The following is a 57,671-nucleotide window of genomic DNA, read 5'->3' as shown; positions in this document are numbered from 1 at the left end:
CGTCGCCGGTCGTGACGACCCGCCGGCCGCCTTCGCCGAAGAGGCCAGGCAGCGGGGACTGGCATCCACCCGCATGGCCAGTTTCGGCACCGTGCTGTTCCAGGGCGATGCCAGCCAGATGGCCAGCATCAAGGCGGTACAGGCCGGCTATCCGCTGCGGGGGACGCTGCGGGTACGCAGCACGCCCGGTGGTGCGCTGATCGACGATGCCGGCATGCCGCCGCAGGGCCAGGCCTATGCCGATCCCCGCCTGCTGCAGGCGCTGGGGTTGAAGGCCGGCGATGACCTCGAGTTCGGCGCTGGTACGCTGCGCATCGCCGGCATCATCGAGGCCGAACCGGATGCCGGCGGCGACCTCCTCACGCTGTCGCCGACGTTGCTGGTCAATCGCGCTGATGTCGACGGCACCGGCCTGCTCGGTCCCGGCAGCCGCATCAGCTACCGGCTGATGTTCGCCGGGCCGGCCGACCGGATCGCGGCGTTCCGGCAATGGCTGCAGCCACAGGTGAAGGGCATGCGCCTGCTCAGCGTGGATGACACCCAGCGCGGCGTGCGCCAGGCCTTCGATCTGGCCGGGCGCTTCCTCGGCCTGAGCGCGCTGCTGGCGGTGCTGCTGGCCGGCGTTGCCACCGCGCTGGCCGCCAACCGCTTCGCCCTGCGCCGCATCGACCAGGTGGCGATCCTGCGTTGCCTGGGAGCACGCCAGCGCGACATCCTGCTGGGCCTGGCACTGCAGCTGCTGATGCTGGCCGTTCCGGCCTGCCTGCTCGGCATCGGCTTGGGCATGGCCGCGCAGGAAAGCCTGGTACAGGTGCTGGGCAGCCTGATACCGCAGCGCCTGCCGCTGCCCCAGGCAACACCGGCGCTGACCGGTGCAGGCATCGGCCTGTTGCTGCTGTTCGGCTTCGGCCTGCCGCCGCTGCTGCGCCTGCGCGGCGTGCCGCCGATGCGCGTGCTCAACCGCTCCTTCGCTGCTCTGCCGCCCGCCTCGCTGCTGGCCTACGTCGCCGCCCTGCTGGCCAGCCTGGTGCTGGCCGTGCAGGTGACCGGCGACCTGAAACTGGCCCTGTGGGTGCTGGGTGGCCTGGCCGCTCTCGCCGCAGCGGCGGGCCTGGGCGGCTTCGTGCTGCTGCAGGTGCTGCGCAGCCTGCAGCACCGCCTGCACGGCAACTGGCGGCTGGGATTGGCCGCCCTGACCCGCCGCCGGATGCTGGCGGTGATGCAACTGGTGGGCCTGTCGCTGTCGCTGTGCGCGCTGCTGCTGCTGGCCGTGACCGGGCCGGGGCTGCTGCAGCAGTGGCGCGAGCGCCTGCCGGAGAACACGCCGAACTACTTCCTGATCAACATCCAGCCCGAACAACGCGACGGCGTGCTGGCAGCATTGCGCGCGCTGGGTGCGGCCGATGCCAGCATCGAACCGATGGCCACCGGCCGCCTGATCGCGATCAACGGCAAGCCGCCGGTGCGCGTGGACCAGGCGCAGGACGGCCAGGGGCGGGAAAACGGCCCGCGCGAGGACGACGACGAGAACCGGCCACTGAACTTCAGCTGGCGCAGCACTTTCCCGCCGGCCAATACGCTGCTTGAGGGCCACTTCTGGAAGGCGGACAGCACTGCGCCCGAAGCCTCGGTGGAAACCGGCTGGGCCAAACGCTACGGCGTCTCGACCGGCGACCGTATCGGCATTTCCGTGGGCGAGCAGCAGCGCGAGTTCACCGTGACCAGCGTGCGCAAGGCGGACTGGAACACGTTCCGGCCGAACTTCTTCGTGCTGTTGAATCCGAACGCCGTGGGCGACACCCCGCACAACCTGCTCTCGGCATTCCACCTGCCGGCCGGCCAGGCAGCCGGGCTGGGCGAACTGGTGCGTGCACAGCCGAACCTGTCGCTGCTGGACGTGGATGCGGTGATCTCGCAGGTGCGCGACGTGATGGAACGGGTGGCGCAGGCGGTGCAGCTGGTGATGGTGTTCAGCCTGCTGGCCGGCGTGCTGGTCCTGCTGGCTGCCCTGCAGGCCACGGCCGGCGAGCGCCGCTACGACAGCGCGGTACTGCGCACGCTGGGCGCGACCCGGCGCCAGCTGCGCGGTGCGGTACTGGTCGAGTTCGGGGCACTGGGCACGCTCGCCGCGCTGCTGGCGGTGGGCGCCACGGCCGTGATCGGGCTGGTGGTGTCGCAGAAGGTGTTCGAACTGCCGCTGCTGCCGCCGTGGCCGGGCCTGCTGCTGGGCGGCGTGGTCGGCATCGGGCTGAGCCTGCTGGCGGGCTGGTGGGGCACCCGGCGCATCCTGCATACCCCGCCCGCCCTGGCCCTGCGCGAAGCCTGACGCAGGCGCGCCCCGGAAGGCGTGCCGGGCAAGCCCGGCACCCTTCCTTGCGGTAGATCCACGCCATGCGTGGATCCGGCTGTGGCCTCGAGCATGGCTCGACCCTACTGGGCCTTTTCCACGTACCTGGCGAACACTTCGTCGATCTGCGCGTCCTTCACCTGCTTGCCGTCCTGCAGGTCCTGCGCCTGGGTGAACAGCGGAATGATCATCGCCATCCCATCCAGCTTGGTCTTCAGGTGCACGCCCGGAGCGCGGGTCAGGAAACCGTCCCAGCGCTGGCGGACCTTGGCCCAGTAGCCGGCGGTGGCCTTCCAGTAGTCGCGCGCCGGGGTGAAGTCGATCTCGGTGGTCTTCACGTAGTCGTTGAAGCCGAACTCACGCGCGATCTCCACCTGGCTGCCGTCGGTGTTGCGCTGCACCTTGGTGTTGAACTGCTCGTGGGTCCAGCCGTTCGGGGTCAGGGTGTGGCGGTTGACCACCGCCAGCGCGTTGTAGTCGCTGCGCTTGGTGTACTCACGGCGCGGCAGCGGGCGCCAGCTCAGGTCGCTGGTCCAGCTCGGCACGTTGTTGGTGTAGGTCCATTTGCCGGTGCCGCAGTAGCGCGGTGCATCGCTTACTTCATACACGCACTGGGTCCAGGCGCCCTGGTTCACCGCCGCCGGGATGCTGCGTACCCGCCAGGTCTGGTCGGCACTGAACTCGAAGCGGTTCGGGGCCTCGTAGACCCAGTCCTGGCGCCAGTGCTTGGTGATGTGGCCGCTCTTCTCGTCCAGCAGCAGGTGTTGCAGCACGATGCGCTTCGGGCTGTCCTCGACCACGATGACCATTTCATTGCCGCCGCTGCGCATCGCCGGCGCGCGCTCGTAGCCCGGCTTCAGCAGCACGGTTTCGTCGAAGGCGAAATCCACGGTGTACTCACCCTGCATGGCCAGGATGCTGTCGTGGTCGCGGGCGATGTCGGAGGGCTGCGCGCTGGCCACGCCGCTGCCGGCGAGCAACAGCAGGACGCTGGCTGTCTGGAATTTCATCGGGATCTTCCTTCGGGGTTGCAGGTTCGTTGAGAGGCCATCCGTGGCCGTCGAGCGTTCCATCAGGAACAGATCAGAGGCGGATCAGCGGCAGGTCGCCGGGAATCCGTGGTGCCGGCCGGCGCGCGGCGTCGGCACAGCAGCAGTCGTCGATGGCCAGCTCGCCCTCGGCGCCTTCCAGGCGCGCGATGCGGCGTGCGGTGGCCGCGCCCAGCGCCGACAGCGTCGACAGGCTGGCCGCCAGGGTGCGGCCATCATCGGCGGCATGCAGGCGCAGCGCACACAGGCGCCAACGCTGGCCGCCGAGATGACCGGCCAGGCGCCGCCACAGGCGTTCACCGACACTGCCGTCGCTGTCGTGCTGTGGGCCCGGCGGCAGTGCGGCCACCAACCGGTCCCAGGCCAGGAAGTCGCTGTCCGGCAGCAGGTACAGGCGCCACACGCAGCGGCCACGGCCGTCAAGGAAGCACAGGCTTTCGCGCAGGCCCTCGCTGTCCACGCCCTGGCAGGCATGCACGCGCACCGCCTGGCGCCAGCCGCCAAGCTCGTTGCCGTCGGCGTGGTAGAGACACAACACGGTGCCAAGCGTGGCCAGCTGTGCCGGGGTCGGCCATGCCGCGCGGTGTGGCGCGGCGATGGAGTCATTCCTGCGTGCGGACAATGCTCGGCTCATGAGGTCACCAGGAAACGGCAAGGCTGGCGGAGAAGGTACGACCGGGGCTGGTGTAGCGATCCAGCACGCGGCTGGTCGGCGACAGCGTCGAACCCACGTTGGACCAATCGATGTAGCGTTTGTCGCCCAGGTTGAACACGCCTACGTTGAAGGTCGCACCGGGGGCGAAATTCCAATGTGCCATCAGGTCGGCCACGCCATAGCCGGCCGGGCGGTACACCGTGGCCGAGGCGACGCGGTCCTTGCGCTTGACGAAGGTGCCGGCCAGTTCGACACCCCAGGCATCGGTGTCGTACATCAGGCCGACGGTGCCGCGCAGCGGGTCGACCGAATCCAGCGGGGTGTCCTCGGTCTTGTTGTCGCCGCGCGACCAGGCCACGGAACTGCGCAGTGCCCAGCCCTGCAGGGTCGGGCTGATCTGGCCGAAGTCGACGCCGGCCTTCAGTTCAGCGCCGTAGATGCGGGCGTCGGCGATGTTGCGCGACTGGAACACCATCAGGCCCTGCGCATTGGTGCCGACCAGCGACTGCGACTCGATGAAGTCCTTGTACTCGTTGTAGTAGCCGCTGACGCTGACGTAGGCAGCCGGCGACAGGAAGCGCAGGCCCAGTTCCATGCCATCACTGGTTTCCGGCTTCAGGTCCGGATTGGGAATGGCCGTGTAGCCGAAGGCGAAGTTGGTGAAGCCGAGATTGACGTCGTTGTACGGCGGCGAGCGGAAGCCGTGCGAGTAACCGGCAAACAGCGACCATTCGTCGGTGAAGCGATAGACCATGCCAAGCTTGGGCGAGACGCTGGTCTTGGTCAGCTTCGCCACCGCCACGCCGGGATTGTCCTCGGCGAAGATGTTGTCCACTTCCGGCTTCAGCTCGTAGCGGTCCACGCGCACGCCCGGCACCAGCGACAGCCTGCCGCCAGCCATGCGCATTTCATCCTGCGCATACAGGCCCAGCTCGGTGGTCTTGCTGATCGGGAAATCGCGTACCGGGAACGCATCGGGCAGGATGGTGGTGCTGGTCTGGCCGTTGGCCAGCACCTGGAAACCATCGCGCTTCTGGCGGATCTCGGTGCGTGCACCCTCGAAGCCATAGGTCAGCGCGTGCTCGACGCTGCCGGTGCTGAAGGCCTTGTTGAACTGAGCCTGCAGGCCGTACACACGCTGGTCGAAGTTGAACTCGCGGTGGCGACGGCTGCGGTTGGCACGGTCCTCATCGGTGATCTGGGTGGTTTCGCTGTGCTGGGTATACAGCTGCCAGTGCAGGCTGTCGGCGAAGCCTTTGTCCAGCGCATCCATTTCATGCGCGAACGACACGCGGGTGCGGTTCTGCTTGTCGCGCGCCTTCATGCCGGTGGTGGTGGTACGGTCGATCGAAGACAGCACGTTGGTCTCGGTCTTGTCTTCGTTGCCTTCCACGGTCAGGCGGAAGCGCTGGTCCTCGCTCGGTGCATAGACCAGCTTGGCCAGGCCGCTGCGACCGTCGCGGTCCTGCGGGTTGGGGGCGGTGCGGGTGTTGTCGTTGCTGCGCACGTCACCCTTGTTGTCGGTTTCCTGGCCCTGGCGATGGTTGATGTTGACCATGCCGCTCCAGTGTTCGCCGCCGAACGCCGTGGTGACACCGCCGAGCAGGCCCTTCCATTCACCGTCGTAGCCGAACTTCAGGCCGACGTAGCTGTCCTTGCCATCCTTCAGGTAATCGGCCGGATCCTTGGTGACGAAGGCGACCACGCCACCCAGCGCATCGGAACCGTACAGCGAGCTGGCCGGGCCGCGCACGATCTCCACGCGCTTGAGCGTGTCCAGATCGGTGAAGTTGCGGTTGGCGTTGGAGAACGAACCAATGTTGAAGCTGGTCGGCATCGCGATGCCATCGGTCTGCACCCGCACACGGTTGCCGTCCAGGCCACGGATACGGATGCTGCCCAGGCCGAAGCGCGCGGCGCTGCGGCTGACCGACAGGCCCGGCTCGTAGCGCAGCAGATCCTTGATGTCCTGGACCAGGTGCCGGTCCATCTGCTCACGGTCGATCACGTCCACCGTCGCGGCGACGTCACTCACTGCGCGCTCGGTGCGCGTGGCGGTGACCTGCACGCGATCGAATTCGCGCGCATCGGGCGCGGCGCTGGCGGCGGTGGCAGCGTGGGCGGACAGCGGGAGCGCCATCCAGACAGCAAGGCAAAGGGCGGTATGGCGGGTCATCGGGTTCGTTCGGTCAGGCAGGGGAACCCCCGGCCACCGGCACGCCGGAGCGCACGCGGTAGACCGAGGGGGAGAGAGCGGGAACGGTCGGGTCGCCCACCCTGCGGGCGGCGCCCGGCAGGAGGGAGGGAGGCGGGCGACCAGGCCGCATTACTTGGTCAGGATCAGCTTGTCGTTGCTGGTGTGCCGCAGGCGATAGAAGCGATCGCCGTGCTGGATCAGGATTTCACGACGGCCCTTGAGCAGGGCTTCGCTGTCGATGACCTCTTCCGGCGGAACGACGCGGACCGGACGATCGCGGAGGGTCAGTGTTTCAGGGCGCAGCAGTACAGGTTGAGCGTTCATGAGCATCTGGACTCGTGCGAGGGACGAGTTAAATGATAATGATTCTCAGTTGACAATCAACAACCATTCTCAATTTGATTGATGAGATTAATGATCGAAATCCGAAATTCGATAGATTTTGTGAATCAAATGGCGTGCAGCGGTGACCCTGGGGTCGAGCACGGCTCGACTCCCGGCGGGAAAATGCTGCAGGTCAGACGAAGGCGGCTTCGATCCGGGCCCAGCCGGCGGCGTCGATCTGCTCCAGCACTTCCAGGGCCTGCAGGTTCTGCAGCAGCTGCTCGACCCGGCTGGCGCCCAGGATCACGCTGGACACCTGTGGATTGCGCAGGCACCAGGCGATGGCCACGCTGGCCGGGGCGTGGCCAAGCTCGCGTGCCACCGCGCTGAAATGACGGACCTGGGCCAGGCGTGCCTGTGCATCGGCGCCCAGAACCAGATCCTGCAGCCACTCCATGCCCTCGCGGCCCAGCCGGGCGTCGGCCGGAATGCCACGGTCGTACTTGCCACTGAGCAGGCCGGACGCCAACGGCGAGAAGATGGTGGTGCCCAGGCCGGCCCCCGCGTACAGCGGGGCGTACTCGGTTTCCACCCGCTCGCGGTGCAGCAGGTTGTACTGCGGCTGCTCCATCGATGGCCCCTGCAGGTTGTGTCGCGCGGCGATGTCCAGCGCCTGCTGGATCTGTGCCGCCGACCACTCGGACGTGCCCCAGTAGAGCACCTTGCCCTGCCGTATCAGGGTATCCATCGCGTGCACGGTCTCGGCGATCGGCGCGTCGGGATCCGGGCGGTGGCAGTAATAAAGGTCCAGATAGTCCACCCGCAGGCGCTTGAGTGCGGCATGGCAGGCATCGGTGACGTGCTTGCGCGACAGGCCGCGCTGGGTCGGTCGCGGATCCTTGGCACTGCCGAAGAACACCTTGCTGGACACGCAGAACCCATCGCGCGGCAGGCGCAGGTCGGCGATCACATCGCCCATCACCTGCTCGGCGCGGCCATTGGCATACCCCTCGGCATTGTCGAAGAAGTTGATGCCATGGTCCCAGGCCGCAGCAACCAGGTTGCGGGCCTCGTCGCGCGGAATCTGGTCACCGAAGGTCACCCAGGCGCCGAAGGACAGGGCGGATATCGGCAGGCCGGTGGAGCCCAGGCGGCGGTAGTGCATGCGAATCTCCTGCTGCGGGCCCGCATCCGGGCCGGAATCGAGCCCCATTCTACCCGTCGTGCCGACCGCAACCCCTTGCCGTTGCTGGCCCGATCGGTGCCGATGGCCGCGCGCACGCTGCTTTTCCTTGCCCCGGCCCCTGCCCTGCACTAGGCTTCCCGTTTTTCGCGACGCCCCAGGGGAGTCACTCACATGGTCGAAGGTTTGGGCAGGATCGGCTTCGGCCTGTTCGGGTTGGCGGTGCTGATCGGCATCACCTGGTTGTTTTCCAACAACAAGCGCGCGGTGGACTGGAAGCTCGTCGCCACCGGCATCACCCTGCAGATCGCCTTTGCGGCGCTGGTGATCCTGGTCCCCGGCGGCCGCGACGTGTTCGATGCGCTCGGCCACGGCTTCGTGAAGGTCCTGAGCTTCGTCAACGAGGGCTCGAAGTTCATCTTCGGCTCGCTGATGGACGTCCAGAACTACGGCTTCATCTTCGCCTTCCAGGTGCTGCCGACCATCATCTTCTTCTCCGCGCTGATGGGCGTGATGTACCACCTGAACGTCATGCAGGCGATCGTCCGGGTGATGGCGTGGGCGATCACCAAGGTGATGCGCGTGTCCGGTGCCGAAACCACCAGCGTCTGCGCCAGCGTCTTCATTGGCCAGACCGAGGCGCCGCTGACCGTGCGCCCGTACATCGCCAAGATGACCCAGTCCGAGCTGCTGACCATGATGATCGGTGGCATGGCCCACATCGCTGGCGGCGTGCTGGCGGCCTACGTGGGCATGCTCGGCGGGGGCGACCCGACCCAGCAGGCGTTCTACGCCAAGCATCTGCTGGCGGCCAGCATCATGGCCGCACCGGCCACGCTGGTGGTGGCCAAGCTGCTGATCCCGGAAACCGGCACCCCGCTGACCCGCGGCACGGTGAAGATGGAAGTGGAGAAGACCTCCAGCAACATCATCGACGCGGCGGCGGCCGGCGCCGGCGACGGCCTGAAGCTGGCGCTGAACATCGGCGCGATGCTGCTGGCCTTCATCGCCCTGATCGCCCTGCTGAACGCCCCGCTGACCTGGCTCGGCGAAGTGACCGGCCTGGCCGCACAGATCGGCAAGCCGACCAACCTGTCGACCATCTTCGGCTACCTGCTGGCACCGATCGCCTGGGTGATCGGCACCCCGTGGGCCGACGCCACCACCGTGGGGTCGCTGATCGGACAGAAGGTCGTGATCAACGAATTCGTCGCCTATACCGAGCTGTCGCAGATCGTGAACGGCCAGGTCGCCGGCGTGACCCTGTCCAATGAAGGTCGCCTGATCGCCACCTATGCGCTGTGCGGCTTCGCCAACTTCAGCTCGATCGCGATCCAGATCGGCGGCATCGGTGGCCTGGCCCCGGAACGTCGCCACGACCTGGCCAAGTTCGGCCTGCGCGCGGTACTGGGCGGTACCATCGCCACCTTCATGACGGCGACCATCGCCGGCGTGCTGACGCATTTCAGTTGAACCCTAGTTCGAGAAAAGATTCCCTATGAGCAGCAGTGTCGTTGTCGTCGGTTCCTTCAATGTCGATCACGTGTGGCGGTGCGAGTCGCTGCCGGCACCGGGCGCGACCATTGCCGGCCGCTACAGCACCGGCCCCGGTGGCAAGGGCTTCAACCAGGCCGTGGCCGCATGCCGCGCGGGCGCCGATACCCACTTCGTGTGCGCCCTGGGTGATGACGCCGGCGGTGCCACCGCCCGCGACCTCGCCGGCCAGGACGGTTTCGCGCTGATCGCCGAAGCCAGCAGCGAACCGACCGGCACCGCCGGCATCTATGTCGATGCACGGGGTCGTAACACCATCGTGATCGGCCCGGGCGCCAATGCCGCCCTGAGCACCGATTTCCTGCAGCAGCAACAGGCGCTGCTGACCGGTGCCCGGGTGGTGCTGGTGCAGCTGGAGTCGCCGGTGCAGACCATCGAGGCGGCACTGGCTGCCGCCCGCGAGGCCGGTGTCACCACCGTGCTCAACACCGCACCGGCCGACGCCCCCTCGACCATCGGCCTGCTCAAGCTGGCCGATGTGATCACCCCGAACGAGACCGAGTTCGCCGCCCTTCTGGGCCGCCATGTCGGCGAGCGCGTGGATGCCAACGACGTGGCCGCGCTGGATGGTGCCAGCCTGCATGCGCTGTGCCGCAAGCTGGTCGGCAACGGTACCGTGGTGGTCACCCTGGGCTCGGTGGGCGTGTTCGTTTCGCATGCCGATGAGAACCTGCGCGGCGACACCCAGCCGTACTACCGCGTGGGTGCCGAGCAGGTGCAGGCGATCGATACCACCGGTGCCGGCGACGCCTTCAACGGCGCGCTGGCCGCCTCCCTTGCCCAGCTGCCGGAGGCGCCGTTCGCACGCCATGTGCGCTTCGCCAACCAGTTCGCGGGCCGCTCGACCGAGAAGGAAGGCGCCGCAGCGGCGATGCCACGGCTGACCCCGGCCGACGTGGAAATCCGGTAGGTCCACGCCGCAGCTGCATGAACCGGCCCGGGCGCGCAGGTGCCCGGGCCTTTTTCTGCCTGCGCCCATGCAGGGCACGCAGCCCTGCCCCAGCCGCCCACCATGACCCGCCACTGGGGGCGGCGGAAGCAACCGTCAAGCATCTGCTGATGCCCGTACGGCATGAGGTCGGTCCGGATCGGCCTGAACCGGCGCCTCGCCGACCCGGCCATGTGACCGCCTGCGGCCTACAATGGGCGTATGCAGATCGGCCCCTACACCATTGCTCCCAACGTCGTGCTGGCGCCCATGGCCGGCGTCACCGACAAGCCGTTCCGCCTGCTGTGCAAACGGCTGGGCGCGGGCCTGGCCGCCTCCGAGATGACCATCAGCGACCCGCGCTTCTGGAACACGCGCAAGTCGATCCACCGCATGGACCATGAGGGTGAACCGGCACCGATCAGCGTGCAGATCGCCGGCACCGAGCCGCAGCAGCTGGCCGAGGCGGCGCGTTACAACGTCGACCATGGTGCGCAGATCATCGACATCAACATGGGCTGCCCGGCCAAGAAGGTCTGCAATGCCTGGGCCGGTTCGGCGCTGATGCGTGACGAATCGCTGGTGGCGCGCATCCTTGCTGCCGTGGTCAACGCGGTCGATGTGCCGGTCACGCTGAAGATCCGCACCGGCTGGGACTGCGACCACCGCAATGGGCCGCTGATCGCGCGCATCGCCGAGGACAGCGGCATCGCCGCCCTGGCTGTGCACGGCCGCACCCGCGACCAGCACTACACCGGCCAGGCCGAGTACGCCACGATCGGCGAGATCAAGGCCGCGCTGCGCATTCCGGTGATCGCCAATGGAGACATCGATTCGCCGCGCAAGGCCGCCTTCGTCCTGCAGCAGACCGGCGTGGACGCAGTGATGATCGGTCGCGCGGCGCAGGGCCGGCCGTGGATCTTCCGCGAGGTGGCGCACTACCTGGCCACCGGCGAGGAACTGACCCCGCCGTCACTGGCCGAAGTGCGCGATATTCTGCTTGGCCACCTGCACGCCCTGCATGCCTTCTACGGCGAGCCGCAGGGCGTGCGCATCGCGCGCAAGCACCTGGGCTGGTACGCCAAGGACCGGCCCGAGAATGCGGCGTTCCGCGCCGTGGTCAACCGCGCCGAAGATCCGCAGAGCCAGATCACGCTGACCACCGAGTACTTCGACCGACTGATCGCCGGGCAACCGGCGCTGCCGTCGGCTGCCTGACCCCGCACGCCCCGCAGTCGACCCTGCACGACGCACCACGAGCCCGCGACCATGACACCGCCGATTTCCTCCCCCACCTACCTGCACGGGTTCTCCGGCACCGAACAGCAGCGCCTGATGACCCAGGCCCGCCTGCTGGAATCGAGCATCTTCGGCCAGATCGACTACGGCAGCGCACGACGCCTGCTGGAAGTCGGCAGCGGCGTCGGCGCGCAGACCGAGATCCTGCTGCGCCGCTTCCCGGACCTGCACGTGACCGGCGTGGACCTGAGCGAAACGCAGCTGGCGACCGCCCGCGAGAACCTCGCGCGCACGCCGTGGTGCAGCGATCGCTACACCCTGCAGCAGGCCGATGCAGGCGAGCTGCCGTTCGAGGCACGCAGCTTCGATTCGGCATTCCTGTGCTGGGTGCTGGAGCATGTACCTTCGCCGGCCCGCGTGCTCAGCGAAGTGCGCCGTGTACTCGCACCGGGATCGCCGGTCTACATCACCGAAGTGATGAACGCATCGTTCCTGCTCGATCCGTATTCGCCGCACATCTGGCGTTACTGGATGGCATTCAATGATTTCCAGTACGACCACGGCGGCGATCCCTTCGTCGGCGCCAAGCTCGGCAACCTGCTGCTGGCCGGTGGTTTCCGCGATGTGCATACCGAGATCAAGACGATCCACCTGGACAACCGCGAGCCGGCGCGGCGCAAGACGATGATCGCGTTCTGGGAGCAGCTGCTGCTGTCGGCCGCCGAGCAGCTGCTGCAGGCCGGCACCGTGGACGAGGATACGGTGGAGGGCATGCGTCGCGAGTTCCGGTTGGTGCAGAACGATCCCAATGCCGTGTTCTTCTTCTCGTTCGTGCAGGGCCGCGCGACGGTGTATTGACCGGCGCCTGCACCGCTGCGCTGCGGCAGTGCCACGCGCCGCATGGCTGGCAACCCGCTAGAATCGTCGCGGGCTGGCGTCGAGGACGGGCGCGCGCTGGACCCGGCCCCTTCCGCATGCGCGGCAACGGGACCACCGAGCTCCGCGCCTGAAGGGATTCCTGATGACAGCACGCGCAACGACTCCGGGTAGCACGCTGCCCCTCGCCGCCCGGGAAGGCGGCCTGCTGGATGGCCTCGACTCCCGCCAGGCCCGTCTATGCCTGGGCATCGTGGCGGTGCTGTGCCTGCTGTATGTCGCATTTGCACTGACGCCCTCGTCCTATGCGATGGCCAGCCAGTACCTGGGGCTGGCGCCGATCGAGCCCCTGCTCGGCAAGGCGCGGGGCATCCGCATGGACGAGTGGATGGTCTACACCCCTTACGTGCAGATCGCGGTGGCCAACGACTTCGGCGCGACCAACGCGTTTTCGCCATACCACGAGACGCTGCGCTCGTTCCAGGCGCTTCCGCTGCTGGACTGGGGCCTGCTGTTCAAGCCGTACCACTGGGCCTTCTTCATCCTGCCACCGGCCAACGCCTACTCGTTCTTCTTCATGTTCATGGCGATGGCGTTCCTTTGCGGCTGGGCACTGTTCCTGCGCCAGCTGCGGGTTCCGCCGCTGGCGGCCGTGCTGGTCGCGCTGACCCTGTACTTCTCGCCCTACGTGCAGGTGTGGTGGACGACCAACTGGGGCGCGTTCGCGCTGGCACCGTGGGTAGCCGTGGCCTGGCTGCGGATCGACAACCGCTGGCTGCGCATCCTCGCCAGCGCCTACGCACTGGTGGTCTGGCTGCTGGCCGTGGCCTATCCGCCCTTCATCATTTCAGCGCTGCTGGCCATGGGCGTGCTGGTGCTGGCCTTCCGCCGCGATGCGTTGACAGTGGCACGCCTGCTCGATGCGGCGGTCGCCGGCGGCCTGGCGCTGCTGGCGTTCCTGGGCTATTTCCACGAAGCGATCGAGATCGTCCGCAACACCGTCTATCCCGGCCAGCGCGAGAGCGCAGGCGGCGGGGTCAGCCCGGTCGCGCTGCTCACCCACGGGTTCCCCAACCTGATGACGCGCGGATTCTATCCGCTGCCTGCGTTCGAGCCGTCCAACGCCTGCGAGATCGCAGTGTTCAGCAGCCTGCTGCCGCTGTTCACCGCCGTCCTCGCCGACTGGACGCAGGTGCTGCGCTGGGCGCGCGGCCACCGGCTGTCGCTGGGGGTGCTGGCCGCCGGCATCGCGCTGGTCGCCTGCTGGATCTTCCTGCCGGTGCCGCTGCGGATCGGCCAGCTGACCGGACTGTCGATGGTGCCGCCCACCCGTGCGTTGCTGGCATTGGGCCTGCTGCTGAACATCGGCTGCGCGATCGTGCTGGTGCGCGGCGGGGTGCGCCTGGGACGCGGCCGCCTGCTGCTGCTCGCGGCCCTGCTGCTGGCGGGATGCCTGCTCAAGTTCGCCTTCGGCCAGGGCAGTTTCAGCCGGCTGCATGCCACGGCCGATGCATGGCCACTGCTGTGCGTGGGCGTGCTGGCCTTCGCCGCGCGCCGCCCGCGGTTCGCCGCGCATCCGGTGGCGCTGGTGCTGGCGGTGGCCGCGCTCGGCAACGTGCTGACCAACGGGCTGTTCAATCCGGTGCAGTCGGCCCGGCCGATCTTCGACATGGACCGCAGCGCCGTGCTGGCGTCGATGCAGGCGCGCGGTGCACGGCAGGCTGCGGACGGAGCGCTGGTGGTGGAAGGGCGCTACGGTGCGCTGCTGTCCGGCGTCGGTATCCCGGCAGTCAACCACACGCTGTATTTCCCGCAGCTGGCGTACTTCCGCGCGCGCTTCCCGGACATGCCCGAAGACCGCTTCAACACCACGTTCAACCGCTATCACCATGTGATGGTCAGCGACGTCGCCGAACCCCGTTCGATGTACGCCGACCTGGTGGAAGTGCCCGCAGCCGCGATGCTGGCCGCGCCCGCGCAGCCGCCGGCACCGCCGCAGCCCTGAGGACGATGCAGATGAACGCCTACGCGCGCCCGGCCACGCCACCGAAGATCGCCGTCATCATTCCCTGCTACCGGGTGACCCGCCACGTGCTCGGCGTGCTCGCAGCGATCGACGATGCGGTCACCGCGATCTACTGCGTTGATGATGCCTGCCCGGATGGCAGCGGCCGGATGGTCCAGGACAGCACGCGCGATCCCCGGGTCAGGGTGCTGTTCCATGCGCAGAACCGCGGCGTCGGTGGTGCGATCAAGACCGGCTACCGCGCGGCCATCGCCGAGGGCATGGACATCCTGGTGAAGGTCGATGGCGACGGCCAGATGGATCCCACACTGCTGATGGACTTCGTCGCTCCCATCGCCGAGGGCAACGCCGACTACACCAAGGGCAACCGCTTCTGGAACCTCAGCCACATCCGTCGCATGCCGCTGCTGCGGCGGATCGGCAACCTCGCGCTGTCGTTCATGAGCAAGGCGTCTTCCGGCTACTGGCAGGTGTTCGACCCGACCAACGGCTACACCGCCATCCACGCCCGCGTTGCCAGCCACCTGCCCCTGGATGCGATCAGCGACCGCTACTTCTTCGAGACCGACATGCTGTTCCGCCTCAACACGGTGCGTGCCGTGGTGCAGGACGTGGCGATGGACGCGCGCTATGCCGACGAGACCAGCAACCTGCGCATCAGCCGGGTACTGGGCGAGTTCGCCTTCAAGCACGTGCGCAACACGCTCAAGCGTGTCGGCTACAACTATTTCCTGCGCGACCTGACCATCGCCTCGCTGGAGCTGATCGCCGGGCTGGGACTGCTTGCCTTCGGTGGCGTGTTCGGCGCGTACCACTGGATCGCATCGGCATCGGCGGAGGTTGCGACGCCGGTCGGTACGCTCATGATCGTCATGGTTTCGCTGATTTCAGGTCTGCAGTTCCTGCTGGCATTCGTCGGCTTCGACATCGCCAATGCGCCGCGCCAGGTCCTGCATCGCTCGATCCAGCTCAACCGCACAGCACCGCCGGCCTGACGCCGGCACAGCATCCCCGCCTGCCGATCAATCGCCCGCGTGCACCGGGGCACTCCCGCCGGTGGCGCCCGTCGCTGCCGGCGCATGCCAGATCCGCTGCCACATCGCGGCCAGCCTGACGCCGACATCGGCGCGCGCCGCTGGGCTGCTGTAATCCGTGCGCCGCTGCTCGGGCACGATCGCCTGCCAGCGCCCATCGACCTGCCGTGCCACCGCGAAGTTGAAGGTGTAATCCGGCTCCAGGCCCATGCGCAGATCACTCAGCACCAGCATTCCGTCCACTATCTGCGCACGCATGAAGCCACGGTTGAACCACTGCAGGCGTTGAACCGCCGGAATCGACTGCGCTTCACGCAGGGCCTGCACATTGGACGGGTGGCCTTCGAACTGCATCGGGCCGCGGTCGGCCACCAGCGAGCGATCGCCGACCACGTAACCGTTCGGGGTCATCGCCACCACCCGCCACAGCAGGGTGTTGAACGGCATCGGTACCGAGAATCGTGGCGCATCGCCCAGCCCCATGGCCGCAAGGCTCTGCTGGGCGGCACGGTCGACCTGAGCCTTGGCCAGCAGGCCCCATCCCAGGTAGCCGGTACTGAGCACCAGGGCAACCCCGAGTACCTTGCCGGCCCATGGCCGCGCGCGCACGAACCACGCCACCACGCAGCCCAGCAGCAGCCACACCGTGTACGCCGGATCGATGATGAAAACACTCGAGCCCATGGTCGGGTGTGGCCGCAGTGGCCACCACAGCTGGGTGCCGTAGACAGTGAGCGCATCCAGCAGCGGATGGGTGACCAGCGCCAGCTGGATGGCCCAGAACCAGCGCAGCGGCGACTGCGCCACCCGCCCCCCGCCGTAGCGCTTGAACAGCCACCAGATCAGCGCCGCCACCCAGGGCAGCACCAGCAGCGAATGGCTGAAGCTGCGGTGGTCGACCATCACCGCTACGGGATCCTCGGCAGTGAAGCCCAGCCACAAGGCATCCAGATCCGGCAGGGTGCCGAGTGCGGCACCGGCCAGCAGGGCCGCGCGGCGATGTCCGGGCGGGGCGATGGCAGCGGCTACGGCGCCGCCGAGAACGATCTGGGTCAAGGAATCCATGGCCCGATGCTAACGGCTTTGCCGGGCGACAGCAGAGCCCGGACGGTGGCCGGTGCCGCTGGGGTCAGGCAGCCGCCGCGCGCCGGGCTGCGCCGGGCAGCTCCACCAGCGTCCGCCCATGGTGATCGAGCAGGCGCAGCGCGCCGTCATGATCTTCGGCCAGCGCGGTCAGGCTCTCCACCCAGTCGCCGTCGTTGGCATAGACCAGGCCGTCGCGCTCGACCAGCGCCGCACGGTGGATGTGCCCGCAGATGATGCCGTCCAGGCCGCGCCGGCGCACGTCGTCCAGCCCGGCCTGCACGAAGCGCTCGATGTAGCGCTCGGCCGCACCACTGCGCTTCTTGAGGAATTCCGACAGCGACCAGTAGCGCATGCCCAGCCGGCGGCGTACCGCGTTGAGCGCCTGGTTGCCGGTCAGGATGCGGTAGTACAGCCAGTCGCCGAACTTTTCCTGCAGGCCGCCGAAATGGGTGACACCGTCGTAGTCGTCGCCATGGGCGACCAGCAACCGTCGCCCATCGGCGGTCACGTGGATCGCACGACGACGCACCTGCATCGCCGGCAGCATCAACCCGCAGACATGGCGCAGCGAGGCATCGTGATTGCCGGGGATGTAGATGATCTCGGTACCGTTGCGACGCAGTCCATGCAGCGCCTGGATGACGTCGCTGTGCGACTGCCGCCAGTTGGCGCGATGATGCGCCATCCACCATAGGTCGATGATGTCACCGACCAGGTACAACCGTTCACAGCGCAGCTGGGTGAGAAACACGGCCAGTTCGGCCGCATGGCAATGGCGCGACCCCAGATGCACGTCGGAGACGAACACGGCGCGACGGTGTGGCGACAACGTCGCCAGCGCGCTCATGCCTGCGCTCCGGCATCGCGCAGGTAGCGCTTGCGCTTGTGCGGTCGGATCGCGCACAGGTCCACCTCGATCAGACCGTCGATCGAGTCGCTGAACGCCGGGTCGACGCCGAACGCAAGGAAGCGCGCGCCACCGGGCTCGCACAGGTCGGTGTACTGGCGGTACAGGGTCGGCACGCCGGTCCCGAGTGCGGCCAGGTTGGCCTTCAGGACATCGAAGGCTGCGCCCGCATCCAGTTCGCCGAAACTGGGCGGTGCCGCGAAGTACTGGAAGGGCCGGTTCGACTCGGCCAGGCCGGCGATGCCGCCGTAGTAGCGCTGGTAGTAGGCCACCAGTTGCTCGCGCGCATCGCGCGGCAGCGCCGCACTGATCGATACCGCACCGAACAGGTAGCGGATGCCGGGCCGGCACTGCAGGTAGGCGCCGATTCCCTGCCACAGGTAGTCCAGGCTGCGGCTGCCCCAGTAATCGGGCACTACGAAGCTGCGGCCCAGCTCCAGCCCCTCGGCGATATGGGTGATGGCATCGTCGGAATAGCGGAACAGCGACGCGCTGTAGAGCCCTGCCAGTCCGCGCCGGGCCAGGGCGTGCGCGCCCCGCATGATGCGGTACGCGCCCGCGATGCGCTGCGCGGCAGCGTCCCAGATCACGATGTGCTCGTACTGCGGATCGAAGGCGTCCAGGTCGCGGCTGTGGCCGGTACCCTCGCCCACCTGGCGGAACGTCAGCTCGCGCAGGCGTCCCAGTTCCAGCAGCAGCGGCGAGTCGGCGCTGCAGCTGGCCAGCAGGATCTGCTTGCCGTCGGCGGTCTGTCCGAGCCGGACAGCGCCAGCGATGGCGGCCGCCACCTGCGACGGCGGCACCGGTGCGGCCAGTGGTTCGGGGCCGGCACCGGCAGTCTCGCCGGGGCGCAGGTCGCGGCCCAGCGCATACACCGCGCGCCGTACCGCCAGCAGCTGCTCGCCCGGGTCGCCCTGTCCCAGCTGCATCGGTTCACCGACGCGCAACCGCAGCGGCCGACCACGCCGCGCGAACATCTCGCGCGCCAGCAGCGCGGTGCCGGCTGGCTTGAACAGGGTCGAGGCGCCGTAGAACAGGGCCGAATTGCGTGCCTCCACCCGCACCGGCAACACCGGGGCGCCGGCGGCCCGGGCGAACCTGACGAACCCGCGCTGCCAGCGACCATCACGGATGCCGCGCAACGACAGCCGGGATACCTCGCCGGCCGGAAACACGATCACGCACTGCTCGGCGGCCAGCGCCTGCTCCACCGCCTGCAGGCTGCCGCGCTGGACCTTGCCGCCGAGGATGCGGACCGGCAGCAGCAGGTCCTGCAGGGGGCCGATGGCGCCCAGCAGATCGTTGGCCACGATCCGCACATCGCGGCGGATGCGGCCGACCGCGTCCAGCAGCGCCAGCGCGTCGAGTGCACCGGACGGATGATTGGCCACGATCAGCAGACGGCCCGTGGCCGGAATGCGAGCCAGGGCTGCCGGATCCACCTGGTACTGGCCGTCCAGGAACTCCAGTCCGGCGGCCACGAAGCCGAATCCGCGCACGTCCGCGTTGCGCCGCAGGAAGTCCTCCACCCGGTCCAGCCGCGACCAGCGACCCACACTGCGCAGCAGTGGCCGCGCGAGCTGGCCGCGGCGGCCGTGGAACCACTCCGGAAAGCGTTGCTGCAGACGCTGTTCGAGTTCCTGCATGGCGTGCTCACTGATACCCGGCGGCCGGATTGGCCGACAGCCTGCGCCTGGCACGCGGCAGGCAGATGGCGGTTTCGGGGCAGAACGATGACGGCCGGTCCCGCTCCGGCAACGCCGGAACCGCCCCTTCCCCCCCGCAACACGGCCTTGCGGCAATGGTCACGCCAGTGGAACACTGCCTGCGCACCGTGTCCTGCAGACGCCCGCCAGGCCTTGTGCCAGAGGGCACGTCACCTTAACCACCGGCAACCCGTACGGGTTCACAATGCACAGGCGGCGCACCCCGTGTATGATGCGCGCCCATCTTTCCATCCGAATCAAGGGATATTAAGCCTGATGTCCAGCTACCTGTTCACCTCCGAATCGGTCTCCGAAGGCCATCCGGACAAGATTGCCGACCAGATCTCCGACGCGGTGCTGGACGCGATCCTGACCCAGGACCAGCGCGCCCGCGTGGCCTGCGAGACCATGGTCAAGACCGGTGTGGCCATTGTTGCCGGTGAGATCACCACCAGCGCCTGGATCGACCTCGAAGCGCTGACCCGCAAGGTCATCCTGGACATCGGCTATGACAGCTCCGACGTCGGCTTCGACGGCGCCACCTGCGGCGTGCTGAACCTGATCGGCAAGCAGTCGCCGCACATCGCCCAGGGCGTGGACCGCAAGAAGCCGGAAGAAATGGGCGCGGGCGACCAGGGCCTGATGTTCGGCTACGCCACCAACGAGACCGACAGCTACATGCCGGCCGCGATCCACCTGTCGCACCGCTTGGTCGAGCAGCAGGCCAAGATCCGCAAGAAGAAGAACTCGCCGCTGTCGTGGCTGCGCCCGGACGCCAAGAGCCAGGTCACCCTGCGCTACGAGAACGGCGAAGTGGCCGCCATCGACGCGGTGGTGCTGTCCACCCAGCACGCCCCGGGCATCAAGCAGAAGGACCTGATCGAAGCCGTCCGCGAAGAGATCATCAAGCCGGTGCTGCCGGCCAAGTGGCTGCACAAGGGCACCAAGTTCCACATCAACCCGACCGGCAAGTTCGAGATCGGCGGCCCGGTGGGCGACTGCGGCCTGACCGGCCGCAAGATCATCGTCGACACCTACGGCGGCTGGGCCCGTCACGGTGGCGGCGCGTTCTCCGGCAAGGATCCGTCCAAGGTTGACCGCTCGGCCGCCTACGCTGCCCGCTACGTCGCCAAGAACGTGGTCGCCGCCGGCCTGGCCGACCGCTGCGAAGTGCAGGTCTCCTACGCCATCGGCGTGGCCGAGCCGACCTCGATCTCGGTCACCACCTTCGGCACGGGCAAAATCAGCGACGACAAGATCGAGAAGCTGATCCGCAAGCACTTCGACCTGCGCCCGTACGGCATCATCAAGATGCTGGACCTGATCCACCCGATGTACCAGCAGACTGCGGCCTACGGCCACTTCGGCCGCAAGCCGAAGGAGTTCAGCTACCTCAACGGTGCCGGCGAGACGGTCAACGCCACGGCCTTCTCCTGGGAGAAGACCGATCGTGCCGCCGCTCTGCGCGCCGATGCGAAGCTGAAGTAAGACAGACGAAGGGCCGCGCAAGCGGCCCTTCTGCTTTCTGTAGAGCCGAGCCCATGCTCGGCTTTCTTTTGCCTGCGCCGAGAGCAGCCGAGCACGGGCTCGGCTCTACACGAGCTGCGCCACGCCGATACAATCGGTGCATGTCGACCGAACTCAAAACCCACCAGCTGTCCATGACCGTGCTGATGTCGCCGGAGATGGCCAACTTCTCCGGCAAGGTCCACGGCGGCGCCATCCTGCGCCTGCTCGACCAGGTTGCCTACGCCTGCGCCAGCCGCTACGCCGGCAGCTACGTGGTCACCCTGTCGGTGGACCAGGTGATGTTCCGCCAGCCGATCGCGGTGGGCGAACTGGTGACGTTCCTGGCCTCGGTGAACTACACCGGCACCTCGTCGATGGAGATCGGCATCAAGGTGGTGGCCGAGGACATCCTCAAGCGCAGCGTGCGCCACGCCAACAGCTGTTTCTTCACCATGGTGGCGGTGGACGAAGAGGGGCGGCCAACGCCTGTCCCCCCGCTGCAGCCCGCCAGTTCGGACGAAAAGCGCCGGCAGGCCGCCGCGCTGATCCGGCGCCAGCTGCGGCAGGAAATGGAGCAACGGCACCTGGAACTGCTGGCGTCCAATCCGCCTTCACCTGAAGAGTGAGAGCGTGCGGGGCAAGCCCCGCACCCACCGAGGCGGGTAGCGCCGGGCCATGCCCGGCGGATGCGGATCACCCGGTGTTCTGCACGCCCTGCGAAACACCATTCACGCAGGCCACCAGCGCGCGCAGCAGTTCTTCGTCCTCCCGCCCGCTTTCGCGCCAGCGCTGCAGCAGGTCCACCTGCAGCACGCTGATCGGATCGACGTAGGGATTGCGCAGGCGGATCGACAGCGCCAGCCGCGCATCGTGCTCCAGCAAGGTCTGCTGGTCCATCAGTGCCAGCAGCCAGCGGCGGGTCAGCGCCAGTTCGTGCTGGATCTGCGGGAAAAAGCGCCCGTGCAGGTCACCGGAGAGACGCGAGAACTGTTCGGCGATGGTGATATCGCCCTTGGACAGCACCATTGCGATGTCGTCCAGGAAGGTGCGGAAGAACGGCCAGTCGCGCGCCATGTCGCGCAGGACAGGTTCATGGCCGGCATCCACCGCCGCCTGCAGGCCGCTGCCCACGCCATACCAGCCGGGAATCACCGCGCGGGCCTGGCTCCAGGCGAATACCCACGGGATCGCACGCAGATTGCCCAGTGCCGCATCCTGGCCGAGACGACGCGACGGCCGTGAACCCAGCGTCATCCGCTCGATCACATCGATCGGCGTCGCCGTACGGAAGTAATCCATGAAACCGGTCTGGCCGACGAAGACGCGATAGACCTCGCTGCTGGCGGCGGCGACCACGTCCATCACCGGTCGCCAGCCCTCCTCGCGAGGTTCCGCGGCACGCGGACGCAGACTGGCCCGCAGCACCGCACCGGTGGCCTGCTCCAGCGATCGCAGCGCCAGCGCGCGGATGCCGTACTTGCGGTGGATCACCTCGCCCTGCTCGGTCACGCGCAGGCGACCATCGATGCTGCCACGTGGCGACGCGTCCACCGCGTGCGTGGTCTTGCCACCGCCCCGGCTGATCGAACCACCACGGCCGTGGAAGAAGGTCAGGCGGATGCCGGCCTCGGCCGCCACGTCCAGCAGTTCCACCTGCGCACGCTGCAGGCCCCAGCGCGAAGCGGCGATGCCGCCGTCCTTGCTGCTGTCGGAATAACCCAGCATCACCATCTGCACATCACCGCGTGCCCGCAGATGAGCGCGATAGACCGGATCGGCCAGCAGGTCACGCAGCGTCGCAGTACCACGCTTGAGATCGTCCACCGTCTCGAACAGCGGTGCGATGTCCAGCGGCACCGCGCCGTCCTCGTCAGCCAATCCGCCACGGCGCGCCAGCGCCAGCACGGCCAGCACATCGCTGCGATCATGTGCCATCGAGATGATGTAGCTGCCCAGCGCCTCGCTGCCATGCCGCGCGCGCGCGTCGGCCAGCGCCGCGAACACCGCATCCAGTCGCTGGTTGCCCTCGTCGTCACCCACCGGCAGCGGCTGCTCGCCGCTGGCGTGTGGGCCGAGCAGGCCTGCGCGGGCCAATGGATCCAATCCTTCCCAGGCCGCTTCGCCGCCCAGCACCGCCGCCAGCGCGCGCGCATGCACGCTCGATTCCTGCCGCACGTCCAGCCGCGCCAGATGGAAGCCGAACGTCTTCACCCGCCACAACAGTCGCTGCACGGCGAATCCGCCGGCATGCTCGCCACGGTTGGCACGCAGGCTGTCGAGGATCAGCTGCAGATCGTCGATCAGCTCGTCCGGGCCTGCATAGGCTCCCTCTGCATCGTCCAGGGTGGCCTGCAGGCGCGCACGCATGCGGTCGTTGAGCAGCCGGTACGGCATGTCGGCGTGCCGCGGGCGCGACTGCACCTTCGGCAACAGCTGCTGGTAGTGCGACACGCGCGCCTGCAGCGCATCGCTCACGCCCACCCGCTCGGTGGACTGGCTGAGCAGGCTGGCCAGCTGCAGCAGTTCCTTCTGGTAGCGCCCCAGCACTGCCTGTCGCTGGGCATCGAGCGTGCTGCGGATGGTGCGGGCGTCCACGTTCGGGTTGCCGTCCATGTCGCCGCCCACCCATGTGCCGAAACGCAGCAGGCGCGGCAGCGCCAGTTCTTCGCCATAGGTATCACGCAGCGCCTGCTGCAGGGATTCGTACAGCACGGGTATCACCCGGTACAGCACCTGCACCAGATAGAAGCCGACGTGCTCGCGCTCGTCATCGACCGTCGGCCGCACCGGCGAGGAGTCGGTGGTCTGCCAGGAAGCGGTCAGCGCCATGCGGAAGCGTGCAGCATCCGCTGCCGCCTCGCCCGGCGTGCGCTGGCCGTCGAGGTTGTCGACCAGACTGGCCACCATCAGCTGCTCTTTCTCCAGCAGTGCGCGGCGCACGGCTTCGGTCGGATGCGCAGTGAACACCGGTTCGATATCGATGCGCGGCAGCCACTGCGCCAACTCATCCAGCGTCACGCCCTGCGCCTTCAGGTGCTGCAGCGCATCCTGCAGGCCATCCGGCTGCGGCGCGGCAGTACCGGCGCGCTGGTAGTCGCGGCGGCGGCGGATGCGGTGCACGCGCTCGGCGATGTTGACCACTTGGAAGTAGGTGCTGAACGCCCGCACCATCGTCTCGGCCTGCTGCGGCGTACGACCGGCCAGGCCATCGGCCAGCTCCGACAGCGGCGCCTGGTTTTCGCGGCGGGCGATGGCCCGCGTGCGAACATCCTCGACATCGTCGAGGAAGGTTGCCGAAACCTGCTCGACCAGCAGGTCGCCGACCAGCGCGCCGAGCCGGCGCACGTCATCGCGGAGCGGAAGATCGGGAGAAGCAAACTCGATGCTGCTGCGGTACTCGTTCATCGGCGACGCACGGGCCTCGGTCAACGGATCCTGGATCCAAGCCTATCCCAGATCGGGGGCTGTGCTGCGATGCAGAAATGGTTTCATCTGCATGCAACGCCAGCGCTGCCGATGTGGAATGCAACCGCGTCGGGGCGGCCCCCTCGCAGGGGCCGCCGGCATGCACGTGTCAGCGCTTCTTCTTCGCCTTGCCCGAGGCTGCCGGGCCGATGGTCTGCTCCAGCCAGCGCTCGCTCTCGGCCAGCATGGTCATGATCGATTCGCGTGCACGATAGGCGTGCGATTCGTTCGGCAGCATCACCAGGCGCGCCGTCCCTCCGAGTCCCTTCACCGCAGCGAACATGCGCTCGCTCTGCATCGGGAAGGTGCCGGAATTGTTGTCATCCACGCCGTGAATGAACAGGATCGGATCCTTGATCCGGTCCGCATAGTTGAACGGCGCCATCTTCTGATACACGTCCTGCGCCTGCCAGTAGTTGCGCTCTTCGGCCTGGAAGCCGAACGGCGTCAGCGTACGGTTGTAGGCTCCACTGCGGGCGATGCCGGCCTTGAACAGGCGCGTATGCGCAAGCAGGTTCGCGGTCATGAACGCACCGTAGGAATGGCCGCCGATGGCGATATGGTCGCGGTCGGTCACGCCACGGCGCACCACTTCGTCCACCGCAGCCTGGGCATTGGCCACCAGCTGTTCGATATAGGTGTCGTTGGGTTCCTTGTCGCCCTCGCCGATGATCGGCATCGAAGGACTTGCCAGCACCACATAGCCCTTGGCCAGGAAGGCCTGCGGCCCCCAGTAGCTGATCGCGTTGAAACGGTACGGCGAATCGGTGACCTGGCTGGCGGCCGCGGCGCTCTTGAACTCGCCCGGGTAGGCCCACATCAGCAGCGGGCGCGGGCCGTCGCGGGTGGGATCGTAGCCCGGCGGCAGCAGCAGCGTGGCCGTGAGGTCCACGCCGTCGGCACGCTTGTAGCGGATCTGCTCCTTCTGCACGCCCTTGAGCTGCGGCAGCGGATGCGGGAAGTGGGTCAGCGCGCGCGGTGCCGCGCTGGCATCGGTGAGCGACTGCACATGGAAGTTGGTCGGCTCGTCCGGGCTTTCACGGCTCAGCAGCAGCGAGCTGCCCTGATTGTCCAGCAATGCCACCGGCACCGAATAGTTCGGCGCCTGCGAGTGGAACAGGCGGGAGGCCTTTCCGCTGGCGATGTCGAAGCGGTCCACGAACGGACGGTCACCTTCCGGCGAAGCACCGGCACCAACCAGATACAGGCTGCCACCATCGGGGCTGGTCTGCAGCAGCGAGCGGCCGCGATCGTCGCTGGACAGCTGGGGCCGGCCCGGATCGGAATAGCGGTCCTGCGCATCACGATCCCACAGCAGGCGCGGCTCGGTACCGGCGTTGTCCGGGGCAATCAACCAGGTCTTGGTCCTGCGGGTCTTCCACCACGACTCGGTGAGCAGGGCCAGGTCGCCACGGCCCCAGCTGATGCCGGCCAGACGGCTGCCGAGCTGGGCCAGCGTCACCGGCGGCCTGTCGAACGGGGCGGCCTGCATCAGCACGGCGTCGCGCACCTTGGCGTCGCGGTTCGGATCACCACCGTCCTGGGCTTCGGCCCAGACCAGTGTGGCATCGGCATCGCCGCGCCAGCTGATGTCGCGCACGCCGGTCACTTCGGCGTCGTTGCCGGTCGGCAGGCCTTCCACCAGCGGGCGCACGGCCACGGTGTGCACCAGTTGGCCGCTGGCACGGTCGATCACTTCAATGCGGCGCGGGAAGCTGCTGACCGGCACCACATAGGAGTACGGCCGCTGCACCGGCTGGCGCAGCACGAAGCGGCCATCCGGCGACACCGAGAAGCCCATGAAGATGCCCGCCGCGCCGATCGCGCGGGTGCGGCCATCCAGGCTGACTTCCATCGGCTGGGTGGTGGCGTAGTAGTCGAACTGGCGCGCGTCGGCCTCGTTCTTCAGCAGGTCCTGATAGGTACGGATCGACACCACGCCGCCGCCCTGGCTGGTCTGCTGCACGGCGGGGCCGGTGGGAATGCCGTCGGCGGCCGGGGCGGCGCCGAGGTTGGCCGGGCGGGTGAACACCACCAGACCACGGCTGTCCGGCAGCCACTGGTAGCCGCTGCCGATCACCGTGTTCAGGCCGGCGACCAGGCGACGGGCGCTGCCGGCGGCCACATCCACCAGCCACAGTTCATTGGCGCCACTGGCGGCGTCGACCTGATTGAAGGCCAGCCACTTCTGGTCCGGCGACCATGCCAGGCTGGCAATCGACAGCGTGCCCGGCAGGCCGCTGATCTGCCGCTCCCTGCCGTCGGCCACGCTCATCAGCCACAGCTTCTCGCCGAAGCTGAAACGGCTGTCGGAGAACGTGCGCGGGTTGATGCGCAGGCCTGCCAGCTTCAGTTCCGGCTGGGCCACCACCTGGATCGACGGCAGCGACGGCATCTGCATCAGCGCGGCCACATCGCGGCGCGGCGACAGGTACAGCGAGGGCGCACGCGGGGCGTCGACCACCGCCTGCAGCGCGGCCGAGGGCAGCTCGTAGCCGTTTGCGCCCTGGGCCTGGGCCGCCGCGGGCTGCGGCGCCGCCGCCCAGGCCAGCGGGGCCACCGCCAACAGGGCCATGGACAGGACCAGGCCGGTCAAGCGCCGGTTGCGGCGTACATGCGTGCTCATCGTTCCACCTGAGGGTGCGTTAAAACCCGACCTTAACAGTCCGTGCACAGGCGCCCATCTGCCGATGGTTGGGTCACGCCGATGAAACACCGGGCGCGCGATATAATGGCCGCTCTCCCCTCCCGAGGGGCGCTGCGACCGGACCCCCATGAGGCCGGCCAGGCTCGGTGAGGTGGCTCTGTAACAACGGCGCCCGGCTAGATGCGAGCACCCGCTCGCCCACAACCGGAGCTACTGCATGAACGCTGTTGCCAAGACCTTCTCCACCGAAGGCGATTACAAGATCCGCGACATCACCCTGGCCGACTGGGGCCGCAAGGAACTGGACATCGCCGAGCATGAAATGCCGGGCCTGATGTCGATCCGCCGCAAGTACCAGGCCGAGCTGCCGCTGAAGGGCGTGCGTGTGACCGGCTCGCTGCACATGACCATCCAGACCGCGGTGCTGATCGAAACGCTGAAGGACATCGGCGCGGACGTGCGCTGGGCCTCGTGCAACATCTTCTCGACCCAGGACCATGCGGCTGCGGCCATCGCCGCCACCGGCACCCCGGTGTTCGCCTGGAAGGGCGAGACCCTGGAAGAGTACTGGGACTGCACCCTGGACGCGCTCACCTTCACCCTGGCCGACGGCACCCTGACCGGTCCGGAGCTGGTGGTCGATGACGGTGGCGACGTCACCCTGCTGATCCACAAGGGCTACGAGCTGGAAAACGGCAGTGACTGGGTCAACACCGCCTCCTCCTCGCACGAGGAACAGGTCATCAAGAACCTGCTCAAGCGTGTGGCCAAGGAGCGCCCGGGTTACTGGGGCCGCGTGGTCAAGGACTGGAAGGGCGTCTCCGAAGAGACCACCACCGGCGTGCACCGCCTGTACCAGCTGGCCCAGGCCGGCACCCTGCTGATTCCGGCGATCAACGTCAACGATTCGGTCACCAAGAGCAAGTTCGACAACCTGTACGGCTGCCGCGAGTCGCTGGCCGATGGCCTGAAGCGTGCCATGGACGTGATGCTGGCCGGCAAGCTGGCCGTGGTCTGCGGTTACGGTGACGTCGGCAAGGGCTGCGCCGCCTCGCTGCGTGCCTACGGCGCACGCGTGGTCGTGACCGAAATCGATCCGATCTGCGCCCTGCAGGCAGCGATGGAAGGCTATGAAGTCAACACCATCGAATCGACCCTGGGCCGCGCCGACCTGTACGTCACCACCACCGGCAACAAGGACATCATCCGCATCGAGCACCTGAGCGCGATGAAGGACCAGGCCATCGTCTGCAACATCGGCCACTTCGACAACGAGATCCAGGTCGATGCGCTGGTGTCCTACCCGGGCATCAAGCACGTCAACATCAAGCCGCAGGTCGACAAGTACGTCTTCCCGAACGGCAATGCGATCTTCCTGCTGGCCGAGGGCCGCCTGGTGAACCTGGGCTGTGCCACCGGCCACCCGAGCTTCGTGATGTCCAACAGCTTCGCCAACCAGACCCTGGCACAGATCGACCTGTGGGCGAACAAGGACAACTACGAGAAGAAGGTCTACCTGCTGCCGAAGAAGCTGGACGAGGAAGTGGCACGCCTGCACCTGGAGAAGATCGGTGTGAAGCTGACCACCCTGACCCAGGAACAGGCCGACTACATCGGCGTGCCGGTGGAAGGCCCGTTCAAGCCGGACCACTACCGCTACTGATGCCGCGCCCGGGGTCGGTTCCCTTTCCGCAGGAAAGGGCCCCGGCCCCAGCAGCGGAAGCAGAAAGAACGGGCGCCTTCGGGCGCCCGTTCTGCGTCAGGCACGCCGCTAGCGCCAGCCCACGAGCATCCCGGTAGCGCCGGGCCATGCCCGGCGGGTACAAGGCGCCTGCTCATCGACACGCAGGCAATACGATCTCCACGCCACCGGGCATGGTCCGGCGCTACCAGATCATGGCAACAGCCTCGGTCAAGGCAGCCGCGTCGCCCCACGCTACGATGCGCCCATGACTCCGGCCATCACCCTGCTCAAGCGCGAGAAGATCGCCCACACCGTGCGCAGCTATGTGCACGATGCCCACGCCGAATCGTATGGTGGCGAAGCCGTCGACAAGCTGGGCCTCAACCCGGCACAGGTATTCAAGACCCTGCTGGCCAGCACCGAAACCCACGAGCTGCTGGTGGCGATCGTGCCGGTGGCCGGCCAGTTGGACCTGAAGGCGTTGGCGGAAGCAGCCGGCTGCCGGAAGTGTGAGATGGCCGCTGCCGACGCCGCCCAGCGCGCCACCGGCTACGTGGTCGGTGGCATCAGCCCGCTCGGGCAGAAGAAGCGCCTGCGCACGTTCCTGGATGCCAGTGCGCAGGTATTGCCCAGCCTGCATGTCAGCGCCGGGCGTCGTGGACTGGAAGTGGAACTGGCGCCGGCCGACCTGCTGCGCCTTACTGCCGGCCATTACGCCGCCATCGGCAAGGCCCGCTGATGCGCTGGCCGTGGTCCGCAGCGCCGATACCCCGGCTCGACGATGCACAGGCCGACGTGCTGCTGCAGGATCTGCTGTCGCGCGACGCCAGCCGCATCACCGACGCCGCGCGCACGGTTGCGCGGTTGTTCACCCCCTCCTCGCTGGAGGCCCTGGCATCGCACGCCGACCTGATCGAGCGACGCTGCCAGCCCGTCGAACTCGGCGGCATGCTGGTCAGCAACCAGGCGCACCTGAAGGCGGCGCTGCGACGATTGCGCCACTGGCAGGCGCGCGAGGGTTGCCTGTGCGCGCTCAACCCCACCTACCCGTTCTTCGATCCCCGGCGCCTGCTCGAACAGGGCCACATGCAGCTGCTCTCGTTGCAGGAGGCCGAGGATGGTTGGGGCGATTGCCACACGGTCGCCTGTGCACACTGCGGCCAGCACTGGCAGGCAATCGACCGCGAATACCATTACCCGTGGTGGGAATGGCTTTCCGGCTGAGCGCGGCCGGACGCACGTGACCGGGCCTACGGCCGCCAGTTGGCGTTGTTCTCCCAGAACGCCACCGAACGCTGGTAGGCCTCACGGTCCAGCGGCACGCCGGAACCCCCCTCCTCCACACCGAGCGCATTGCGCATCATCGTGATCGGCGCCATCGGCACTTCTTCCGGTTCGGCAGTGTAGATGCAGCCGACGATGCCCCAGTCCGCATCGATCGGTGAGCCCTCTTTGGCCAGCTGCTCGGCGCTGTACAGGATCACCACCAGGTAGTTCGCACGCGGCGATTCGACGCCTTCGAACCAACGCACCAGCACCGGCAGCTCATCGCGGTTGCGCGCTTCGTAGCCGCTGCGCAGCAGGTGGCGGTTGGCATCGGTGACCGGCACGGTCAGGCAGCGCGTGCTGGTCCAGTTCTCGTAGACGAACAGCTTGCAGAACGGCGCGTAGCCGTCGAGCACCTTCAGCGGTGCGTGTGCGTTGAGATACGCCTCGAACTGCTCGGCAGTGCAGTCCTGGATGGTGTTGCCGCGCGGCACGCGCGGGAACAGGCGGGGACGGGCGAAATCGGTAAGGACGATGGACATGGTGTGCGGCGTGATCAGGAATTCAGTGGCACAGGGTACCCGCCCTTCCCCCTTCGCGGCAGGCGCTTCACACATTCATTGCACATCCATCTTGATGAAGCGATATACTGGTTCGCACCCGCCGCCATCGCCCGTGCCATGACCGCCATCAGCTTCGAGTTCTATCCGCCCAAGACCGACGAACAGCGCAGCCAGCTCGACCGTGCCGCGGCGAAGCTGAAGGACTACGCGCCCGAGTACGTGTCCTGTACGTTCGGCGCCGGTGGCTCGACCCTGAGCTACACCTCCGAGACCGTGCGCCATCTCAACCAGCACCACGGCTTCGAGGCGGCGCCTCATCTCTCCTGTGTCGGCGGCACCCGCCAGGAAATCCGCGAGCTGCTCAAGCTGTACCGCGCCATCGGCTGCCGCCGGCTGGTCGCACTGCGGGGTGACCTGCCCTCGGGCATGGGCTTTCCTGGCGACCTGCGCTACGCCGCCGAACTGATCGCCTTCATCCGTGCCGAACATGGCAATGCCTTCCGCATCGAGGTCGGTGCCTACCCCGAAACACATCCGCAGGCCTCCGATGCCCTGGCCGACCTGAAGCACTTCAAGGCCAAGATCGATGCCGGCGCCGACGCGGCGATCACCCAGTACTTCTTCAACCCCGACGCCTACTTCCACTTCGTGGATGAAGTGCGCCGGCTTGGCGTGGACGTGCCGATCACGCCCGGCATCATGCCGATCGCCAACTTCAGCCAGCTGCGCCGCTTCTCCGAGCAATGCGGTGCCGAGATCCCGCGCTGGATCGGCCGCAAGATGCAGGCCTACGGCGATGACGCGGCATCGGTGCGTGCATTCGGCGCCGAAGTGGTGGCCAAGCTGTGCCAGCGCCTGATCGAAGGCGGCGCGCCGGGCCTGCACTTCTACACACTGAACCTGGCCAAGCCGACAACGGCCGTGTTGAAACTGCTGCAGGGCTGAAAGCACGCTGCACGCGTGCATTCGGCGCTACCCTGCGTCGATGAGATCCATTTCACTCCTGCTGCTGCCGCTGCTGCTGTCCGCTGCGCCCGGCGTTGCCCACGGCCAGGCCTCGCGCCTGAACCGCTGCACCGATGCACAAGGCCAGAGCGTCTACACCGACCGGCCCTGCGACAGCATCGGCGCGCGATCACGGCTGCCACCTCCCGCTCCTGCCGGCAACCACCTGCCGCGGGACTCGCTGGGGGCGCGCTGCCCGCGCCGCCTGAGCGAGCTGGTACAGGCCCTGCGCACCGGCATTACCGGCAACGACGTGAACCGCTTGTCCTCACTCTATCTCTGGGGGGCGGTGTCCGACGCGGGCGCGCAGCGCATCCTCGGCCAGCTGGAGTCGCTGGCGCGGCGGCCACTGGTGGACGTCGTGCCGGTCTATCCGCAGCAGGCACAGGCCCTTCTCCAGGACGAGGATCCTGCACTGGCCGGATCCGCGACCGAGCCCTCCACGTCGCGCCATCCCGTAGGCCTGCGGCTTGAGCAGACGCTGCCTGGCAGCGCCACCCGCGCCGCGACGGTGCTGGGACTGCGACGTCAGTACGGCTGTTTCTGGATCACCTTGTGACCGGTGGGGTCCGATCCCGGCAATGGGGTCAGAGCCCGGCTGCGCGGGGATCTGACCCCGCGAGCGTGCTCTACTCCGGCCACAGGCTGCGGATGGCGGCGATGCCCTGCCCACCATGGCGGCGCGCCTCAGCGACCTGGCCGCGTGCCATCCCACCCAGTGCGTAGATGGGCAGCGATACCTGTGCACGCAGGGCGGCAAACGCATCCCAGCCCAGCGGCGTTGCCTCGGGATGGCTGGCGGTCGCCTGCACCGGCCCAAGCACGGCGAAGTCGCATCCCAGCCGTTGTGCGGCCTGCAGCTGCTCAAGATCGTGGCAGGAGGCTCCCACCAGCTGCCCATCCGGCAACGGTCGCGCCTGCAGGGACAACAGCTGTTCGCTGCCCAGATGCACGCCGACACCCAGCGAGCGCGCCAGTTCGATATCGCGGTTCAGCAGCCACTGCACCCCGCGCCGGTGCGCGCGCAGCGCCTGCTCGATCAGGGCCTGACGGCGAGGATGCTGCAGCGGCAGGCGCAGCTGGATGCGCTGCTGGCCGCCACTGACCGCGCGCTGCAGCCGTTCCTGCCACTGCCGTTGACCGGCCTCGTCCTCACCCGGTGCAGGGGTGACCAGATAGCAGTCGGGCTCGCGCAGTGCCGCCACCACCGGCAGGTCGGCCGGCGGCATCGAGTAGCGTCCGAGCTTGTCCTGCGCGACCCAGGTGATGGCCTGGCCTTCGCGACCGCGCGGCGTGCCCTTCCAACTGCGGACGTGCCGCACTTCCAGCGTCAGGTGCTTGTCCGGGTACCGCTGCGGCACGTCCATGATCCAGTCGCCGACCTCGGCTTCGATGCCCAGTTCCTCGCGCAGTTCACGCACCAGGGCCTGCGCGGAGGTTTCGCCCGCTTCGCGCTTGCCGCCGGGGAACTCCCACAGGCCGGCCATGTCACGGTTCTCGGTACGACGGTTGAGCAGCACGCGGCCACGGGCGTCGGTGATGACGGCCGCCACGACATGGATCGATCGGGTGGGGGAAGGCATGCAGGGAGCATGCCTACAACAGGGGGACCGGCGCAATCGCGGATCGCGTACTTTCCTGCCCCAGAACGGGAGAGCCCCGCTTTCGCGGGGCTCTCTGGCCGGTCAGCTCAGCTGGCCGTGGCAGTGCTTGTACTTCTTGCCACTGCCGCACGGGCACGGATCGTTGCGGCCGATCTTGGCTTCTTCGCGCTGCACCTGGGCCACGCCCTGCTGCGCGGCCTGCACCTGCGCCGCTTCCTCGTCGGCGCTGTAGCCGCCGGCGTCCTGGTGCTGGAACTGCGACTGGCGCAGGCGTGCCTCGACCTGCTGGCGCTCGGCCGCTTCCAGTGCCTGCACTTCCTCGTCGCTGCGGATGCGCACGCGGGCGAGCAGGGTCACCACTTCGCGCTTGACGTTCTCCAGCATGTCCGAGAACAGCTCGAAGGCTTCCTTCTTGTACTCCTGCTTCGGCTGCTTCTGCGCGTAACCCCGCAGGTAGATGCCCTGGCGCAGGTAGTCCATGCGTGCCAGGTGCTCCTTCCAGCTCTGGTCCAGCACGGTCAGCATCACATGCTTTTCCAGCGCGCGCATGGTCTCGTCGCCGACGCTGGCTTCCTTCTCGGCGAAGTGCTGGTTGACGCGCTCCTGCACCTTGGCGGCGATGGTTTCGGCGTCCAGTTCCTCGTGCGACTTGACCAGGTCGGTCAGCGACATCTGCAGGCCGAACTCCGACTCCAGGGTCGCTTCCAGGCCACGCAGGTCCCACTGCTCGTCTACCGAGTTCGGCGGCACGAAGCGCGCAACGATGTCGAAGACGACGTCGTCGCGGATGCCATCGACGTTCTCCTTCACCGATTCGGCGTCCAGCAGTTCATCGCGCTGGGCGTAGATGACCTTGCGCTGGTCGTTGTTGACGTCGTCGAAGTCCAGCAGGTTCTTGCGGATGTCGAAGTTGTGGGCCTCGACCTTGCGCTGCGCCTTCTCGATCTGGCGGCTGACCAGGCGGTCTTCGATGACGTCGTCTTCCTTCATGCCCATCATGCGCATGGCCTTCTGCACCCAGTCGGAGGCGAAGATGCGCATCAGGTTGTCTTCCAGCGACAGGTAGAAGCGGGACGAACCCGGGTCGCCCTGGCGGCCCGAACGGCCACGCAGCTGGTTGTCGATACGACGCGATTCATGGCGCTCGGTGCCGACGATGTGCAGGCCGCCTGCCGCCTTCACTGCTTCGTGGCGCTGCTGCCAGTCGGCCTTGATCGCCGCCTTCTGTTCATCGGTGGCATCTTCGCCCAGCGCATGCAGCTCTGCTTCCAGCGAACCACCGAGCACGATGTCGGTACCACGACCGGCCATGTTGGTGGCGATGGTCACCGCGCCGGGACGACCGGCATTGGCGACGATGGTCGCTTCGCGGTCATGCTGCTTGGCGTTGAGCACTTCGTGCTTCACGCCCGCCTTGCGCAGGTGCTCGGACAGCATTTCCGAGGTTTCGATCGAGGTGGTACCGACCAGCACCGGCTGGCCGCGCTTGGCGCATTCCTCGATGTCGGCCAGCACCGCGTTGAACTTGCCCTTGCGGTTGAGGAACACCTGGTCCGGGCTGTCCTTGCGGATGGTCGGGCGGTTGGTCGGGATCACCACCACTTCCAGGCCGTAGATGCTCTGGAACTCGAATGCTTCGGTATCGGCCGTACCGGTCATGCCGGACAGCTTCTTGTACATGCGGAACAGGTTCTGGAAGGTAATGCTGGCCAGCGTCTGGTTCTCACGCTGCACCGGCACGCCTTCCTTCGCCTCCACCGCCTGGTGCAGGCCGTCGGACCAGCGGCGACCGGCCAGGGTACGGCCGGTGAACTCGTCCACGATCACCACTTCACCATCGCGCACGATGTAGTCCACGTCACGCTGGTAGATGGCGTGCGCGCGCAGGGCGGCGTTGAGGTGGTGGACCACGGTCAGGTTCTGCGCCGCGTAAAGGCCTTCGGTGTCGCCGTTGAGGATGCCGGCCTCGACCAGCAGCTGTTCGGCGTGCTCCATGCCCGCTTCGGACAGGTGCACCTGCTTGCCCTTCTCGTCGACCCAGAAGTCGCCCTCGCCGTCTTCCACTTCCTGCTTGACCAGGTTCGGCACGATGCGGTTGACGCGGATGTACAGCTCCGGGGAATCGTCGGCCGGGCCGGAGATGATCAGCGGGGTGCGTGCTTCGTCGATCAGGATGGAGTCGACTTCGTCGACGATGGCGTAGTGCAGGCCGCGCTGATAGCGATCGGCCTTGGACAGCGCCATGTTGTCGCGCAGGTAGTCGAAACCGAATTCGTTGTTGGTGCCGTAGGTGATGTCGGCGGAATAGGCTTCGCGCTTGTCGCTGTGCGGCATGCCCGGATACACCACGCCCACGCTCAGGCCCAGCCAGTTGTACAGCTTGCCCATCTGCGCGGCATCGCGGCGGGCCAGGTAGTCGTTCACGGTGACCACGTGCACGCCCTTGCCTTCCAGCGCGTTGAGGTACACCGGCAGCGTGGCCACCAGGGTCTTGCCTTCACCGGTACGCATTTCGGCGATCTTGCCCAGGTGCAGGACCATGCCGCCGATCAGCTGCACGTCGTAGTGGCGCATGCCGAGCACGCGGCGACCGGCTTCGCGGCAGACCGCGAATGCTTCCGGCAGGACCTTGTCCAGGGCCTCACCGCCGGCGATGCGCTGCTTGAACTCCGGCGTCTTGGCCTGCAGCTGCTCGTCGGAAAGCTTCTCGATCTCCGGCTCCAGCGCATTGATCTTGGCGACGATGCGGTTGAGCTGGCGCAGCTGTCGTTCGTTACGACTGCCAAATACGCGGGTAAGCAGGCTGTTGATCATTGAAGGAACCGGGTTGGATGGACACGACGCCCGGCCTTCCCTGGGGAATCCGTCCGCCGCAAACGAAACAGGGCGCTTGGCGCCCTGTCGATGGCAACACCCATTGTAGCTTGGGACGGCCGGGAGGGGTTTCAAGCGTCCCGTGCGGCGTGATCGGCCCGGATCCGGCAAACCGGGGTTGAGCAAAGGGGTCGGATCCCTTTCGCCGTGGCGAAAGGATCTGACCCCAAGGAGGGTGGCGCCGGGCCATGCCCGGCGCTGGAATCAGCCGCGGCTGATACGGCCGACCGGCGTGTTGCCGCCGTCGCCGAGGAACTTGCGCGGGTTGACCACGTTGCCGTTTTCCCACACCTCGAAGTGCACGTGGGCGCCGGTGGAGCGACCGGTGGAACCGGCCTTGGCCACTTCCTGGCCGGCACGGACCAGATCGCCGACCTTCACGACCAGGCGCGAATTGTGCGCGTAGCGGGTGACGTAGCCGTTGCCATGGTCGACATCGACGACGTTGCCGTAGCCGCCCTTGACGCCGGAGAAGCTGACCACGCCATCGGCCACGGCCATGACCGGATCGCCGACCCGGGCGTGGAAGTCCATGCCCTTGTGGGTGGCGGCACCGCGGCCGAAGGGGTCGGCACGGGTGCCGAAGCCGGACGTGACATAGCTGTTGCGGATCGGCATGCGCGAAGGCACGGCGTTCTGCTGCAGCTGGTGATCGAACATCAGCGATTCCATCACCGACAGCTGGCGGCCTGAAGCAGCGAAACGCTGCTCCAGCACCTGTAAGTCGGCGTTGACATCCTTGACCGGGATGTCCGAGGTCGGGCCGCCGGCATCGCCGTCACCCAGGCCGGGAGTTTCGTTGAAGTCGAACTCGCCATCTTCCAGCTTGCCCATCTGGGTCAGCCGTTCGCCCAGGGCGTTGAGGCGGGTGGCCTGCGCCTGCAGCTCGCCGAGGCGGGCCGCCAGCGCGTTGACCTGGGTCTGCGCATCGCGCTGGACCTTGGCCAGTTCAGCCTCCTGGCGGTCGACCTTGGCCTGCAGCCGCGAATCGTTGAACGCGTTGGCGCCGATTCCGCCTGCAAAGCCGATAATGCAGCCTACCCCGAGCACGCTGCCCAGCAGGGCACGGGGGCGGTCCTCGAAATAGAACCGCAAACGCGTGAGCGCCGATTTGGCCTGACCTTCACGCGTTTTGATTACGATCTTTTTGAATGCCATCAGTGAGTTTTCATGTCTGAGCCGAAATCCAGCGTTCGCCCCGCTTCCGTGCCGAAACCGGCACTGGATGCGGTGATGGCGGACAAAAGCGGGAACCCGCTGCGGCGTGCCTTGTGGCTCGACGCGCTGGACCGTCAGTTGCGCCCCCAGTTGCCGCCACCTCTGCGCAGCCGTTGCCGGCTGGCCAATGTGGACGGGGAACACCTCGTTTTTCTCGTCGAGTCCCCGGTCTGGCATGCCAAGTTCCGGCTTGCCGAGGCCCAGCTTCTCGACGCGGCCCGGTCCATCGGGCTGAAGGCCACCAGGGTGACCATCAAGACTGCGTCCACCACTCCCTCACGCTCCCCAGCGATCGACAACCGGAATGGCCCCCACGCAGTTTCAGCCGCCACGCACAAAGGGCTACGCGACGCCTTGGCAGCCCTGCAGGATGTTCCTTCGAAGCCGAAGAAGCGGTCCTGAGGACAACGGAGCCTCCTGCTCCGCTCCCCGTCGCGCGTGTCACCGCAGCGTGAAACATTTCGGGGGCCGGGTCGCATCCTAGCGGTCCCCGGTGGACCTGTCGTTAGATTGTTGTTAAAACAACGTTAAATTCAGGCTTCCGATCCAACAGGTTCACGAAACCGTGACGACAGACCGACAGTCGCGTCACCTGCTGCGTCGTATCCATCGCAGCCTCCAGAAATGCGGACGCCGCCCTGAGAGGCGGCGTTTTTTCCTTTTAATTCAAAGCGTTATGTGGATCAGGCGTAGGCCGGGGTGGCGTACTCGACCGGATCCGGTACCGCCGGCGAGTCATAGCTGACCCACTCCCACGCGCTGGCATCGGCCATCAGCGCGCGCACCAGCTTGTTGTTGAGCGCGTGACCGGACTTGAAGCCCTCGTAGGCGCCCAGCACCTGGCCACCGGCGAGGTAGAGGTCGCCGATCGCATCAAGGATCTTGTGGCGCACGAATTCGTCGGCGTAGCGCAGCCCGTCTTCGTTGAGCACGCGGAACTCGTCAAGCACGATGGCGTTGTCCATCGACCCGCCCAGGCCCAGATTGCGTTCACGCATGTACTCCAGGTCGCGCATGAAGCCGAATGTGCGCGCGCGGGAGATTTCCTTGGTGTACGCCAGCGTGGAGAATTCGATTTCCTGGCGTGACTGCTTGGCCGGGATCATCGGGTGGTCGAACTGGATGGTGAAGCCCAGCTTGTACCCCTCGTAGGGCGTGAAGCGGGCCACCTTGTCACCCTCGGTCACTTCCACGGTCTTGAGCACGCGGATGAAGCGCTTGGGCGCATCCTGTTCCACGATGCCTGCCGACTGCAGCAGGAACACGAACGGGCCGGCCGAACCGTCCATGATCGGCAGCTCGGCCGAGGACAGCTCGACGATGATGTTGTCCACACCCAGGCCGGCCAGAGCCGACATCAGGTGTTCAACGGTCTGGACCTTGGCGTCGTTGCAGGTCAGGCCGGTGCACAGGGTCACTTCGGTGACCAGCTCCGCCTTGGCCGGCACTTCCACCACCGGATCCAGATCCACGCGGCGGAACACGATGCCGTGGTTGACCGGTGCCGGGCGCAGGGTCATGTAGACCTTGTCACCGCTGTGCAGGCCAACGCCGGTGGCGCGGATCGTGTTCTTGAGGGTGCGTTGCTGGATCATGGGGGCAGACCGGAAGTGACACCTTAGATTAACACGCGCACTCCCCTACCCCGGCTGAAACGGCGGCAGGACACACCGGCGCGCGGGTGGGACACGCGTGAAGGGCCGCCGGGCCTATCCTGGCCCGGCGCCCGCACTTCAGGACATGGTGGCGCGACCCGGGGAGGACAAGCCCCGGGCAGCTCCGCTCAGTCCGCCTGGCGGCGCAGGAACGCCGGGATGTCCAGGTAATCGTTCGGCAGTTCCGCCGCCGCCGGGGCCGAAGAGGCCGGGGCCGACGCGGTGGAGGCTGCCGCGGTATCGCTGCTGGCACGACGCAGGCCCAGGCCCATGCCGCCCACGGCCTTGGAGACCGCATCGCCACCCGTGTCGAACTCGCCGAACTCCGGCTGGCCGGTGGTGGCATTGCGCACCAGCTTGATCGGCGCACGCTCGCCCGGACGCTGGCTCTTGCTGGCCGACACGCGGTTCAGGCCGGTAGCGACCACCGTCACGCGCACTTCGTCCTGCATGTCCGGATCCAGCACGGTACCGACCACCACGGTGGCATCTTCGGACGCGAAGCCATCGATGGTGCGGCCGATCTCGTCGAACTCGGCCATGGTGAAGTCGGCGCCGGCGGTGATGTTGACCAGGATGCCGTTGGCACCGGCCAGGTTCACATCGTCCAGCAGCGGGTTCTGGATCGCCGCTTCGGCGGCAGCCTGGGCACGGTCATCGCCACGGGCGGTGCCGGTACCCATCATCGCCAGGCCCATTTCGGACATGACGGTGCGCACGTCGGCGAAGTCGACGTTGATCAGGCCCGGACGCACGATCAGGTCAGCAATGCCCTGCACGGCGCCCTGCAGCACGTCATTGGCGGCACGGAACGCCTGGATCATGGTGGCGTTGCGGCCCAGCACGGTGATCAGCTTCTCGTTCGGAATCGTGATCAGCGAGTCGCAGTGCTGGCTCAGTTCCTCGATGCCCTTCAGCGCAACCTGCATGCGGCGACGGCCTTCGAACGGGAACGGCTTGGTGACCACGGCCACGGTCAGGATGCCCATTTCCTTGGCCAGCTGCGCCACCACCGGCGCCGCACCGGTGCCGGTGCCGCCGCCCATGCCGGCGGTGATGAACACCATGTCGGCGCCCTGCAGGGCGTCCATGATGCGCTCACGGTCTTCCAGGGCGGCCTGGCGGCCCACTTCCGGGTTCGCGCCTGCGCCCAGGCCCTTGGTCACGTTGGTGCCCAGCTGCAGCTGCAGCTTCGCACCGCAATTCTTGATGGCCTGCGAGTCGGTGTTGGCGGTGATGAACTCCACGCCGTCCACCGCCGAGTTGACCATGTGCGCCACGGCATTGCCGCCGCCGCCGCCCACGCCAACCACCTTGATCACCGCATTGGGTGCCATCTTTTCGATCAGTTCAAAATGCGCCATGTCCGTGTCCTCGTTGTATCCGCTTTCGATGGCATGGGCATTCGGGCGTCCTGCCGTCCTGCTGCATGCCGCCGTTGCGGCTGTGTGGGTTGTGTGTTGCCGGTGTTGCGTTGTGTTGCGGGTGTTGCATCCGGGCGATGCCCGGCGTTAAGGGTTCCGCGTCAGAACTCGCCGCGGAACCAGGTCTTGAGTTTCTTGAACATGCTGCCGGCGCGCCCGGTCGGCAGCGATGGCCGGCGCGGATGCTCGATCTGGCTGCCCATCAGCAGCAGGCCCACGCCGGTGGCGTGCACCGGGTTGCCGACCACTTCGCCCAGGCCGGTGACGTGCTGCGGAATTCCCACGCGCACCGGCATCTGCAGCATCTCTTCAGCCAGCTCGACCACGCCTTCCATCTTCGATGCACCGCCGGTGAGCACCATGCCCGCGCGCACCAGCTCTTCGAAGCCGGAGCGACGCAGTTCGGCCTGCACCATCTCGAAGATTTCCTCGTAGCGGCCCTGCACTGCCTGCGCCAGCGAATGGCGCGGCATGCGCCGCGGCGGGCGATCACCCACCGACGGCACCTGGATGCTCTCCTCGGCAGTGGCCAGCTGGGCCAGGGCGCAGGCGTAGCGCACCTTGATCTGCTCGGCTTCCGGGGTCGGCGTGCGCAGCATGTGCGCGATGTCGTTGGTGACGTGGTCGCCGGCAATCGGCAGCGATGCGGTGTGGCAGATCGCGCCCTGCACGAACACCGCGATGTCGGTGGTGCCTGCGCCCATGTCGACCAGCACCACGCCCAGCTCGCGTTCGTCGGCGGTCAGCACCGCCACGCTGGAGGCCAGCGAGGACAGCACCAGATCATCCACCTGCAGGCCGCAGCGCTGCACGCACTTGCTGATGTTGGCGGCGGCGGACTGCGCGCACACCACCAGGTGTGCATGCACTTCCAGGCGCACACCGGTCATGCCCACCGGGTTGCGGATGCCTTCCTGCGAATCATCCAGCACGTACTCGCGCGGGATCGCATGCAGGATCTTCTGGTCGGCCGGAATCGCCACCGCCTTGGCAGCGTCGAGCACGCGGTCCAGGTCGCCCCAGGTCACTTCGCCATCGCGGATCGGCACGATTCCCGGCGAGTTCTTGCACTGCACGTGGTTGCCGGAGATCGAGGCGTAGACCGAACGGATCTCGCAGCCGGCCATCAGCTCGGCCTCTTCGACCGCACGCTGGATCGACTGCACGGTCGATTCGATGTCCACCACCACGCCGCGCTTGAGGCCGCGCGACTCGTGCGATCCGATGCCGATCACTTCGATCGGATTGCCCGGCGAATACTCGCCCACCAGCGCCACCACCTTGGAGGTGCCGATATCCAGGCCGACGATCAGCGATTTGTCACCCTTGCGATTCATGTCCTTTCCTGCGTCCTTCTTGCCGGGGTCGCCGGCGCGTCAGCCGGCGCGGCCGGGGTGCCCCAGCTCAGCGTGAAACCATTGGTGTAGCGGAGATCGGCGCGCTCGATCGGCGCAGCCTGGTTGGCCAGTTGTGGCAGCACGCGCACGAAGCGCTGCAGGCGCGAACGGGCGTCATCGCGTCCTACCACCACTTCGGTGCCGTTGCTCAGCACCAGCGACCAGCTGCCGCGCGCATCCATGGTCAGCCGGCGCACGTCGACGCCGGCAGGCGCGAACAGCGCGCGTGAATCGTTGTACAGCTTGACCACTTCCTCGGTCTGGCTGTCGGGGCCATCCAGCTCGGGCAGCTGCAGGTCGGCCAGCTTCTTCGGCGTGGGGAACAGCTTGCCCTGCTCGGACAGCAGGCGACCCTCGCCCCAGCGGGCGAAAGGCTTGTGCTCGACCAGGGTCACTTCCAGCACGTCAGGCCACTGCTTGCGCACCTGCGCGCTTTCCACCCACGGCAGCTTCTCCAGTGCGTCCTGCGCATCCTGCAGCTTGACCGCGAAGAACCCGGCACGCGCATACGGCAACAGCACCTGCTGCAGCTGCTCGGCCGGCACGCGCTTGAATTCACCGTGCACGCGCAGCTTCGCCAGCGGCCAGCGCTCGGCGCCGACCCAGCCATTGACCACGGCCACCACCGGCAGTGCCACCACCGACAGCGCCAGAAGCCAGACGAAGATGCGCAGCACCGCGTTCATGCGTGGCCAGCCTCCAGGGTCTGTTCAAGCACGCGCCACACCAGCTCCTCGAAGCCGATGCCGGCCTGGCGGGCCGCCTTGGGCACCAGCGAGTGGCTGGTCATGCCCGGCGCGGTGTTCACTTCCAGCAGGAAGAAGCGGCCACTTGCGCGGTCACGCATCACGTCCACGCGCCCCCAGCCACGGCAGCCGGCGGCGCGGAACGCGGCCAGCGCGATGCGACGGATCTCGTCCTCGGCCTCGCCGTCCAGGCCCGGGCACAGGTACTGGGTATCTTCTGCGATGTACTTGGCGTTGTAGTCGTACCACTGGCCCTTGGGCACGATGCGGATCGACGGCAGTGCGACGTCGCCAAGGATGGCGACGGTCAGCTCGTCGCCGACTACCATCTGCTCCATCAGCAGCTGGCCGTCGTAGCGCGCAGCCAACGCCACCGCCTCGTCCAGGCCTGCTTCGTCGGTCACACGGCTGATGCCCACGCTGGAGCCTTCGTTGGCCGGCTTGACCACCACCGGCAGGCCCAGCTCGCGCGCCTGTGCGTGGACGGTCTCGGCAGTGACCTTCCGGTACTGCGGGGTGGGTAAACCGACCGAGAGCCACACCTGCTTGGTGCGGATCTTGTCCATGCTCAATGCCGAACCCAGCACGTCCGAGCCGGTGTACGGCACGCCGAAGGCGTCCATCAGGCCCTGCACGATGCCATCCTCTCCGCCACCGTTGTGGCCGTGCAGGATGTTGAACACGCGATCGATGCCGCCGCCGGCCAATGCCCGGGCCAGGGCCGGAATGCCGTCCACGGCGAACGCATCGACGCCGCGCGACTGCAGCGCCTCCAGCACGTTGCGGCCGGAGTCCAGCGACACCTCGCGCTCGCTGGAGGTACCGCCGAGCAGCACGGCGACGCGGCCGAACACGGCCGGGTCGGTACTGCGCAGCGGCGGGAAGGTCAGCGTGCTCACGCCTCGCCCTCCGCCTTGAAGCCTTCCACTGCGATGTGGGTGGCGACGGCGCCGATATCGCCGGCCCCCATCATCAGCAGCAGGTCACCATCCTGCAGCACGTCCGGCAGCACGCTCGCCAGCTCGGCGGCCTTGCCCACCACCACCGGCTCGCTGCGGCCGCGGGCGCGGATGGCGCGTGCCAGCGCATGCGAATCGGCACCTGCGATCGGCTCCTCGCCGGCCGGGTAGACCTCGCTCAGTACCAGCGCGTCGACGCTGGACAGCACTGCAGCGAACTTGTCGAACTGGTCGCGGGTGCGGCTGTAGCGGTGGGGCTGGAACGCGACCACCAGGCGCTTGTCGGCCCAGCCGCCGCGGGCAGCGGCGAACACCGCCTCCAGTTCGCTCGGGTGATGACCGTAATCATCGATGATCCGCACCCTGGCACCGCTGGCGGTGGTTACTTCGCCCAGGTCGTTGAAGCGACGGCCGACGCCGGCGAAGGCCTCCAGCGCACGCGCAATTGCATCCGGTGCCACGCCCAGCTGCCAACCGACCGCAGCGGCGGCCAGCGCGTTGAGCACGTTGTGCCGGCCCGGCAGTGCCAGCACCACTTCCTGGCTGGTGCCCTGCGGCAGGCGCAGGGTGAAGCGCATGCGCGAGCCCTCCTGCACCACGTTCTCGGCGCGCACGTCGGCCTGCGGGCTCATGCCGTAGCTCATGACGTGGCGCGGCGTCCTGGCGGCCAGTGCAGCCACTTCCGGATCGTCGATGCACAGCACCGCCAGCCCGTAGAACGGAAGGCGCTGCAGGAATTCGGCGAATGCGGCCTGCACCCGGGCGAAGTCGTTGCCGTAGTTCTCCAGGTGGTCCGCATCGATGTTGGTGATGATCGACATCAGCGGATTCAGGCGCAGGAAGCTGCCATCGCTCTCATCGGCCTCTGCCACCAGCCACTGCCCACCGCCGAGCTTGGCGTTGGCGCCGGCGGCCAGCAGCTGGCCACCGATCACGAAGGTCGGGTCCAGGCCACCCTCGCTCAGTACCGCTGCCGTCAGGCTGGTGGTGGTGGTCTTGCCATGGGTGCCGGCCACGGCGATGCCACGCCGGAAGCGCATCAGCTCGGCCAGCATCGCCGCACGCGGCATGATCGGAATGCGCTGGCTGCGCGCTTCCATCAGCTCCGGGTTGTCTTCGCGGATCGCGCTGGACACCACCACGCAGTCGGTGCCCAGCACATTGGCCGCCGAATGGCCACGCATGATGCGTGCTCCCAGGCCGGCCAGGCGGCGGGTGGCCGCATTGTCGGCATTGTCCGAACCGGACACTTCATAACCCAGCGTCAGCATCACTTCGGCGATGCCGCTCATGCCGGTGCCGCCGATGCCGACGAAGTGCACGCGCGGGAAGGCGCGCACCAGGTCGTTGGTGTCGTGCAGGCGACGGATCATGCGCGGCCTCGCGCAGGGCAGGCGCGCTGGCATGCCTTCTTCATACAGCTTCCTCGAGAATGATATCGGCGATGCGCTCGGCGGCATCGACCTTGGCCAGGGCACGCGCGGCTTGCGCCATCTGCATGCGGCGGCCGGGATTTTCGGACAGATCGCGCAGCAGTGCGGCAATGCCGTCTGCCAGCGTTCCGTCCTGCTTCAGCAAAACCGCCGCGCCGCGCTCGACCAGATACTCCGCGTTGCGGGTCTGGTGATCGTCGACGGCGGCGGGGAATGGCACCAGCACGCTGCCGACACCGACCGCGCACAGCTCGGCCAGGGTGGATGCCCCGGCACGGCACACGACCAGGTCGGCCCACGCGAATGCCTCGGCCATGTCCGCGATGAACGGAGTGATCTGCGCCTGCACGCCCGCCTTGGCATAGGCCTCGACCGCTTCGGCGTGCAGCTTCTCGCCGCTCTGATGGCGCACCTGCACCGGCACTTCCGCACCGAGCGCTGCGATGGCCTGCGGCACGCCGCTGTTGAGTGCGCGCGCACCCTGGCTGCCGCCCACCACCAGCACGCGCAACGGACCGTGGCGATCGGCGAAACGCTGTTCCGGCGGCGCGATCGCGGCGATCTCCGCGCGCACTGGATTGCCCACCGCTTCTTCACCCTTGGCGAAGGTGCCCGGGAACCCGGTCAGCAGGCGGCGCGAGTAGCGCGACAGGATGCGGTTGGTCATGCCGGGTGCGCGGTTCTGCTCGTGCACCAGCAGTGGCAGCCCATGCAGGCGGGTGGCCATGCCACCGGGTCCCGAGGCGAATCCGCCGAAGGCAATCACCGCACGCGGCTGGCGACGGCGGATGATCATGCCGGCCGCACGCAACGCGCGCATCAGCCGCCACGGTGCGCCCAGCAGTGCCAGCTTGCCCTTGCCACGCAGGCCGGTGATGGACAGCGTGTCGATCGGAATGTCGTGCTGCGGCACCAACCGGGTTTCCATCGCGCCTTCGGCGCCCATCCAGGTGACCGGCACGCCACGCTCGCGCAGCACGCGGGCCACGGCCAGCCCTGGGAAGATATGCCCGCCGGTACCACCGGCCAGGATCATCACCGGGCGAACGTTGTGGTCGGCAGCACTCATCCGAGCCTCCCGAAAGTCGGTTCGACGCGGGACTGCAGGCGGCTGGTGCCACGCACGGCAGGGCCCGCGCCGGCAGGCGCGTCCGCGCCCATCGGCAGCGACCCCGCGGACGGGGCGGACGGCTCTTCGGCCGGTGCTGTGGCAGCATCGTCGCCGCCGCCGATGCGCACGGCCTGGCGGCGCTCGGCACGCTTCAGCTCGTAGGACACGCGCAGCAGCAGGCCCATCGCCACGCACGTCATCAGGACCGACGAACCACCCGAGGAGATCAGCGGCAGGGTCAGGCCCTTGGTCGGCAGGATGCCCAGGTTCACGCCGATCGAAACGAAGGTCTGCATGCTGATCCACAGGCCGATGCCGAAGGCGATGTAGCCGGAGAAGTGGCGCTTCATTTCCACGCAGCGCATGCCCAGCCAGAAGGTGCGGCCGACCAGCAGCGCGAACAGGGCGATGATGACGCAGGTGCCCATGAAGCCGAATTCCTCGGCGGTCACCGAGAAGATGAAATCGGTATGTGCTTCGGGCAGGTAGTACAGCTTCTGTACCGAATTGCCGAGGCCGACGCCGGTCCACTCGCCGCGCCCCACCGCCATCAGCGCGTTGGACAGCTGGTAGCCGTCGCCCTGCTGGTCGGCCCACGGGTCCAGGAACGAGGTGATGCGGCGCATGCGGTACGGCTCGATGATCGCCAGCGCGCTCATGCCGACCAGGCCGATGATCACCGGCATCGACATGCGCGGCATGTTGACTCCGCCCAGCACCAGCATGCCGGCCGTGATCGCCAGCAGCAGGGTCGACGAACCGAAGTCGGGCTGCAGCAGCAGCAGCACCACCAGCGCACCGGCCACGCCCAGCGGCTTGAGCATCGCCGGCCAGGTCGCGTTGACCTCGTCGCGGAAGCGCACCAGGTAGCTGGACAGCCAGACGATGTACAGCACCTTCACCGCTTCCACGGTCTGGAACTTGGAGACCCCCAGGTTGATCCAGCGGCGGGCACCATTGACGCTGCTGCCCAGACCGGGAATGAACACCACCAGCAGCAGTGCGAAGCAGCCCAGCAGCAGCACCTGGTTGTACTGCTCGATGGACTTCAGCTCGGTACGCGCGGCAATGGCCGCCAGCACGATGCCGATCGCCAGGAACACCAGGTGGCGGTTGAGGTAGTAGAACGGGCTGCTCATCAACGCGATCGAGCTCGACGCCACCATCACCACGCCCAGCCCGGTGAGCGCGAGCATCGCACCCAGCAGCCACTTGTCGTAGCTGCCTTCGATGGCTTCGAGGCGTGTTGCCTGGCGGGACAGGTCGTTCATCGTCAGCGCACCTTCAACGTGGCCAGGCCGATCAGCACGAGCACGACGGAGATGATCCAGAAGCGCACGATCACGCGCGGCTCCGGCCAGCCCTTCAGTTCGAAATGGTGGTGGATCGGCGCCATGCGGAACACGCGCTTGCCGGTCAGCTTGAACGAGGCGACCTGGATCATCACCGACAGGGTCTCGATGACGAATACGCCGCCCATGATCACCAGCACCAGTTCCTGGCGGGTGATCACCGCGATCGTGCCCAGCACCGCGCCCAGCGCCAGCGCACCGATGTCGCCCATGAAGACCATCGCCGGATAGGTGTTGAACCACAGGAAGCCCAGCCCGGCGCCCGCGATGGCGGCGCAGATGATGACCAGCTCACCGGCACCGGGAATCTGCGGGATCTGCAGGTAGTTGGCGAACACCACGTTGCCGGAGGCGTAGGCGAACACGCCCAGCGCGCAGGCGACCAGCACGGTGGGCATGATCGCCAGGCCGTCCAGGCCATCGGTCAGGTTGACCGCGTTGGAGAAGCCGACGATCCAGAAGTAGGCGATGGTCACGAAGCCGATGCCGGCCAGCGGCAGCGCCACCGACTTGAACATCGGAATGTAGAAGGTCAGTGCGGCAGGCACATCGGCGGTATAGAACAGGAACAGGCCGGCGGCCAGTCCGAAGATCGACTGCAGCAGGTACTTCCAGCGCGACTTCAGGCCGTTCGGGTCGCGGCGGACGATCTTGATCCAGTCGTCGTACCAGCCGATCGCGCCGAAGCACAGCATCACCGCCAGCACCAGCCAGACGTAGCGGTTGCGCAGGTCGGCCCACATCAGCACCGACAGGGTGACGGTCAGCAGGATCAGCGAACCGCCCATGGTCGGCGTGCCGGCCTTGGAGAAATGGGTCTGCGGGCCGTCCTTGCGGATCGGCTGGCCGCCCTTGAACTGGGCAAGCTTGCGGATCATCGCCGGGCCGAGCCACAGCGACAGGAACAGGGCCGTCAACGCGGCAAGGATGGCGCGGAACGTCTGGTAGTTGAACAGCCCGAACAGGCTCTCCAACTGCTGCAACCATCGAGCCAGTTCATACAACATGCGGGGATTCCTCTCCTTGCGCCAGCAGCGCTTTGACGATCGTGTCCATGGCGCTGCCACGGGAACCCTTGACCAGGCAGCGCACGCCGGCGTGCAGCTCGTCCTTCAACGCCTGCGACAGCGCGTCATGGGTGGCGAATTGGCGGCCGCCTTCGCCGAACGCGGCGGCGGCGGCGGCACTGAGCGGACCGAGCGCATACAGGCGCTTCAGCCCTGCGGCGCGCGCGCGGACGCCGGCCTGCGCGTGCAGCGACTGCGCATCCGGGCCAAGCTCACGCATGTCACCCAGCACCAACCAGCCCTCTTCCGGGGCGGCCGCCAGCGCATCGATGGCGGCGGCCAGCGAACCGGGATTGGCGTTGTAGCTGTCGTCCACCAGCACCGCACCATTGCGCAGCTGGTGGGCGATCTGGCGTCCGGGCACCGGCTGTGCGTCGGCCAGGCCGGCGGCGACCCATGCCAGGTCGATGCCGGCAGCCAGCGCCAGGCTGGCGGCAGCAAGCGCGTTGCTGACGTTGTGGCGACCCGGCAGGCCCAGCACCACGCGTGCTTCGCCCATCGGCGAGACCAGCGTGAACTGGCTGCCCTGCGCACCGGCGCGGATGTCACGCGCGGTGATGTCGGCAGTGTGTTCCAGGCCGTAACGCAGCACGCGGCAGCGCGGCGGAACGCCGACGAAGTGCTGCTCGAACCAGCGTCCGTAGGCATCATCGACATTGATCACCGCCACGCCGTCGGCCGGCAGTGCGGCGTAGATGGCGCCCTTGGTGGTGGCCACGCCGAGCAGACTGCCCATCCGCTCGAGATGCGCAGGCGCGATGTTGTTGACCAGCGCATAGCGCGGGCGGGCGATATCGGTCAGGTAGGCGATGTCGCCCGGCTTGCCGGCGCCCATCTCGTAGATGGCGTAGTCGGCATCTTCCGGCGCATCGATCACCGCCAGCGGCAGGCCGATCTCGTTGTTGCGGTTGCCCGGGTTGGCATAGACCACCTTGTGCGCGTGCTGTGCCACCTGTTGCAGGATGGCCAGCAGCAGGCTCTTCACGCTGGTCTTGCCGTTGCTGCCGGTGATCGCGAACACCTCGGTGCTGCGGTCGCGCTGCATGCCCGTGGCGATCTTCGCCAGCGCCAGTTCGCTGTCGGCGACCAGCACCTGCGGCAGCTCGACCGGCAGCAGGCGCTCGACCAGCAGCGCGCTGGCGCCACGGGCCTGCGCGTCGGCGGCGAAGTCATGGCCATCGAAACGCTCGCCACGCAGGGCCACGTACAGGCTGCCCGGGCCGAGACTGCGGGTATCGTTGCTGATGGCATCGATGGCGACATCGTCGCCGTGGATCTCGCCGCCGGCCCAGTGCGCGATCAGCGACAGCAGGGTGCGCTTCATCGTGCACCCTCCGCCGCCAGCACACCGGCCTTGGCAGCCAGTGCAGCGGCCGCCACTTCGGTATCGTCGAAGTCGTGGCGTACGCCCTTGATCTCCTGGTAGGGCTCATGGCCCTTGCCGGCGATCAGGATGATGTCGCCGGCACCGGCGCGCTTCACGGCCAGACCGATCGCGCGCGCACGGTTGCGCTGCACGGTCACCGCGCCGGCATCGGTGAATCCTGCAAGGATGTCGGCGACGATGCGGTCACCGTCCTCGCCACGCGGGTTGTCATCGGTCACGATGACCTGGTTGGCCAGCCGCTCGGCAATGGCCGCCATCTGCGGGCGCTTGCCGGTGTCACGTTCACCGCCACAGCCGAACACACAGTACAGCGTGCCCTGCAGATGCCCGTGCAGGCTGTCCAGTGCCTGTTCCAGTGCATCCGGCGTGTGCGCGTAGTCGATGACCACGGTCGGCAGGCCCTGCTCGCCACCAAGGCGGTTCATGCGGCCGCGGATCGGCTGCAGCGCCGACAGTACCTCGGCGATACGCGGCAGTGACTGGCCCTGTGCATGCAGGGTACCGGCCACGGCCAGCAGGTTGTCGACGTTGAAGCGGCCCAGCAGCGGCGACTGCACGGCAGCACGCTGGCCGTCGATGAGCAGTTCGAAGGCGATGCCACGGCCGTCCAGCTGCAGCGCTTCGGCGCGCACGTTGGCATCGGCCGCACCGCGCGAACTCAAGCCGATCGGCAGCACGCCGGCCGGCAGGTCGGCGAACAGCTGACGCCCGAACGCGTCGTCGAGGTTGATCACCGCGGCCTTCAGGCCAGGACGATGGAACAGGCGGGCCTTGGCCGCGCCGTAGCTGGCCATGTCGCCGTGGTAATCGAGATGATCGCGGGTGAGGTTGGTGAACACGGCCACGTCGTAATGCACGGCATCGACGCGGCCCTGGTCCAGCGCATGTGAACTGACTTCCATCGCCACCGCACGCGCACCCTGGTCGCGCAGCTGCGCCAGCAGGGCATGCATCTGCAGCACCAGCGGCGTGGTGAAGCCGGTCGGCTCGACCGCGCCGTAAAGTCCAGCACCCAGCGTGCCGATACTGCCACTGGGCGTTCCCAGCAGATGCCAGGCCTGGGCCAGCAGCTGCACGGTGGACGTTTTGCCGTTGGTACCGGTGACACCCACCATCGCCATTGCCCGCGACGGTGCACCGTGGAACTGGTCAGCCATTGCGCCCATGCGTGCGCGCAGGCCCGGCACCGCGATGGCATCGGCCGGTGCGGGCAGATCGTCCGGTGCCGGTGGCTCGAACAGGATCGCGCCGGCGCCCGCCGCGCGCGCCTGATCGACGAAGCCCAGGCCATGTGCGCCGAAGCCGGCGATGGCCACGAAGGCATTGCCGGGGCGTACGGCACGGCTGTCCAGCACCAGGCCGGTCAGAACGGGATCATGGCCCGCCAGGGCCACGTCCGGAAGCAACTGCGAAAGCAACATCGAAGGGCTCATTGCGTGCCTCCCGTGGCGGGCGGCGTCTGGACCTGCGCGCTGGGCAGCGCGGCATCGAATTCGGCGGCGGCATCGACCGGCAGCGCGGTCTCGGCCGGCGGGGCCGGCAGGATCGAGGCCGAGTGCCCCATCTTTCCGGACTGCTGCGCGGCCAGCCACGACTGCAGGTCGTCCAGCGGCACATCCATCAGGCGCAGAGTGCCTTCCATCACGTTGTGATAGACCGGCGCCGACACCAGGCCGCCGTAGAACTTGCCGGCCTGCGGATCATTGATGACGATGACAGTGGCGAAGCGCGGGTTGGTGGCGGGCACCACGCCGGCGAACAGCGCGTTGTAGTGACCGCGCTCGTAGCCGCCGGGGCCGGCCTTGCGCGCAGTACCGGTCTTGCCGGCGACGTGGTAGCCCAGGACCGCCGCCTGCTTGGCGCCGCCCTGGGTGACCACCGTTTCCATCATCGCCACCACCTGCTTGGCGACGTTCTCGTCGATGATCTGCTGGCCTTCGTTGCGCTGCCCCTTGACGAAGGTCGGTGCAATCAGGCGACCACCGTTGGCCAGCGCCGAGTACGCGGTGGCGATCTGCAACGGCGTGACCGACAGGCCGTAGCCATAGGACATGGTGGTCTTGGTGGTTCCCGACCAACGGCCCGGACGCATCACCACACCTCCCGACTCACCCGGGAAACCGCTGTGCGGTACCGAGCCGTAGCCGAAGCGCCGCACACCGTCATAGAAGGTCTGGTCGGGCATCTTCGCCGCGACCTTGGCGGCACCCACGTTGGAGCTGCGGGTGATCACGCCGGTCACGTTCAGTACCCCGTTGTTGCGCGGCACGTCGCGGATGGTGAAGCGGCCCAGGGTCATGTAACCCGGATTGGTGTCGACGATGGTGTCCTTGGTCACCACGCCTGCCTGCAGCGCGGTGGCGATGGTCAACGGCTTCATCGTCGAGCCCGGTTCGACCAGATCGGTCACCGCGCGATTGCGGCGCGAATCGGGCAACGCACCGGTCAGCGAGTTCGGGTTGTAGGTCGGCAGGTTGACCATGGCCAGGATCTCGCCGGTGGTCACGTCCATGATGACCATCGAACCGCCGGCCGCCTTGTTGGCCACCAGCGCATTGCGCAGTTCCTTGAAGGCCAGGTACTGGATGCGGCGATCGATGCTGAGGGTCAGGTCCTTGCCCGGTTCGGCGGCACGCAGCAGATCGCTCTCGACGGTCTCGCCCTTGCGGTTGCGGATCACCCGCTTCGCGCCCGGCTTGCCGCGCAGCCATTCGTCGAACGCCAGTTCCAGGCCTTCCTGGCCGCGGTCGTCGATGTTGGTGAAACCCAGCACATGCGCCATCGCTTCGCCCTGCGGGTAGAAGCGGCGGAACTCGCGCTGCGCGGCCACGCCTGGAATCTTCAGCGCGACCACCTTTTCTGCCTCGTCCGGATTGATCCGGCGACGCAGGTACATGAATTCCTTGTCCGACTTCTGCGACAGGCGGCTGCTCAGCTCGTCCACCGACATGCCCACGGCCTGCGCCAGTTCCGGAATGCGGTCAGGGGCGCGCAGCAGGTCCTGCGGGTTCACCCAGATCGAGGCCACCGGGGTGGAGACCGCCAGCGGTTCGCCGTTGCGGTCGGTGATCATGCCGCGCGATGTCTTGATCGGCAGCTCGCGCAGGTAGCGGGCCTCGCCCTGGCGCTGGTAGAAATCGCTGTTGATGATCTGCACGTAGGCCGCACGGCCGACCAGCGACACCGAACACAGGCCGAGCGCCAGTGCCACCCAGCGCAGGCGCTGGCGCAGGTTGAAGGCGTTGCGTGGACGGTTGCGGCCGGTCTTGCTCATGGGCGCACCACCACTACGTCGGCGGCTTCGGGGAACTTCATGCCCAGCTTTTCACGGGCGATGCGGTCGACGCGGTTGGCTTCGGCCAGGGTGGCCTGTTCCAGCTGCAGGCGGCCGAATTCGATGTTCAGGTCATCGCGCGCACGCTCGGCGCGCGACAGCTCGATGAACGTCTGCCGGTGGCGGTGGCGCACGAACACCACGCCGATCGCCGAGGCCACGGTGGAGGCCAGCAGAATGATCAGCAGCAGGCGGCTCATGCGTCGGCCTCCCGCTTCTGGGCCACGCGCAGCACGGCGCTGCGCGCGCGCGGGTTGGCGGCCAGTTCGTCGTCCGTGGCCTTGATGGCCCCGCCGATCAGGTCCAGGGTCGGCACGAACGCGACCGCTTCAGGCAGGCGGCGGTTGGCAGGCGGCGCCTTGGCCAGACGGTTCATGTACTGCTTGACGATACGGTCTTCCAGCGAATGGAAGCTGATGACCGCCAGCCGGCCGCCGGGCTTGAGCCGCTCCACCGCCGCGTCGAGCCCGGCCTCCAGATCGGCCAGCTCGCGGTTGATGTGGATGCGGATGGCCTGGAAACTGCGGGTGGCCGGATGGATCTTGTCCTTGCCACGGGGCATCACCGACGCGATCAGTTCGGCCAGTTCGGCGGTGCGGGAGAACGGCTGCTTCTCGCGGCGGGCAACGATGGCGCGGGCGATGCGCCGGCTCTGCCGCTCTTCGCCGTAGGTCCACAGCACGTCGGCGATCTCGCGCTCTTCGACGCGGTTGATCCACTGCGCGGCACTTTCGCCGCTGTCCGGATCCATGCGCATGTCCAGCGGGCCGTCCTTGCCGAAGCTGAAACCACGTTCGGCCACGTCCAGCTGCGGTGAGGACACGCCGAGATCGAACAGCACGCCATCCAGGCCTTCGGCCGTCTCGTTCCACTGCAGCAGCTGGGCGAAGCTGCCACGGAAAATCGACACGCGCGGGTCCGGCGCGAAGTCGCGCTCGGCCACAGCGATGGCTTCCGGATCCTTGTCCATGACCAGCAGGCGTCCCTCCGGCCCCAACTGGGTGAGCACGCCACGTGCGTGACCGCCACGACCGAACGTGCCATCCAGATAACGTCCGTTTTCGATCACCCTCAGGCCGTCCAGGACCTGGGTGTACAGGACCGGCAGGTGCACCGCCGGCGACTGCGACACCGGAAGGTGACCGGCCTGCGCTTCTGGGCGCATCCGGGCACCCCGGCTCACAACTTCAGGTCGAGCAACCCATCGCCCAGATCCTCGTCAGACAACGTCTGCTGGATCAGGGCACGATGCGCCTGCTCGCTCCACAATTCGAACTTGTCGCCCATACCGAGCAATACCGCCTTCTTTTCTATGCCCACCGCACCGCGGTGGCTGGCGGGAATGCTGATACGACCGTTGCCGTCCAGCTCCAGGTGGGCGGCCGAGCCGACCAGCTTCTGCTGCAACAGGCGCACGACGCGCTGGGTATTGGGCTTGGACATGACATCGTCGCGGACCCGCTCCCATTCGGACTCGGCATACAGCCACAGGCAGCCGGCTTCGAACGGGTTGTAGGTCAACACGAGACGGTTGTTGCTGGCGCGCGCGACGAGGTCGCGGTAAGCGGTGGGAACCGCCATGCGCCCCTTGTCGTCAACTGTGATGGCCGTCTCGCCCTGAAACACGACGCCTGCACCTTGTCCTTCGCCCGGTGAAACATTGAACCACGAAAACCCACAAAACACCCGGATTTCCCTCTGATGCCCACCTTAGCAGCGAGCGAAGGGTTGTCAACAACTTTTCCGCAGGGAAATCGCCAGCCACATCAATGGCTTGCAGCAACCTTTAGAGAATTGTTCAAGGCTTATCCACAAGTTGCTGATCCGTCTCAATTTTTGAGATTGAACGGAAGTTCAGGCCTGTGCAGGGGGCGTGAAACATCGCCCCCGCATTCATCGGGAACTGGCTGAAAGCGGCGCCAGACTGCGCAAACCGGGCACAATGACGTCATGTGCCTGCTTGCTCTTGGCTGGATGCACCATCCGCGCTGGCGGCTGGTGATGACCGGCAACCGTGATGAGTTCCACGCCCGCCCCACTGCGGCGCTGGCCCGCTGGCAGGATGAGACCTCCGTCATCGGCGGGCGCGACCTCCGCTCCGGAGGAGGCTGGGCCGGCGTCGGTGCCGGCGGCCGGATGGCGGTGGTCACCAATGTGCGCGATCCGCTGGCCGCCCAGACCGGTCCCTCGCGTGGCGCGCTGGTGGCCGACTTCCTGCGTGGCCGCGACCCGGCCGCAGTGCATATCGACCGCTTGGCGGCCGTGGCCGGCGCCTACGCCCCGTTCAACCTGCTGCTGGCCGATAGCGACAGCCTGGAGTATCTGGGCAACCACCCTGCCGAACGGCAGCGCCTGGGGCCGGGCGTGCATGGCATGTCCAACGGTGCACTGGATGCCCCCTGGCCGAAGACACAGCGGCTGATGGCCGCGCTGACGGCCTGGCTGGAAGAAGACGGGGTCAGATCTCCTTCGCAAAGCGAAAGGGACCTGACCCCGGACCTGACCCCGCTATGGACCGCGCTGGCCGACGAACACCGGCCTGCCGACAGTGACCTGCCGGACACCGGCATCGGACTGGAACGCGAGCGCTGGTTGAGCCCGGCCTTCATCCGCGGCGACGACTACGGCACCCGTGCCAGCACCGTGCTGCTGATCGATGGTGATGGCCACGGGCAGATCCATGAACGCCGCTTCGGGCCGCAGGGCGTATTCGTCGCCGGAAGCCGCATCGACTTCTGAACGGCGGGCAGGATGCCGCCGGGCATGGCCCGGCGCTACACAGGTGAATGGAGGCGGAGCCGGCCGATAAGCCGGGTTCTGTCGTGGACAGTCATTCCTCTAGGCGTTACGTCACCGCAACGCTCAAGCAACCTACCCGGATCCAACGCGGGCCGCGCCAAAGGATCCCTATTTGGTCTTGCTCCAGGTGGGGTTTGCCGTGCCGGTCTGTTACCAGACTCGCGGTGCGCTCTTACCGCACCATTTCACCCTTACCGGCCTTCCGAAGAAGACGTAGGCGGTATCTTTCTGTTGCACTTTCCGTCGGCTTGCGCCGCCCAGGCGTTACCTGGCACCTTGCCCTGTGGAGCCCGGACTTTCCTCGGCACCCCGCAAGGGATGACGCGACTGTCTGGCCGGCTCCGCCAGCGCGCATTCTACCGTACGCGGGTGGTTCCTGCCCGGTGGCTGTTCGATGCCGCGCGACGCGCACGCCGGGCATGGCCCGGCGCTACCGGCCGTACAACGCCTTGCGCGGTGCGCCGGTCAGCTCGGCGGCCAGCTTGGCGGCGGTCGACGGCGGCAGGTGCTCGCTCAATGTGGCGTAGACGCGACGGCCATGGGCCAGCTGCGCTTCCTCGTCGTCGCCGGCCCCCTGCACCATCACCACGAACTCGCCCTTGCGCTGGTTCTCGTCGGCTTCGACCGTTGCCAGCAAGGCCGCCAGATCGCCATCCAGCACCGTCTCGAACAGCTTGGTCAGCTCCCGCGCCAGCACCGCAGGCCGCTCACCGCCGAAGATCGCCGCCATGTCCGCCAGGGACTCGGCGATCCGGTGCGAGGATTCGTAGAACACCATCGTGCGCACCTCGCCGGCGAGCGCCTGCAGCCGGTCGCGGCGCCCGCTGGCCTTGGCCGGCAGGAATCCCTCGAAACTGAAGCGATCGCTGGGCAGGCCGGCCACGCTGAGCGCGGCAATGGCGGCACAGGCACCCGGAACCGGGCTGACCCGGATGCCCGCCGCACGCGCGGCCCGTACCAGGCGGAAGCCGGGATCGCTGACCAGCGGCGTGCCGGCATCGCTGACCAGCGCCAGCGATTCGCCCGCCTGCAGGCGCGAGACCAGTCGCTGCGCCAGGGCGTCTTCGTTGTGCTCGTGCAGCGCCACCAGCGGCTGCTGGATGCCGAAATGGGACAACAGCTGGCCGCTGCGCCGCGTGTCTTCGGCACAGATCGCCGCTACCGAACGCAGCACCTCCTGTGCGCGCGGACTCAGATCGGCCAGGTTGCCGATCGGCGTGGCGACGACATACAGGGTGGGGACACTCATTTCAGCGGTACTCACGGGGCAAGGGTAGAATCCTAGCGTGTACCTGGCCAAGGCCGCTGCCCTCATCGCATGGACCCGATCATGAACAAGCCCGCCGCACGCATCTCCGCCCTTTCGTTGTCGCTGATGCTCCTGGCCGGCTGTGCCACCACCAGCTTCACCAGCGCGCCCGAATCGCCGGCCCAGAGCCAGGCGCTGGCGCTGATCGAACAGGGCAAGCCGCGCGACGCCGCGATGCAGCTGGAGGGCCTGGCGGCCACCCTGCGCGGCAGCGCGCGCAGCAATGCCCTGGCGGATGCAGCCTGGGCGTGGCACCTGGCCGGCGACAGCACCCGCGCGCGCAGCCTGTTGGGGCAGCTCAGCGCCCGCCAGCTGTCCGGTGCCAGCCTGCAGCGTTACCAGCTGACCGGCGCCGAGCTGGCACTGGCTGACAAGCAACCCGCACAGGCGCTGGCCCTGCTCAAGGACAATGGCGACAACGTCGCACCCGGCCTGCGCACGCGCTGGCTGCTCGCCCGTGCCCAGGCCCTGCAGGCCACTGGCGATGCCTTCGGCGCCGCCAGCGACCGCGCACGCGCGCAGGCCGGCCTCACCGGCAGCGCGCGCAACGAGAACCAGGCGGCCATTTCAGGCCTGCTCGGCACCCTCGACGATGCCACCCTGCGCAGCCGTGCCGCCGCGCTGCCGGCCAACGATCCGCTGTACAACTTCGCCGGCCGTGCGTTGATCGCCCGCGGCCTGCCGCTTCCGCGTCCGTTCGACCGCGACGGTGCCGCCCAGTTCGATACCAGCAAGCGCCCGCCGGCAATGAG

The 57,671-nt window shown here is 67.5% G+C and carries 47 protein-coding genes, 1 other RNA gene and 1 riboswitch (2 of these 49 cut by a window edge); of the genes, 17 read left to right on the top strand and 31 right to left on the bottom strand.

Annotated features, from left to right (window positions below):
* Window positions 1-2,326 carry the 3' portion of an ABC transporter permease gene (locus tag AC5P5M_RS17155; RefSeq protein WP_279942602.1) on the top strand. Its footprint begins 182 nt before the window's first position, so only the last 2,326 of its 2,508 coding nucleotides appear in the window; the start codon falls outside the window, past its left edge; its stop codon occupies window positions 2,324-2,326.
* 104 nt (window positions 2,327-2,430) lie between these two features.
* Here AC5P5M_RS17155 and AC5P5M_RS17150 read toward each other — a convergent pair whose 3' ends face one another.
* The 5 genes from AC5P5M_RS17150 to AC5P5M_RS17130 form a co-directional block, all read right to left on the bottom strand.
* Entirely contained in the window at window positions 2,431-3,357 is a 927-nt protein-coding gene (locus tag AC5P5M_RS17150) for a DUF6607 family protein (RefSeq protein WP_111186299.1), read from the bottom strand.
* 73 nt (window positions 3,358-3,430) lie between these two features.
* Window positions 3,431-4,030 carry a ChuX/HutX family heme-like substrate-binding protein gene (locus AC5P5M_RS17145; protein WP_111186300.1) on the bottom strand — a complete coding sequence of 200 codons (600 nt, stop codon included), beginning with the start codon at window positions 4,028-4,030 and terminating at the stop codon, window positions 3,431-3,433.
* A 4-nt stretch (window positions 4,031-4,034) separates the two neighbouring features.
* A complete protein-coding gene (locus AC5P5M_RS17140; RefSeq protein WP_495206179.1) occupies window positions 4,035-6,227 on the bottom strand; it encodes a TonB-dependent hemoglobin/transferrin/lactoferrin family receptor in 2,193 nt (730 codons plus the stop codon).
* 150 nt (window positions 6,228-6,377) lie between these two features.
* Window positions 6,378-6,572 (bottom strand): hemin uptake protein HemP, encoded by a 195-nt coding sequence (gene hemP / locus AC5P5M_RS17135; RefSeq protein WP_005412278.1) that lies wholly within the window; start codon window positions 6,570-6,572, stop codon window positions 6,378-6,380.
* Window positions 6,573-6,765: 193 nt separating this feature from the next.
* A complete protein-coding gene (locus tag AC5P5M_RS17130) occupies window positions 6,766-7,737 on the bottom strand; it encodes a potassium channel beta subunit family protein (RefSeq protein WP_053516475.1) in 972 nt (323 codons plus the stop codon).
* 192 nt (window positions 7,738-7,929) lie between these two features.
* Here AC5P5M_RS17130 and AC5P5M_RS17125 point away from each other — a divergent pair, with 192 nt between their 5' ends.
* The 6 genes from AC5P5M_RS17125 to AC5P5M_RS17100 all read left to right on the top strand — a co-directional run bounded on the left by AC5P5M_RS17125 (window position 7,930) and on the right by AC5P5M_RS17100 (window position 15,373).
* Window positions 7,930-9,228: a NupC/NupG family nucleoside CNT transporter gene (locus AC5P5M_RS17125; RefSeq protein WP_053516424.1), complete on the top strand. Its 1,299-nt coding sequence runs from the start codon at window positions 7,930-7,932 to the stop codon at window positions 9,226-9,228.
* 25 nt (window positions 9,229-9,253) lie between these two features.
* Window positions 9,254-10,219 carry a ribokinase gene (locus AC5P5M_RS17120; RefSeq protein WP_053516425.1) on the top strand — a complete coding sequence of 322 codons (966 nt, stop codon included), beginning with the start codon at window positions 9,254-9,256 and terminating at the stop codon, window positions 10,217-10,219.
* 240 nt (window positions 10,220-10,459) lie between these two features.
* Entirely contained in the window at window positions 10,460-11,455 is a 996-nt protein-coding gene (dusB, locus tag AC5P5M_RS17115; protein ID WP_065182791.1) for a tRNA dihydrouridine synthase DusB, read from the top strand.
* A gap of 51 nt (window positions 11,456-11,506) precedes the next feature.
* A complete protein-coding gene (locus AC5P5M_RS17110) occupies window positions 11,507-12,334 on the top strand; it encodes a methyltransferase domain-containing protein (protein WP_053516428.1) in 828 nt (275 codons plus the stop codon).
* A 163-nt stretch (window positions 12,335-12,497) separates the two neighbouring features.
* On the top strand, window positions 12,498-14,357 hold the full coding sequence (locus tag AC5P5M_RS17105) for a DUF7657 domain-containing protein (protein WP_164151656.1): 1,860 nt from the start codon (window positions 12,498-12,500) through the stop codon (window positions 14,355-14,357).
* Window positions 14,358-14,368: 11 nt separating this feature from the next.
* Window positions 14,369-15,373, top strand: a complete 1,005-nt coding sequence (locus tag AC5P5M_RS17100) for a glycosyltransferase (protein ID WP_053516476.1) — start codon at window positions 14,369-14,371, stop codon at window positions 15,371-15,373.
* Window positions 15,374-15,400: 27 nt separating this feature from the next.
* On the opposite strand, the gene AC5P5M_RS17095 is transcribed toward AC5P5M_RS17100, so the two are convergent.
* From AC5P5M_RS17095 to olsF, 3 genes are all read right to left on the bottom strand, one after another.
* Entirely contained in the window at window positions 15,401-16,477 is a 1,077-nt protein-coding gene (locus AC5P5M_RS17095; protein ID WP_495206178.1) for a metal-dependent hydrolase, read from the bottom strand.
* A 64-nt stretch (window positions 16,478-16,541) separates the two neighbouring features.
* Window positions 16,542-17,345, bottom strand: coding sequence for a UDP-2,3-diacylglucosamine diphosphatase (locus AC5P5M_RS17090; RefSeq protein WP_279942598.1), 804 nt, complete (start codon window positions 17,343-17,345; stop codon window positions 16,542-16,544).
* Window positions 17,342-19,051: a bifunctional ornithine lipid synthase OlsF gene (olsF, locus tag AC5P5M_RS17085; RefSeq protein ID WP_253119391.1), complete on the bottom strand. Its 1,710-nt coding sequence runs from the start codon at window positions 19,049-19,051 to the stop codon at window positions 17,342-17,344. The genes AC5P5M_RS17090 and olsF overlap by 4 nt, the downstream gene beginning before the upstream one ends.
* A 336-nt stretch (window positions 19,052-19,387) precedes the next feature.
* Here olsF and metK point away from each other — a divergent pair, with 336 nt between their 5' ends.
* Together metK and AC5P5M_RS17075 are read left to right on the top strand one after the other, a co-directional pair.
* Window positions 19,388-20,599, top strand: a complete 1,212-nt coding sequence (gene metK, locus AC5P5M_RS17080) for a methionine adenosyltransferase (protein ID WP_053516433.1) — start codon at window positions 19,388-19,390, stop codon at window positions 20,597-20,599.
* Between the two features lie 140 nt (window positions 20,600-20,739).
* Window positions 20,740-21,246, top strand: coding sequence for an acyl-CoA thioesterase (locus AC5P5M_RS17075; protein ID WP_053516435.1), 507 nt, complete (start codon window positions 20,740-20,742; stop codon window positions 21,244-21,246).
* 67 nt (window positions 21,247-21,313) lie between these two features.
* On the opposite strand, the gene ppc is transcribed toward AC5P5M_RS17075, so the two are convergent.
* Both ppc and AC5P5M_RS17065 read right to left on the bottom strand, forming a co-directional pair.
* Window positions 21,314-24,025, bottom strand: a complete 2,712-nt coding sequence (gene ppc / locus AC5P5M_RS17070; RefSeq protein ID WP_495206206.1) for a phosphoenolpyruvate carboxylase — start codon at window positions 24,023-24,025, stop codon at window positions 21,314-21,316.
* A gap of 169 nt (window positions 24,026-24,194) precedes the next feature.
* On the bottom strand, window positions 24,195-26,711 hold the full coding sequence (locus tag AC5P5M_RS17065; protein WP_495206177.1) for a S9 family peptidase: 2,517 nt from the start codon (window positions 26,709-26,711) through the stop codon (window positions 24,195-24,197).
* Window positions 26,712-26,829: 118 nt separating this feature from the next.
* Window positions 26,830-26,913: riboswitch (S-adenosyl-L-homocysteine riboswitch) on the top strand.
* A gap of 36 nt (window positions 26,914-26,949) precedes the next feature.
* Between AC5P5M_RS17065 and ahcY the strand changes: the two genes are divergently transcribed.
* From ahcY to AC5P5M_RS17050, 3 genes are all read left to right on the top strand, one after another.
* Complete coding sequence (gene ahcY, locus AC5P5M_RS17060) at window positions 26,950-28,395, top strand: adenosylhomocysteinase (protein WP_053516439.1); 1,446 nt, start codon at window positions 26,950-26,952, stop codon at window positions 28,393-28,395.
* A gap of 286 nt (window positions 28,396-28,681) precedes the next feature.
* Entirely contained in the window at window positions 28,682-29,155 is a 474-nt protein-coding gene (ybaK, locus tag AC5P5M_RS17055; RefSeq protein ID WP_180875710.1) for a Cys-tRNA(Pro) deacylase, read from the top strand.
* The gene (locus AC5P5M_RS17050) at window positions 29,155-29,640 is read left to right on the top strand and encodes a hypothetical protein (protein WP_495206176.1); all 486 of its coding nucleotides are present in this window, start codon (window positions 29,155-29,157) and stop codon (window positions 29,638-29,640) included. Before ybaK ends, AC5P5M_RS17050 begins: the two co-directional genes overlap by 1 nt.
* 26 nt (window positions 29,641-29,666) lie before the next feature.
* Here the strand turns inward: AC5P5M_RS17050 and AC5P5M_RS17045 are convergent, their stop codons facing one another.
* The gene (locus AC5P5M_RS17045; protein WP_065175850.1) at window positions 29,667-30,224 is read right to left on the bottom strand and encodes a DUF3228 family protein; all 558 of its coding nucleotides are present in this window, start codon (window positions 30,222-30,224) and stop codon (window positions 29,667-29,669) included.
* A gap of 138 nt (window positions 30,225-30,362) precedes the next feature.
* On the opposite strand from AC5P5M_RS17045, the gene metF reads away from it, so the two are divergent.
* Window positions 30,363-31,190 carry a methylenetetrahydrofolate reductase [NAD(P)H] gene (metF, locus tag AC5P5M_RS17040; protein ID WP_053516480.1) on the top strand — a complete coding sequence of 276 codons (828 nt, stop codon included), beginning with the start codon at window positions 30,363-30,365 and terminating at the stop codon, window positions 31,188-31,190.
* Window positions 31,191-31,230: 40 nt separating this feature from the next.
* Entirely contained in the window at window positions 31,231-31,809 is a 579-nt protein-coding gene (locus tag AC5P5M_RS17035) for a DUF4124 domain-containing protein (RefSeq protein ID WP_283219232.1), read from the top strand.
* A gap of 70 nt (window positions 31,810-31,879) precedes the next feature.
* On the opposite strand, the gene AC5P5M_RS17030 is transcribed toward AC5P5M_RS17035, so the two are convergent.
* From AC5P5M_RS17030 to AC5P5M_RS17020, 3 genes are all read right to left on the bottom strand, one after another.
* Window positions 31,880-32,833, bottom strand: coding sequence for a Nudix family hydrolase (locus tag AC5P5M_RS17030; protein ID WP_053516444.1), 954 nt, complete (start codon window positions 32,831-32,833; stop codon window positions 31,880-31,882).
* A gap of 102 nt (window positions 32,834-32,935) precedes the next feature.
* Entirely contained in the window at window positions 32,936-35,668 is a 2,733-nt protein-coding gene (gene secA / locus AC5P5M_RS17025; protein ID WP_053516445.1) for a preprotein translocase subunit SecA, read from the bottom strand.
* A 264-nt stretch (window positions 35,669-35,932) separates the two neighbouring features.
* Window positions 35,933-36,886 (bottom strand): M23 family metallopeptidase, encoded by a 954-nt coding sequence (locus tag AC5P5M_RS17020; protein WP_053516446.1) that lies wholly within the window; start codon window positions 36,884-36,886, stop codon window positions 35,933-35,935.
* Between the two features lie 12 nt (window positions 36,887-36,898).
* Here AC5P5M_RS17020 and AC5P5M_RS17015 point away from each other — a divergent pair, with 12 nt between their 5' ends.
* The gene (locus tag AC5P5M_RS17015; protein WP_053516447.1) at window positions 36,899-37,348 is read left to right on the top strand and encodes a DciA family protein; all 450 of its coding nucleotides are present in this window, start codon (window positions 36,899-36,901) and stop codon (window positions 37,346-37,348) included.
* Between the two features lie 281 nt (window positions 37,349-37,629).
* Here AC5P5M_RS17015 and lpxC read toward each other — a convergent pair whose 3' ends face one another.
* From lpxC to mraZ, 15 genes are all read right to left on the bottom strand, one after another.
* Window positions 37,630-38,541 (bottom strand): UDP-3-O-acyl-N-acetylglucosamine deacetylase, encoded by a 912-nt coding sequence (gene lpxC, locus AC5P5M_RS17010; protein WP_053516449.1) that lies wholly within the window; start codon window positions 38,539-38,541, stop codon window positions 37,630-37,632.
* 188 nt (window positions 38,542-38,729) lie between these two features.
* A complete protein-coding gene (ftsZ, locus tag AC5P5M_RS17005; protein ID WP_053516450.1) occupies window positions 38,730-39,965 on the bottom strand; it encodes a cell division protein FtsZ in 1,236 nt (411 codons plus the stop codon).
* 161 nt (window positions 39,966-40,126) lie between these two features.
* Complete coding sequence (gene ftsA / locus AC5P5M_RS17000) at window positions 40,127-41,362, bottom strand: cell division protein FtsA (RefSeq protein WP_005408083.1); 1,236 nt, start codon at window positions 41,360-41,362, stop codon at window positions 40,127-40,129.
* Complete coding sequence (locus tag AC5P5M_RS16995; protein ID WP_053516451.1) at window positions 41,359-42,108, bottom strand: cell division protein FtsQ/DivIB; 750 nt, start codon at window positions 42,106-42,108, stop codon at window positions 41,359-41,361. The genes ftsA and AC5P5M_RS16995 overlap by 4 nt, the downstream gene beginning before the upstream one ends.
* The gene (locus AC5P5M_RS16990; protein WP_065182802.1) at window positions 42,105-43,067 is read right to left on the bottom strand and encodes a D-alanine--D-alanine ligase; all 963 of its coding nucleotides are present in this window, start codon (window positions 43,065-43,067) and stop codon (window positions 42,105-42,107) included. Before AC5P5M_RS16990 ends, AC5P5M_RS16995 begins: the two co-directional genes overlap by 4 nt.
* Window positions 43,064-44,500: a UDP-N-acetylmuramate--L-alanine ligase gene (murC, locus tag AC5P5M_RS16985; protein WP_053516454.1), complete on the bottom strand. Its 1,437-nt coding sequence runs from the start codon at window positions 44,498-44,500 to the stop codon at window positions 43,064-43,066. Before murC ends, AC5P5M_RS16990 begins: the two co-directional genes overlap by 4 nt.
* Window positions 44,501-44,540: 40 nt before the next feature.
* Window positions 44,541-45,629 (bottom strand): undecaprenyldiphospho-muramoylpentapeptide beta-N-acetylglucosaminyltransferase, encoded by a 1,089-nt coding sequence (gene murG, locus AC5P5M_RS16980; protein ID WP_065175811.1) that lies wholly within the window; start codon window positions 45,627-45,629, stop codon window positions 44,541-44,543.
* Window positions 45,626-46,942 (bottom strand): putative lipid II flippase FtsW, encoded by a 1,317-nt coding sequence (ftsW, locus tag AC5P5M_RS16975; protein ID WP_065175812.1) that lies wholly within the window; start codon window positions 46,940-46,942, stop codon window positions 45,626-45,628. Before ftsW ends, murG begins: the two co-directional genes overlap by 4 nt.
* A 2-nt stretch (window positions 46,943-46,944) precedes the next feature.
* Complete coding sequence (gene mraY, locus AC5P5M_RS16970) at window positions 46,945-48,030, bottom strand: phospho-N-acetylmuramoyl-pentapeptide-transferase (protein WP_053516457.1); 1,086 nt, start codon at window positions 48,028-48,030, stop codon at window positions 46,945-46,947.
* Window positions 48,020-49,414 (bottom strand): UDP-N-acetylmuramoyl-tripeptide--D-alanyl-D-alanine ligase, encoded by a 1,395-nt coding sequence (locus tag AC5P5M_RS16965; protein WP_253119408.1) that lies wholly within the window; start codon window positions 49,412-49,414, stop codon window positions 48,020-48,022. The genes mraY and AC5P5M_RS16965 overlap by 11 nt, the downstream gene beginning before the upstream one ends.
* Complete coding sequence (locus tag AC5P5M_RS16960; RefSeq protein ID WP_346479926.1) at window positions 49,411-50,910, bottom strand: UDP-N-acetylmuramoyl-L-alanyl-D-glutamate--2,6-diaminopimelate ligase; 1,500 nt, start codon at window positions 50,908-50,910, stop codon at window positions 49,411-49,413. The genes AC5P5M_RS16965 and AC5P5M_RS16960 overlap by 4 nt, the downstream gene beginning before the upstream one ends.
* Entirely contained in the window at window positions 50,907-52,751 is a 1,845-nt protein-coding gene (locus AC5P5M_RS16955) for a peptidoglycan D,D-transpeptidase FtsI family protein (RefSeq protein ID WP_065182805.1), read from the bottom strand. Before AC5P5M_RS16955 ends, AC5P5M_RS16960 begins: the two co-directional genes overlap by 4 nt.
* Complete coding sequence (gene ftsL / locus AC5P5M_RS16950) at window positions 52,748-53,011, bottom strand: cell division protein FtsL (protein WP_053516463.1); 264 nt, start codon at window positions 53,009-53,011, stop codon at window positions 52,748-52,750. The genes AC5P5M_RS16955 and ftsL overlap by 4 nt, the downstream gene beginning before the upstream one ends.
* Window positions 53,008-53,976, bottom strand: coding sequence for a 16S rRNA (cytosine(1402)-N(4))-methyltransferase RsmH (gene rsmH, locus AC5P5M_RS16945; protein ID WP_053516464.1), 969 nt, complete (start codon window positions 53,974-53,976; stop codon window positions 53,008-53,010). The genes ftsL and rsmH overlap by 4 nt, the downstream gene beginning before the upstream one ends.
* Before the next feature lie 14 nt (window positions 53,977-53,990).
* Window positions 53,991-54,437 (bottom strand): division/cell wall cluster transcriptional repressor MraZ, encoded by a 447-nt coding sequence (gene mraZ, locus AC5P5M_RS16940; RefSeq protein WP_004143635.1) that lies wholly within the window; start codon window positions 54,435-54,437, stop codon window positions 53,991-53,993.
* Between the two features lie 324 nt (window positions 54,438-54,761).
* Between mraZ and AC5P5M_RS16935 the strand changes: the two genes are divergently transcribed.
* Entirely contained in the window at window positions 54,762-55,550 is a 789-nt protein-coding gene (locus tag AC5P5M_RS16935; RefSeq protein WP_065175816.1) for an NRDE family protein, read from the top strand.
* Between the two features lie 51 nt (window positions 55,551-55,601).
* Here the strand turns inward: AC5P5M_RS16935 and rnpB are convergent.
* Window positions 55,602-55,953, bottom strand: an RNA gene (rnpB, locus tag AC5P5M_RS16930) — RNase P RNA component class A.
* 87 nt (window positions 55,954-56,040) lie between these two features.
* Complete coding sequence (gene rsmI, locus AC5P5M_RS16925; protein ID WP_053516466.1) at window positions 56,041-56,859, bottom strand: 16S rRNA (cytidine(1402)-2'-O)-methyltransferase; 819 nt, start codon at window positions 56,857-56,859, stop codon at window positions 56,041-56,043.
* A gap of 81 nt (window positions 56,860-56,940) precedes the next feature.
* Between rsmI and AC5P5M_RS16920 the strand changes: the two genes are divergently transcribed.
* Window positions 56,941-57,671, top strand: the 5' portion of a protein-coding gene (locus AC5P5M_RS16920) for a penicillin-binding protein activator (RefSeq protein ID WP_128989130.1). 991 nt of this gene lie beyond the right edge of the window; 731 of the gene's 1,722 nt are visible here — the first part of the coding sequence; its start codon is at window positions 56,941-56,943; its stop codon lies beyond the right edge, outside the window.

This window comes from Stenotrophomonas sp. YJH_SMC_106-19, from assembly GCF_059368375.1.
The sequence above is the reverse complement of the archived record's forward strand: the minus strand, read 5'-3'. Positions and strand labels throughout refer to the sequence as shown.

Bases quoted from the DNA above. Each gene is read 5' to 3' on its own strand.
- lpxC (WP_053516449.1), bottom strand. From the start codon at position 38,541: ATGATCCAGCAACGCACCCTCAAGAACACGATCCGCGCCACCGGCGTT.
- dusB (WP_065182791.1), top strand. From the start codon at position 10,460: ATGCAGATCGGCCCCTACACCATTGCTCCCAACGTCGTGCTGGCGCCC.
- olsF (WP_253119391.1), bottom strand. From the start codon at position 19,051: ATGCAGGAACTCGAACAGCGTCTGCAGCAACGCTTTCCGGAGTGGTTC.
- AC5P5M_RS17140 (WP_495206179.1), bottom strand. From the start codon at position 6,227: ATGACCCGCCATACCGCCCTTTGCCTTGCTGTCTGGATGGCGCTCCCG.
- AC5P5M_RS17030 (WP_053516444.1), bottom strand. From the start codon at position 32,833: ATGCCTTCCCCCACCCGATCGATCCATGTCGTGGCGGCCGTCATCACC.
- rsmH (WP_053516464.1), bottom strand. From the start codon at position 53,976: ATGCGCCCAGAAGCGCAGGCCGGTCACCTTCCGGTGTCGCAGTCGCCG.
- AC5P5M_RS17120 (WP_053516425.1), top strand. From the start codon at position 9,254: ATGAGCAGCAGTGTCGTTGTCGTCGGTTCCTTCAATGTCGATCACGTG.
- AC5P5M_RS17105 (WP_164151656.1), top strand. From the start codon at position 12,498: ATGACAGCACGCGCAACGACTCCGGGTAGCACGCTGCCCCTCGCCGCC.
- AC5P5M_RS17100 (WP_053516476.1), top strand. From the start codon at position 14,369: ATGAACGCCTACGCGCGCCCGGCCACGCCACCGAAGATCGCCGTCATC.
- AC5P5M_RS16955 (WP_065182805.1), bottom strand. From the start codon at position 52,751: ATGAGCAAGACCGGCCGCAACCGTCCACGCAACGCCTTCAACCTGCGC.
- AC5P5M_RS17150 (WP_111186299.1), bottom strand. From the start codon at position 3,357: ATGAAATTCCAGACAGCCAGCGTCCTGCTGTTGCTCGCCGGCAGCGGC.
- secA (WP_053516445.1), bottom strand. From the start codon at position 35,668: ATGATCAACAGCCTGCTTACCCGCGTATTTGGCAGTCGTAACGAACGA.
- AC5P5M_RS16935 (WP_065175816.1), top strand. From the start codon at position 54,762: ATGTGCCTGCTTGCTCTTGGCTGGATGCACCATCCGCGCTGGCGGCTG.
- AC5P5M_RS17075 (WP_053516435.1), top strand. From the start codon at position 20,740: ATGTCGACCGAACTCAAAACCCACCAGCTGTCCATGACCGTGCTGATG.
- AC5P5M_RS16995 (WP_053516451.1), bottom strand. From the start codon at position 42,108: ATGAACGCGGTGCTGCGCATCTTCGTCTGGCTTCTGGCGCTGTCGGTG.
- murC (WP_053516454.1), bottom strand. From the start codon at position 44,500: ATGATCCGTCGCCTGCACGACACCAACGACCTGGTGCGCGCCTTCCCG.
- metK (WP_053516433.1), top strand. From the start codon at position 19,388: ATGTCCAGCTACCTGTTCACCTCCGAATCGGTCTCCGAAGGCCATCCG.
- mraY (WP_053516457.1), bottom strand. From the start codon at position 48,030: ATGTTGTATGAACTGGCTCGATGGTTGCAGCAGTTGGAGAGCCTGTTC.
- AC5P5M_RS17110 (WP_053516428.1), top strand. From the start codon at position 11,507: ATGACACCGCCGATTTCCTCCCCCACCTACCTGCACGGGTTCTCCGGC.
- AC5P5M_RS17130 (WP_053516475.1), bottom strand. From the start codon at position 7,737: ATGCACTACCGCCGCCTGGGCTCCACCGGCCTGCCGATATCCGCCCTG.
- AC5P5M_RS16965 (WP_253119408.1), bottom strand. From the start codon at position 49,414: ATGAAGCGCACCCTGCTGTCGCTGATCGCGCACTGGGCCGGCGGCGAG.
- AC5P5M_RS17020 (WP_053516446.1), bottom strand. From the start codon at position 36,886: ATGGCATTCAAAAAGATCGTAATCAAAACGCGTGAAGGTCAGGCCAAA.
- metF (WP_053516480.1), top strand. From the start codon at position 30,363: ATGACCGCCATCAGCTTCGAGTTCTATCCGCCCAAGACCGACGAACAG.
- ppc (WP_495206206.1), bottom strand. From the start codon at position 24,025: ATGAACGAGTACCGCAGCAGCATCGAGTTTGCTTCTCCCGATCTTCCG.
- hemP (WP_005412278.1), bottom strand. From the start codon at position 6,572: ATGAACGCTCAACCTGTACTGCTGCGCCCTGAAACACTGACCCTCCGC.
- ftsZ (WP_053516450.1), bottom strand. From the start codon at position 39,965: ATGGCGCATTTTGAACTGATCGAAAAGATGGCACCCAATGCGGTGATC.
- ftsW (WP_065175812.1), bottom strand. From the start codon at position 46,942: ATGAACGACCTGTCCCGCCAGGCAACACGCCTCGAAGCCATCGAAGGC.
- murG (WP_065175811.1), bottom strand. From the start codon at position 45,629: ATGAGTGCTGCCGACCACAACGTTCGCCCGGTGATGATCCTGGCCGGT.
- AC5P5M_RS17065 (WP_495206177.1), bottom strand. From the start codon at position 26,711: ATGAGCACGCATGTACGCCGCAACCGGCGCTTGACCGGCCTGGTCCTG.
- AC5P5M_RS17125 (WP_053516424.1), top strand. From the start codon at position 7,930: ATGGTCGAAGGTTTGGGCAGGATCGGCTTCGGCCTGTTCGGGTTGGCG.
- ybaK (WP_180875710.1), top strand. From the start codon at position 28,682: ATGACTCCGGCCATCACCCTGCTCAAGCGCGAGAAGATCGCCCACACC.
- ftsA (WP_005408083.1), bottom strand. From the start codon at position 41,362: ATGAATCGCAAGGGTGACAAATCGCTGATCGTCGGCCTGGATATCGGC.
- AC5P5M_RS17095 (WP_495206178.1), bottom strand. From the start codon at position 16,477: ATGGATTCCTTGACCCAGATCGTTCTCGGCGGCGCCGTAGCCGCTGCC.
- AC5P5M_RS17050 (WP_495206176.1), top strand. From the start codon at position 29,155: ATGCGCTGGCCGTGGTCCGCAGCGCCGATACCCCGGCTCGACGATGCA.
- AC5P5M_RS17015 (WP_053516447.1), top strand. From the start codon at position 36,899: ATGTCTGAGCCGAAATCCAGCGTTCGCCCCGCTTCCGTGCCGAAACCG.
- rsmI (WP_053516466.1), bottom strand. From the start codon at position 56,859: ATGAGTGTCCCCACCCTGTATGTCGTCGCCACGCCGATCGGCAACCTG.
- AC5P5M_RS17045 (WP_065175850.1), bottom strand. From the start codon at position 30,224: ATGTCCATCGTCCTTACCGATTTCGCCCGTCCCCGCCTGTTCCCGCGC.
- AC5P5M_RS17035 (WP_283219232.1), top strand. From the start codon at position 31,231: ATGAGATCCATTTCACTCCTGCTGCTGCCGCTGCTGCTGTCCGCTGCG.
- ahcY (WP_053516439.1), top strand. From the start codon at position 26,950: ATGAACGCTGTTGCCAAGACCTTCTCCACCGAAGGCGATTACAAGATC.
- AC5P5M_RS17090 (WP_279942598.1), bottom strand. From the start codon at position 17,345: ATGAGCGCGCTGGCGACGTTGTCGCCACACCGTCGCGCCGTGTTCGTC.
- AC5P5M_RS17145 (WP_111186300.1), bottom strand. From the start codon at position 4,030: ATGAGCCGAGCATTGTCCGCACGCAGGAATGACTCCATCGCCGCGCCA.
- ftsL (WP_053516463.1), bottom strand. From the start codon at position 53,011: ATGAGCCGCCTGCTGCTGATCATTCTGCTGGCCTCCACCGTGGCCTCG.
- AC5P5M_RS16960 (WP_346479926.1), bottom strand. From the start codon at position 50,910: ATGAGCCCTTCGATGTTGCTTTCGCAGTTGCTTCCGGACGTGGCCCTG.